Genomic DNA, 57264 nt, shown 5'->3' with positions numbered 1-57264 from the left:
TGAAGCAGCTTTTATGAATGCAGAAGAGGATTCGATTCCAAATGCCAAAACGAATTATCAGTATTTACAGTCATTGGTTTATATAGAAAATAAGGATTTAATGGATTTGGTACAAATGACAAATGACGACCTTAATAATTTGGGAACAGATGCAGATACAATGATCCGAGTTCTTGGTTGTGAAGATGAAAATGAAGATAAGAATGAATTTCAGCAAGCGATTAATCTGTATCCTGCTTTGTTGAATGACAAAAATAGTAAAGAAGCAATAAAGAAGAGAAAAGAGAAAATTATTGAAGAGGCTAAGTCAGCTAAGTTAAGTATTGATGGGAAATACACATACGTTTTGCCGGATTGGTTTGCAGTAATGGAAAATATCTTTAAGGGTATAAAGAATCCAAAGGGGCTACTAAATGATGGGCAAGTTTACTGTAATTTATATGATGAAGGTAAAGTTGATCTAATGAGGGCTCCTGCATTAAGTTTCGAACATGCAATTCGAGAAAATATAAAAACTGAAGAAATGAAAAAGTGGTTTATTACTAAAGGAATTCACATTTCTGCTGATGATTTAATCCCGAAAATACTTATGGCGGACTTTGATGGGGATAAAATCATGTGCACCCCATCGAAAACCCTAATCAAAGTTGTTGAAGATAATGCTGAACAAATGGGCGTTGTTCCATTAGAGTACGAAATGGGAGTATCTGATCCTAAGTCGATTAATTCCCAAAACATTTTTGAAAGTCTAAAAATAGCGTTCAAGGCGAATATCGGAATTATTTCAAATACAATTTCGAAAATCTATAATAAAAATGATTTTGACTCTAAGACTGATTACACATTGATCAAAAAATTAACGTCATATAATAATCATATTATAGATATGGCTAAAACTCTTGATGATGTAAAATTACCTCCAAGTGTTAAAACAGAATGGAATAAATATGATAAGCAAAAGCTCCCGTATTTTTTCGCATATGCTAAGAATAAAGAAAATGTAATGGATAAAAATCAAAGCACTGTCAACAAAATCGAGGATGCGATTATCGATAAACGTATTTATTTTAAGAATGTAGTAGGTAAATTTGATTACAGAAAGTTATTGTGGACTCCAAATATTAAAGATGAAGCCTTTGTAATTAATGAAAAAATCGATAATGAAATTATTGAGGCGTATACATACTTAGATCAAAACAAAAGACATTACATTTCTGCTAATGAAGATGATATAGATGATAAGAAACAATATATCTATATTGTTATCCGTCAAAAATTATTAGAAATTTATCCAGATGCTAATAAAATTGCAGATGTGTTGGTTAGATATTTATTTGGAGTTAAAGATAGCAAGTACAAGAGGACGTTATGGGAGTCGTTTGGAACTGAAGTAGTAAATAGTATTAGAAAGAATGTACATAAAGAGATCGATTGCTCTGGTTGTGGAGTGACAGTATATGAACCTAGACAGCGTCAAGTTAGGTGCGATAAGTGTCAGAATAAGTATAGGCTCAGACAGGATAAAGAGCGTAAGCGCAAGGTGAGACAAAGACTTGATGATATGTCCGCATGAGTTTAAATAGCTAAATAAGAAAAAGCCAATGAACCCTACAGCTGTAAGGTCTCTGGGCTTTTCTTATTATTGGAGTTAACCGTATGTTAGGGGAGAAGAATCCAAGTCAATATATACAATAATCGGCAGTGTACTCCCCTTATATTTTTTATTTTTGATAAAAAACTATATTCGATACCGTAATTATACAATAACATGAAAATATATAAGGTGCAAGTATAAAAAATTACATAATAAAGTGGGTGGATATCATGAATAAGCGTCTTAAATATTATATCGATCAAAGTAGTGTAGTTCACCTGATAAAGAAATAAATTTATAGAAAGGATGACTTATAAATGGGAATTGGATTTAAGCCGTTCAAGTGCTTCAGTATTAATTTGCTTCGATTTATCTCGGCTCATGGAATAAAACCAATGAGTAAAGGAATTCATGAGAATGGGAAATCGTATTGGATTTTTAACTCTGATGAAATTAGTAACATCTTATTAGCATGGACAAACAATAAGCCTGAACATCTTAAAAAGGATTAATAGTATATACATAATTATTTACCAAGGCGGTTCCCGATGGGAGTCGTCTTTTTTACATTCTAAAATAAGGGAGAGTTTTTTAAATGAGGAAATTAGATAGAAATAAAAAGGTTATTTCTAAAGAGTTAGTGCATATACACCTTGTAGGAAAGTATAAAGGCCGTATTGCCATTACAGATATTAGTTCGTATTTGAAATATAGGATTTACGATTATACGTGGTTCAGTAATAAAAAGGGATACGTATATGCAGTAGTTAACGGAAGACAAATTATGATGCATCGATTAATTACTAATTTTGAGGGCGAGCATACTGATCACATAGAAAATACGAACGATCCAGTTAAGGATAAATTAAATAATGTCTCTTGGAATTTACGGGTTTGCAGCAATCAGCAGAACCAACAGAATGCAAGACTGCGTGTAGATAGCAGTACAGGTTATAAAGGGGTTTCGCTCGATAAACTACTGTATAAGGCTCAAGCAAAGCTTATGGGTAAGAAATATTACTTTGGAGGGTTTAATGTTATCAAATATCCTAAAGCTCTAGAGATGGCAGGATATGCTTATGATGTGGCTGCCGATTACCTATATGGAGAATTTGCTGAATACAATAAGGTTAAAGAAAGTGGATTGTTATCGAATGAAGAAATGAAGATTGTTAAAAAGATTGTGCATAGTAAGATTAAAAAACACGGATTACCGAAATATCAAGCTGTACATAAGGTTGAAATTAATAATAAATACACTGGGACAACTAAAATCGATAAGGCGAATTAATTGAATACATAAACAGAATTCTCCCACCTTTGTAGCGGAATTAAGAACAATCAAGGTGGGATATATAGTCTATTACTTATAACTTTTAGACATTCTAAGTACACAGAAAATCATTAGTGCAAACTGATGTGAGCATGATAAAAGGCAGCCGTATTTGCTGCCTTTTTTTGTATACAAAGATTAAGATATTTAATTTTGCGTATGACCTCGATAGCAACATCCAAAATAATCTAAAAGTCTGATGTTATGAAAATTTTTCCATAATATAATTTGTTTGTAAAATAATATAGAGGAGGACTTTTGTTATGTTGAAAAAAATTGCTTCTACTCTTAGTGTCTTGGTTCTTAGTTTAATAGGAGTGTTTTCTTTTGAAACTGACAAAGCAAAAGCTGCTACATGGTATTTTGAAACTGAGGATGGAACTGTTGATAATTATGTTGACACTTCTTCCAGTTGGCGAAATGTATTTGTTATTGTACCTGACGATGGTTTAATAAGAACAGATGGCTATGGTGCTGCTCCAGCTGCTCCTAGTCAGTTAAAAGTTCGTTTATGCAATACTGCTTATCCTTACCCCTGTACAACATTCAAAACATTTACTACGGATAGAAACGCTGACGGAATTGCGAAATTTTACGATATGAAAGTTGGAACCTTTTATGTAGATATTCGTGATAATTATATAGGGCAATGGGTTGAAGGAAAAAACAATACTTTTAATACAAATAGTTATTAAGGTTAATTAACCACGGACACTTATTTAAATAAGTGTCTCTTTTGGTTCCAATTGTGCAAAATAACACTTAAAATAAGCGCAAATTATCGGGCAAAGTGACAAAGAATAAAAAGGTATATTTTTAGACTTGTATAAAACTTATGGTGTAGGATATTCATAATTATCATGACTTTCTAGAATGTCGTACAAATCATTAAAATAGTTTTCAATAGTATCAAGCGCTTCATAAATAAATTCATTAGGCACATGTATATCGTATATTGTGTTATTATCCCAAGTGTATGGTGTGAGTTTTATAGTTTGAATCTGTCTAAAGGAATTTAAATATTTACTATTAGAAGCTAAATAATCATTAGGAACATGAGCAAAATGATTCCTAATACCTCTATAACAAATTAATTTACTCCAATCGTTAACTGCAATTTTTATTCCTATACTTTTTGAAAAGAATTCTTTAACTTTGTCGATTCCACTACCGCTATAATCATCAAATTTAACTAAGGGGTTATTAGTTTTTTGATAAAGTTGAGCTAGTTGAATAAGTTCTTTTTCTACAAAGGAATATAGAGTAATAAACATGGATCTTTTATGAATTTCTGGAAAAATGAAATTATTTCGATAATCTATTGTTTTAAGTAATGGGTCTTTTTCAGATATATGTTCATTCCTAGCTTCTTCAAAAAGTGCTTGCTCAGTTAATTTAATGTAGTGTTTAAACTGATCAATACCGACAATAGTTTTGACCCTACTTGGATATATTAATCTAGGAGTTTTCATGACATTTCAATCCTTTTTACTCAATTATAAAGGTAAACATTTCGTGGTGTCGAATTAAATGACTAGGGAGGTGGATATTTTTGTTAAAAAATTTAGGTTTAAGTAAGGAAGCAATTAAAAGGATATTATTAGAGAGTGGTTTAAGTTCAAGGAGTGAAGTAACTCCTGAAGATATTGTTAATGCGATATCAGTTGCAATTGAGAAAAATAATATTGAGCTATCAAAAAATATTCCTGATTATAAGAAAGTTTTTTAATGGTAAAGGGCATCTCTTATGAGGTGTCTTTTTATTCTTTGAAGCAGGACTTTTGTCACTCTTTGCTGAATATTGTTAAGGTTGGTAAATATTTGGATAGGGAGTGGAATGACTATACACAATTTAATTGTTTCATTGCAAGCGATAGTTGATAACCTAAACATTAACGTAAATATAGTTTTAACGGATGATGACTCCGTTGTAATGATTTTTTATCCCAAAGAAAATCAAATTAAAGTAAATTTAAAAAGTCTGGAATATTCTTGCGAAATCTATAATTTATCTCTGGAAGTTTATTCTAGAATTATTCTATATCATGAATTAGGTCATGTTCTTGATCCTGAATTAGAAGAATTGGAAAATGTTATAACAAGTAGTTTTAATTTACTTATTAAAAATGGATTTAATGAAATACTTTTAGAAATGATAAAGGAAAACAGAATACTTGCGGAGAAAAATGCATGGAGAATTGCAGAATCATTCATTGAGAAAGATTTATATGATGTATTTGTTAATATTAAGCAGGATAGTTTGGAAGAAGCAATGGAAATTGAAGAGTTAAATAAACGAAAGATAATCTTAATGTATGAAATGGCAGAAGTTGAGGGATATATTGAAGTATTAAAACAACATTCAAAGAATTAAATTGGAGTATCCGTGTAATCAGATTTCTTTATTTGCAGGAACTTTATTCATAGAAAAAGCACTTAACCTAAATGGCTGAGTGCTTTTTGTGTCTTATTTAATACTTCTTTATTTTTATTAATGAAAACTTTATTTCTTAATATCATTTCTTTATTATTAAGCTCATCATTCAGTTCGGTAGTATTGTCCAATTTCTCTAGAAGTGAGACTATTGATGGCATTGCTAATAATTCATGAAAAGCTATGTTTGTTTTAGTAGATAAGATTTTTAATTCAGCAAGTTGTCGAGGAGATAAAAATGACTCAAATGGTTGCCTTTCATTTATTTCCATGATTGTACCCTCCATATGATGATGAATTATTAAATTGTAATTTGATTATAAAATAGATAAGTTCAATAAATGTATTAATCATGTAAAGATTTGATGAATTGCAGAATAAAGGAGGGATTTGAGTAATCTGGTGTTTATTTGCAGGAAATCATCACCTTTTATCGAACTGTTAGTAAAGGAGATGGTAAAATGAGTTGGAATAAAGAAGATCTAAGTCAATATAATTTTGCGGATTCACCATGGTTTATCGTGTCTACTAATGGAAAAGTAGACATAGGAATCCAACAAGGTTTTGGAGATACAAAAATTGGATTACAGCCTGAGGGAATGTATAAATTGGTTCATGAATGGCTTAAAAGCAATCATGATTTAAGTTCTGAACAAAAGAATACATTAATAGAACAATTAAAATAAGAAAAACGGAAGAAGTAATCAATATGTTAGATCCAGGAGTTGTTGGAAGCAAACATATTGTTACATACTAAATAAAGAATTTGAAGGCATCCGAGTAATCGGGTGTTTTTAATTTATCGAAATTATTTTTCTACATAATTTTTTTCGCAGGATATATTCCGACTTTTCTTTCAGAGAGTAGATGTTAATGGTTATAGTTTCCATGTAGAAGGGGGAAACTTGCAATATATACTACTCAGGAAAGGACATGAGTAAATTGGCGAGAAGAAAAAAGGAAGAGAAAATTGATTAAGTAGAAATGTTGCGTGAAGAATGGAAAAGTAAGTACAACGATGAACAGTTGAAAGGAAAGAACGAGGAACAGTTAAAAGCAATTATGGAAGAGTTAGAAGACGGATTAGCAGAGGCAAGAAAAAAACAAGAAGAATATGATTCAATCAATGAAAGTTGGACTAAATTAGCTGAAAATGTACTCATCAAATTTAAGTTCGCAGATGAGGATCGAATTAAAGAGGCTATTTTAGAACAAAAAAGAAAGCTTGGTTTCCTAATGGATGATGGGGAAGAGATCATGAGAGAAAAGATGACTCCCTTTCAATTAGAGAGATTAGAGGAAACAAGAGAAAAAATAAAAAATGGGGTAGAGTATAATTGTACCTACGAAAAAAGTGGTGGTGTGACAAGTTCAATTGGTACACCAAATTTGGAGGTATTAGGTAAGTTTATTTCTAAGTTTTCTCAAGAACGGGGACTTAGTACATTGCGCTCTGAAACACAAATAGGTTTATTTTTCGATAGCTGGAAAAAAAGTTAGTAATCAAGTCCTTTGGGATTTGCTTTTTTATTTTTGGGGATGGAAAACTCAACTAATAACGCATTGATCATTGATTAATATACTCAGTGGTTGGTGCGTTTGTTTGTATTTAAACTATAAATAATGAATGGGAGCTAATTAGATATGAAAGAGAGTAGATTTGAATTATTAAAAGAAATTTATGATGAAGCCGTAAATTTTAATACAATGCAATCTGGACTAACAATACCTTTTGAAGCTGATTGGATTGATGTATTAGACTTTGAATACCTAGAGGGTAAGGGATATATTACGACCAGTGAGAGCAGAGATAAGACAGAATGGTATGCAAATATTACGGCAGATGGAATGGATATAGTTGAGATTGAGATGAAGCATATTGAAATCGAAAAGCGTTTAGTTGAGTTGACATTAGATGGACGTAAAATAGGTGAAGCTGCTTTTAAAACGATTGATGCAGAATTAGATAAACAAGCGAGAGCTAGAGGATTATGATGACAGCATTTCAAGTTGTAATGATTGTATTTATGATATTGTTCGCGATAATGACTATTGGATCACCAGACCATAAAGATAAAAATAGAGGATTATCTATGTTGTTAGCCAGTATTATCGCTTATGTAATTACATTATTAATAAATTAGGGAGTGTTATTTAATGAGTTAGTCTGCAAAAGAGATGAGACAGTATCTAATGGATAAGTATGATATGAAAGAAAACGAATTTGATGATATGTATGTTGATGAATTTTTTAACTTTTAAAGTTCGATGCTCTAATTTCTAATAAAGATGGTGTGACTAATGGCTAAAATTATACATTTTCCTAATAAGGACAAAGACTTAATTGAACAGTTGGAATACATAACGGAACAAGCTAGAGAAGGCAAGATAAAGAATTATGTGTTTGCTGCAGAGCTTCAAGGAGAAGATGAAGGGTTAATAGTAACATCGTATTACAATGCTGATGTAGGCACTAAACAGCTTCTTAACTCACATATTTATGTAGATATTGTAGCGGAAGTAGTTAAAGTAAATTTCTTTGATGAATGATTAATATTGGGATGTAAATTGTCCCTTCTTATTTAACGTGTAAAGGGGGGAGGAGATGAGATGGATAAGGATAGTGTAAGTAATCTGGGTATAGCACAACAGACTGCTGCAGAGTTGTTAGCTACTGGGAACATTGAGAAAAAGGAGATAGCTCAGACAGTCGGAGTGAGTAGAACAACCTTATACAATTGGATGAAGAAGGATGACAATTTTAATGCAGAGGTGGACAGACTCAAACGGGAACATAGAAATTTTGGTCATCAATTAATTGAATCTAAATTAGTAGATGCTGTTAATGGATATTGGAAACTGATCAGTGAATCTAATAATGATATGGTTAAGAAGTCTGGCTATGAATTCTTTATCGAAAGAAGTCTAGGTAAGCTATCGAATAAGACTGAGATAAGCGTGGATAATACAGTAACTAAGGTAGACGAGGATATATTAGATACTGAACATGTGCGTTGGTTGAAGGATATGGGTGATGTAGTGGAAGCGGAGTTTAAGGAGATTGAATAAGGTATAAATTCTAATGGGATGATACAAGGAGGAATTGTAATGAATGAATTCGTTATTTCAAGTGGTCACGCTAAAGTAGTACGTGGTGCAAGTGGGTTTCTAGATGAGGTTAATGAAGCAAGGAAGATTGTCCCGAAAGTTGCTGAATATCTTAAAGATTTAGATTGTAAAGTACATACATTTAATGATGATACGTCAAAGACGCAACGGGATAATATCAATACAATAGTTAAATATCACAATGGCAAAAGTAGGGATTTAGATGTATCTGTACATTTCAATGCTGGTACAAAGGAAACAGGAGGTACCGAGGTTCTTTATTATGGAGACGGAAATAAAGCATTGGCTGCAAAGGTATCTAAAGCTATATCGGAAGCACTTGGAATTAAGGATCGTGGTGCGAAGAAAAGAACGGATCTCGGATTTCTTAAGGGGACAGCTAAACCAGCTATTCTGATTGAGGTATGCTTTGTCGATACTAAAACAAATGCTGATGCTTACAAGAAGAACTTTGATGATTGTTGTAAAGCAATAGCTGAAACGTTATCAGGTAAAAAGCTGAAAGAAGAGGCTAAACCAGTTGAAAAGAAAAGTGTTTTACATAAGGTTCAAGTAGGTGCTTTCTCTGATGAGAAGAATGCAACTAAATTAGCTGCAGAATTGAAGAAAAAAGGATATTCAGTAAATATTTTAAAAGGATAAGCCAAATAAAAAGCCCTTCTCTTAATGAGAGGGGCTTCCTTTATTAATCTATTTCTCTCATAATGAAACTAAGATTTATATTTTTCCTTAATTGTTCCCATCCCTTTAGATATACCCTTTTGCATTTTATCGTATGCTTTCTTCTCATACCATTTCAATACTTCCCCGTTTTGGACTCTATCATGTGCTTTAATATACTCATTTACAGTCATATTTCTTTTTATATATCTTCTGTGCAGCTTACTAATATGAGCTTTAAACAATCCTAATTTTACTTTAACGCTATTTACGATAATTCTTAATAGCCAAAGAATAAATGATCCAATTAATCCAATTATAATTACATCAATTGCCCTAATTTGTTCATTAAATAAGTAGTCTTTGATTAAATCAATTAAGTCCGACATACTTCTCCTTATAAATCAACCATTTGATTGAATAATAGTTTTAAATTATGAAGTTAATCTTCTAAATCTTCATCAATAAAATCTTCATCTGGCAAAATTTCTTCATTTTTGATTTCATACTCAAATTCAATAACCCCATCCTCCAAAAGTCTATGCATTATGGCTTCTACTGCAGATCCCTCATATGTTGACTCTTCATCAAAAACAACGGACATAATGAATGTTTGCCTTTTAATTGCCATTTTTTTCAACTCCTTTTTATTCTCTATCAAAGTCAACTAAATAAAATATTTCATTCATTTAGTATGCTGGTGTATCACTTTTTAGAAAACGTGTACAACCATTTTCATTTTCCATTTCATAATTAAGACCTTCAGAAAGTAGCATCTTTTCAAATGTTTCTGTATTTATAATGGTGTCACACACTAACACTGTTCCTTTTTCTTTAAATTCCTCTAATTTTGCTTGAAGTACTTTATTTTTCAAGATCATTGCCCCTTTTAAAATGATTAATTTAATTACTTACTTTCTTTCTTTCTTTAAGAAATTCCTCTAGCTCCACTTGATATCTTGTAAATTCTTCTTGCGTTTTAAAGGCATTAAAGTCAAATTTCTCACCTTTAATCACAAAATTTATAAAATGCTCACTCATTTGTTTTTCATTGCTCTCAGCATATAAATCTTTTTTCTTCAAATGAGCAATTACTTCTTTTTTATATGGTATATCTCCCGTTACTTTAAATTTAATTTGATCAGGAGATATAGCTTTTCTATTTTTCCTATTTTTTGATTGTTCCGCCATAACAGATAATTTGTAACTTTCGTAATCAAGCCAATCACATTCATTTACGTCCATAAAGTGTTCGATCAATTCTTCCATATACTCTTCTGTAGCAGTAGCACTTGTTCTCCCCATGTGATGAAACGCATGGCACTTTACACATATTAAGTTTAACGATTCCAGCTCACATACTCCATTTTCAAAATCGTACCGTTCTATCTCATGAACATGTAATTTTCTCATTTCGTTTTCTTCAGGTTTAAAGGAACAAATAGAGCATTTATAATTTTGAATGGCTAATACTTCTTTGCGGATTTTTGTCCACAGTGATTTTGGAATACTCTCTTTTACTGTTTTCCCATGAAAGACAACTGGTTTAGCTTCAATTTTAAGCACAAAGTGGTCAAAGTCATTATCCATTTTCATTGCCCCTTTAAAATGATTATATTATTCCAAAAAAAATACCATATTCAATGGTATTGAAACCTATCTTTACTTTTTTTTCTTTCAAATAATGTTCTCTCCTTAAAATATAGGTATAATAACCCATTATACACATTTAAAGTTTAACAGTTATGGATATGTTTGTGAATGAATTTTATTTTTTTAGCTTCAATGATCCACCATACGATTGAATTACATTTTTAACATCTTTAGGTTTGATTTGTAGTGTTGATTCACCTGTTCTACTTTCAATAAAGTCAGAAATAGAAGGGGATTGATATATTTCAAGCTTTGTACTTTTTACTGCATATCGAGTAGGGGTAATAATTAGGATAGATGGGAATACCTTTTTGTCTGTTTTTTGCCAAGGTTCATCTTTCCAATCGCCTGTATCATAATAATTTTCATAAAGATCAATTTTCTTTTGCATGACTTCTTTGGTGTAAACATTGCGTTGAACTTCAATAAATATTGGGTTAAACCAAATAGCAAAGATGTCCGGTTCTATTGTTCCTTTATCTCCGTATTTAGGCTCAATCATAAGGTTTTTGGTTTCCCTATGCGCTTTCATTTCAATAACAGTATCTACAAGTTCAAGGAAGTGGGGGATTTTAGTTGAGTCTGGTTTAATATTACAGTCAACGGTGAAGTAAACGTATGGAGAGTGAAGAGTACTGCATTTGATAAAGTTATCCCTTGTTAAACGCTTTAAAACGCTATTACATGAATTTATAGGATTCTTAAGATGTTTAAAGTGTAATTCAACAATTTGGTTTCTTGACATCATTCTGAATTGTCTCAAGTCATTAATAATGGCTTTATCCCTTTGGTTCACTATCGAACACCTCATCTAATGAAAATTCATTTACCTTTCGATCTGCGACATCTTCAAGCTCTGGTTTTTCTTGTTTCACTTTTAATGGATCAAGTAACCCTTTAGCTTTCTTCTTATCCATATAAGGTACTTGAATTACTCTTTCTTTACCTTGAGTAGAAAGTATCATCCTACCTGCAGTATCTAAGTCAACTGATTGCTTCAAACCACTTATTTTTGCATTCGTTTCATCTGACTGTTTACCTGATATTCTAAAGGTAAGGTTATTCTTCAATTGTCCTCCCAATGATTTAGCATCACCACGTTGCATTGACAACATCAGATAAACTCCATTAGACCGTCCTATACAAGATATACTTTCAATTATCTTCATTATTTTTGGTTTATCCTTGAGCAATATAACCTCATCAATACACACCACAATTGTAGGTGGCTTATCTTCTAATTCATAAATACTTTCAACGTCCATTTCATCAAGTAATTTACCTCTTCGAACCAATTCTTTTTCAATCATTTGAAGAGGAGGGAGGAGTGACTTAGCATCCATAAAAACGCCCACTACATGAGGTAATCGTTTGTATATGCCGAATTCAGAGAACTTCAAATCACCAAGCAAGAATTGTACTTCATCAGGTGACTTATGCAGAATCAATGAAGTCAATATCCCCCTAATCAATGATGACTTTCCACTGCCAGTTGTTCCTGTGAGCAACATATGATGTTCTTCTACCATATCCTTTACATTCATCTTACCTGACCGATCTACACCACACATTATAGGTATATTTTTACCCTTCAAATGAGGTTGAATTTTTTTAAAATCATATGGTATTTCTTTTTCCATGTCCTTTGAATAACACCACAAGATAAACTTTTTCACCTTACCATCTATTTCAATGTTATTTCCAAAGCACTGTTTGAATACCCATTCTTGTTTTAAAACTAAATCAGGATTAGCTCCGTCAGGCAAAGTAAATGTGAATCGAACAGCTTCATTTTCCTCATCAATATGGACTTCGTGAATCTTAGGATAACGTGTATACGTCTTTGATTGTGTTGTAGTTTGCTTGTGGATTCCACCAAGTTTAAATGCCCTCATCAACGAACCACGCAGCTTCATCTTTGCTCTCCATAGTTTCATCATAGGAACGCACCACTAACAGCAATCATTAGTTTCCAAATGAATCCGAATGCTACACAGGGTATCGCGATATTAAAACATGTATGAAGGGACTCTGATATATCATAATTTCCTTGATGTTCAAAAAACTTTTCCAAGAGAGCTATAGAAAGTAACCCAACACCCATTAGGCAAATTACAGGGTCTAGCATTACAAATGGACTGACTGAATACATGTTAATGTTCGGAATAGCTTTCCTTTTTTCCTGCTTTTTAACCTTAAAATTTCCGTCCTTAAATGAGTAGAACTTAACAGTATGAACTTTACTCATATGATTTATCCCTCCAAATTAATATTCAGATAATTTCAAATTGAATATTTCCCCCTCGCGCTCCCCCTTACTCGGTCACTCCATTCCCTCCTAACAAATTCCGTCGTGCCAGTCATACCAATGGATTAAACTTGTATTACATTGGTAACAATAATGATTAGAAAATAAGTAATTGATTAGTTATTAATTCGTTGATTTCTTTTAAATAATCAGTAAAGGATTATTAATTACTTAGTAAATGATATGTAGAAAGTTCGTATCTAGTGCTTGTACCTACGAGAAAGGGGAAATTTATTTACAATGGTAGAATATGTCGTATTTTTTGGACTTGTCATAACAGGGTTTGTCTTTCTAGGTTTGGACATGCGAAGAAGTAAAGGAGTTAAAGTGGATCATTACATCCCCCCATACTTTGTGGAATTAGATAAATGTCAAAGTCCAATTGAGAAGAGGGTTTTGAAGGCAATGTGGATGAGGGATTACAAACCTACAGCACAATATCCAATAAGAAGGTATAGGATTGATTTAGCCCTCCCAGAGTATCGTTTAGCCATTGAATGTGATGGAGCTGCGTTTCATTCAAGTAAGAAGGCTAAAGCACATGACAGGAAACGTGATGCATACCTAAAATCAATCGGATGGAAAACGCTACGATTCAGTGGAAGTACTATCAATGGGAATATGAGCAAGGTAATTACTCGAATTGAATCTGAAATACAAAAGAAACGCTCAATAACTTGAAGTGGACAACACCCGGAGGACTTATGACAAAAAGCAGAGTAGAAACAATTGAATACGTTAATAAAAAGGGAGAGTTAGTTACAAAAAAGATAAGCGACTTTGATGAAATTGCATATTATAAAGACTTTAATGAAAAGGGTAAAGTAGTTACTCGAAAGATTATTGATACTGAAGAATTCACATACATCGAAGGAATTGGGACTGCTACAGAAGGAGGTAGTTTGGATATGGAGAAGTTAATTAAGATGTTATTACAGGAAAGATATTTCCGTCATCTTTAGAAGGGAAAATTTACCCTTCTTTTTTTTGACTAAATAAAGAACGAATGTTCTATAATGTACTTATAGAATGAAATGGAGATGTTCTTATGTCTATAAAAGATCGTGGAAAGCTTAAATGGCAACCAGCTTTGATGCTGCCTGAATACGTTAAATTATTAAAGGATGTAAATAAGGATTACTATCGGCAGGTAAAGCCAATTTTAGACGAATACCAATTAGAGGAATTTGAGAACAAAATACACACTGCTATGGAGTTTGCTTCACCTGTAAAGTTTACTGTTTGGGAGGATGGGTTTGATTGGGAATATACGGGGATGATACATAGGCTAGATCCGTTTACAAAGGCTATATATTTAGAGTTGGAGAAAGAGAAGGGACATATTTTAAGGGTGAAGTTTGAGGATATTGTTGGTATTGAAATTAAATAATAACAATTTAGATTATATTCTAATCGAAATTTAAGTTTTTTCGTAAATGTTAGATAAAGCCAGTAGGTCAAGAATGTAGGTTTAGATATCTAAACTCCTTTTTTGTGTATAGGTATTAAGCGTTATAATCAAAATGTTCCCTTAAGATATCGAAATTTTTAAATCATATATTACTTGAATTAAGTACATTTTCATAAATGATACAAATGTGACCTCGGTCCAACTAACTACCCAATATCAAAAAAAATAGTTTACTAATATAATCATTGATGTAAATGTTTGGATATTTATGATAAACTGGATATAGTAAAGGAGTTGTATTGTAGTATGGCGATAACAAAGAAAAGATTTTTCATTACCTTTTTAGTGGGTATCATACTCACGTATCTTGCAACATCTGGTCTGCAATACTTCAGGGGACAAACGATAAATTGGTTAGGCAATTTAGGATATGCATTCTATTTTGTAGCATTTGTTACCCTTTTAAGTTGGCTATTTGGAAGTAAGAAAAAAGCCGATCACTAATATAGTGATTGGCTTTTTTTCTTACGAATGTTTTTTAACGCAAGTATATAAATATTGCATCATGGTTGCCATAGTACCAGCAACTGAACCTTTTACACCTGACTTAATAGCTAACTTTGCTGCTTTCCAAAACGATCCGTCTAAAGCCATAGAAATTATTTGTCCGATTACTGCTCCACTTATAATGCCTACATACTCTTTTTTGACTCTCTTATTAAAACAACTATTAATATCGTCCTTTTTACTTTGAGTTGAGAACTTTGCTGTTTCTAGTTCTACTGAAGCATTCAAGAATTCCTCTAGGTCAGGTCTTTCTCCAAATTTCTTCTCTAATATATCATTATCGAAACCAATTAAATTCCCTTTACTATCCCTAATGCCTGCTTCCTCAAATATAATCTCTAAATCTTCGGCTAATTGCTTAATTTGATCCTCTTCACTTGTTTGAGATACATTCTGACCATTAATAGCAATTTGTTTTGCCGAGGCCAGGGGTGTAAACGTGGCAGTAAATAGTGCAAATACTAACGCTAGCGATACAATCTTTTTCTTCATTCCGTCTTCTCTCTCCTTTTATTATGTAATTTATAACATTTTTACATTATTATGGTAACATGGTCAGGGAGGATAGTAATGAGTTTTTATACCTATTTATACAATATATTACAAATTTCGCAATTTAATATCGAGCATACTTTTATGCCGAAAATTAGAAGGACAAAAAGTGTTATATTATCTGATAAACGTCAAAATAAAAAAATCACCAGTCTATTATGATTGGTGTTTTTTTATTTTCTATAATTTTACTCGTTACTATTTTCATAGAAACTTTAGGTAAAAGTGAATATAAGCTATTTTGTTTGGAGATTAATAAGTAGGACAGGAGAGTGATAGTTGATTGGATAAAAAGTCAAAGAAAGTTAATCTTGATGATGTCGATATGACCGATGTAGAAGTTATCTCAACGGAGAATATCGATATCAATGAATATTTTAGAAAGAAGCTTATTGATTGTATGGCCAAAGAAGAAAACAGATTATTCTTGCTCGATAATAAAAGTAAGTGATTAAGTATAGGAGGACTGAACTAAATATGGCTTATAAAAAATATATAGATGAGCATGGGCGATTAATTGAAGAGCATACTGATGAAAATAATGAAACAATAACTGACTACGTTGGAGTATTTGTTGAAGAATACATTGATGAAAGAAATTCAAAATGTAAAAAGTATATTGATAAAAATGGAGTTGTTACAATAATCAGTGAAAAACCTGAAGGGCATAAAGGGTTATGGATTAGAGATACTAGATTTTTAGGAGAAATAAGTCTTGCCAATTATATATTAAAAAAATATTCGCTTATTTTTTCAAAGTTTAACGTTGATCAAACAGAACTACGAAAGGAAATGATTAAGGCTAACAAGGATTTTGAAAAAAGAAAACAAGAGAACCTAGAGTTATATGAGGAATTAGCCAAAAAGATTGACGATGATAAAAATAAAAGCTAATTGAAAGGTTTTTTTATGTCAAAAAAGTGGACTGAAAAAGAAGAGAATAAACAAAAAGCTATGGATAAGCCTCCAATTACTGTGAAGAGAATAAATGAACCCAACTTAAGATTAATGGCAATGGCGTTTTCAAATTTGTATCATCAAACAAAAAAATATTGATAAACGATCGAATGTTGAAACTAAGGATTAAACTTCTCATTAGTAAGTAAAAAGAAAGGATAATGTAATGGCGAAAAAGTAGACTAAAGATGAAGAAAAATTACTTGAAGAAAATTAAAAAAAGGAAAGCTTAACGATAAACATAAACCTTGGCTAGATGAGGATTCAAAATGAAAGAAAAAAACCCACGCAAAAAAGTAAACCCAGAAGGAACGGTAGTATTTCTTAATGAGCCAAATATTACACAAATGGCAAAAATGATTATCAATATATACAATAGCAATCAGCAGGAAAATAAAAACAAAAAAAGCTAAGGATTAAACCTTAGCCTCAATGAAGAGGAATAGTGAAAAAGAAAAGCTAGTGATAATAACATTATTTACAATAAATTTCCTGTTTATACAATAAACCACCAGTCAATTAAGATTGGTGGTTTTCTTCTGTTTGAACTAATTCAATTACATCTTCAATATTGCACTCGAGGTATTCGCAAATGTTGATCAAAATGGATAAAGCAACATTTTCACCCTTGGACATTTTAGCAAGCGTAGCGGGTGATATTTTTAAATCCCTTTTTAAATCTGTTTTAGTTTTATCTTTTCTGATCAATGTAATTTCCATTGGCTTGTAACTCGGAATAAGTTTCAAAATAACATCTCTCCTTAGGCTCCTTATAAGTGAATTATAAGGTAAAACAAAGATGAATTCTATAATTTAAATAAAAACTTCAAGAAGTTGAATTTTTACTTCATGAAACTATTGACTTAGGCGTGAGTTAAGGTGTATATTAAGTTCAAGAAGTTGAATTATTAATTTAAAAAAATGAAATAAAAGGAGGCTTTAAATTGTTTGTTACCTGGTCAACATAACAGACAAAGCAGCAGGAGAAAGGCTCAGGTATCAAAAGTCAGATGGAAAGTTAATCAGTAAGAATGAAGCTGTATTCTTCGATGGAAATGACATCTACTATGCATTAGTAAAACCAACTAAAGCAAACAGTATCTACATCGTAGCAACTGGTACAACAACCTTAGCAGAAAACGTGAAAATTACAGATGAAAGTTGATGCTGGATCAAATTGAAGAAGCAATCAACAGAATCACGATTAGACAAATTGCTCGTCAGAATATAAGGGGCAACATAGATTTCAAATTAATCAAATCAGAAACAAGCGAAGTTAGGGAGTTTTAATTACCAAGGGGGAAATTCCCCCCTTACATAAAAACAGCCTGTGGGCAAAAGGGGATAATAAATATGACAACTCAAACTATTGAAGCTAAAAAGGTATTTGTAACTGACAACCAAGCACAGTGGATCGTATTCGAAGAAGAAATGCAAGCAGGATTCCAATACAAATTAGCTTCAATTGATGACCTTCACGACTATGTAGCTGGAACTGGTGAAGTATTTACTGACAAAGTTGAAACTGCTGAGGGTGTAGTTGAGTGGTACACACAAGAGTTTCCTAAATGGTCTGCAATTGAGTACATCTGTGAATACAGGGTGATTGACTAATGAATAACAGATATCTTCTTTCCATTACTCTTGCCAATGATGTCCTCCAAGAAATTATTACAGCTACCGTTGCCGAGTTATAAAAGAAACTAAGAAATATGATCAGAAAGGTTAAAAAATGGCTGCAAAAGTGACAGTGGATGTATTATTCGCTGTTTATACAAAAGTGTCATCTTATCGAGATGCAAAAGAACCTTTCAAAGCGAAGTTGGCATTGGAGAATTATTAATTTTGGATTATCGGATTACGAGGCAGTGTAAACAAAGTGGGGGGCACGAAGTTATAGTGTCGAAGAATCAGCACAGTAGACACAAACTGTGCGGTAATTTATTTAATGGAATCTGCTATTTCAACTAATAATTCAGGTGAAATAACGTTAGAAACTTCAGGGTGAACCCTAAAAAGATACTGCCAGCAATTTTTCTCAAAGTAAAAATGATTAATCACCTTGAAGTGTGGTTGCTTAGTAATATAACCTGCTTTACTCCCGTCTTTCAAAGTGAAGATCTGTGCACTATTATCTAGCTCATCCAATTGTACTTTAGATTTTTCGGGAAAGATTGTAATGCCATAAGGAGAACCATTTTGATTTATATATTCTATTTCAAGAGTGCTGTTATTTCTATCCTCATGCTTATTCAACCTTCCAACTACATGGGTGAATGGAATTGGAGGAATTTGTACAGGTAACTGAATTTCATGCTTAAAATACATGTTACTTCTTTCTAAGGAATCATAGACTGATTCGTAGCCTAAGTCAAAATAAGCTTTTTGCGTTTCTGTATTATCAAAATTGGCATAAGCTCTAGGGGTAATTGTAAAGCACAATGCAGCTATGAGGATCAATTTTTTTATTAGCAAAGTGGCACATCCTTAAATTTGGTCAATATAGTAACTTTATTTTTCACTTATATACCAAATTTAATTCGCAAGTGGCACAGTACGACTAAACAGTACAGTTGACACATATTGCGAAATAAAAAAGAGAACTTTAAAGCCCTCTTTACTGGTTAAAGAAAAAATGTTCTTGAAATTTACGTGGGTATTTATCCCCGGATTCTTTTGTCCACGTGACAGTTACTATCAATTTAGTTGCCTTTGTAAACAATGGAAAATTGTTGTGGTGAAAACTAGGAGTTAAATGTTTATCACTTTCTGTTGTGAATAACTCAAAATCTGTTTGTGAATTTGGATCATCTCGATATGCTTCCACTCTTACTAGTTTGACATTTTTATCGCCAATATTTTTTATATCCATGCTATATACGTTGTAGAGTTCAGGATTATCTGATTTATTATCGTGAGGATTGGGACTGTCCGGCTTATCTATTTCCACACTCCATTGATTTGTTGAAAGTTTTCTGGGTAAGTTCTCCAGCGAACTTGCAAATGAATTAATGGGAGCCAACACTAAAAATAGAACAGTAATTAATATTGAGATTTGCACTTTTTTCACTCTAATCATATCCTTTTTTTCTTTAGGATGAATTTAAATCAGATAAGTATACACGTTTTTTGAAATAATGCCTCCTCTTAAACCAAAATTTATACTTAATGCACAGTACGAAGAAACCGTGATGAAATTTACCTTCGTTGTCTTTCCTAAGGACAGCGTATTACTCTAAGCGGTGAGAAGATGAAAAGGTTACTTATTATGTGTTGATTGCTGTTGGATTGATTGGTGCAGGTCAAGTCGATTACAAACATAGTGCTGATCCGGGTGGTGCGCCAAGACAAACGAGATAAGATTTTTTTTAGAGAGTCTAAGATGGATTTTTGGACTCTCTAAACTAACATATTACTTTGTACTGAAGAAATAAACACACTATTAAAACACAAGAAAAAAACTACTAATTGTTAGTTAGTAGTTGTGATCAAATAAAGAGTAAATAATGGCGGTTTGAGAGTTTGAATTTTTTTATAAATATTGGTCACAAAATTGGTCACAGAATCATCTGAAACCCTTGATAATAAGCAATGATTAGATGATTTTTTGCTCACAAAACTCGGAGTAATCATCAACTTTTATTTATGATTTTTTCAATTAGTATTTGCAAATCATCCGGCCTATGAAACTCAATCGGCGAAACGCCTTTATCGAACTCTATTGTATTGGATTCTATCATCAATACATATTTCCCATTAATCTTTCCTAAATGGATGCTTTCGCCAAAATCGGCTAACAGTCCTTTGACGGACGTACTGCCCAGCCTCATGCGCAGTTCGGCTTCAGGTGTATGCTCGACAATCTGGGCAGTGGCTTCGACGACCTGGTGTGTTTCAAGGCGTTCCTGGATTTCCCGCTTTTCACTGGTTTCCCAGATTTCCAGGTCCTGTTCGAATTTCTGCAGTTCGTCACTGTTTTCTTCGAATTGAGCGGATACATGCTCATGGACCATGTGGATGACCTGGTTTTTCATGATTTCCGGCATCGATTCGCCATATTCGACGAATTTCAAAAAGTCCTCGAAGTAGCGGGCATGTGAGGCCTGATGGATTTTTAGTTCGCCTTCTTCGACCATACCTTCTTCGGGCATGTAGGGGTATTGAATGGATTTCATATTTTTAGTGGTGATTGCCATTTCAACGTGCCTAATCAAGGTCCGTTCATCCGAAATGGAAGCAACTTTCGGCTCGAAATCACATTTCAATAAGAAAACGAATGGTTCATCAAGATATTTCGTTAATTTTGCCGATGCAATTATGAAAACACCGCCACGGACGGCACTTGTATCAATATAAGACCGCGTGAATTGTTCATTTTCCTCTTGGAATTCCTGTTTTGTTTTTGCATATCGAACACGGTTAAATACATTGTAATTAGGGTTGGAATCAAGTGCATGTCCTTCTTCGACAATAAAAGAACCGATTTTCGTCGGTATTTGTTCAGTTTTTGGATGACGGTCGACTTTCCGTTTGGAAATCTTCATCAACTCCCCATCCAAAAAATCCTTTAGAGGACTTTCCTCGTATTCTTCAGTATCAAGAGTTTGGAAATGTTTAAAACGCTTATCAGCCTGATCGCCTTTGCCTTCGACTTGGATTAAATAAAAAGACAGATAGGTAATCGCAAAATCCATGAATGTCACCTTCTTCAATTATTAAGCATAATTCCCGTACTTTTTTTAAGACTTAATAAGTATAGTGATGTACGTTGATTCCGTCAAACTATTGGTGCATGAATGATTAGAATAATTTTGGTGTATTATTTCATAATAATACATAGAAAAAATAAATATTGATTCTCCATAGGATTGAAAATATTGGAACTATTACAAGACAAATTAATGGTATGCAGTAAATACTCAACAGCTAACTTTATTAATATTAAAATAATGAATTGTTTACCATACATGTTAAATGACAGGTGATTTTATTGGATATTAAAGATTTCATTCCACAAAAGATTCAAAAAATAGAATTTTACAATAATAATTCATTGACGAAGGAAAGGGTAATACGTATAATTTGAAAGTCAGATAATTCAGGAATTGAAGAAATTTGTCGAAATTTCTCCGATATAAATGGTAAGTGAAATTATTTGTCTACAGTTTTCAGAATATTTTATAAAATTACGGAGGAGAGAACATGAGTATTTTTAGAAAGAAGTCCATTGAGCACTTGTTGAAAAACGCAGGTTCCGGCGGTAAGGGATTGAAACGGGAACTAGGTGCTTGGGATTTAACGATGCTAGGAATTGGAGCGATTATTGGGACAGGCATTTTTGTTTTAACAGGCACAGGCGCAGTGAATGCTGGCCCTGCACTTTCATTATCGTTCGTCATTGCTGGTCTTGCTTGTTTATTCGCCGCACTTTCTTATGCAGAATTTGCAGCTTCCGTGCCGGTATCCGGTTCGACTTATACGTATGCGTATGCAACTTTAGGTGAATTCGCCGCTTGGATAATCGGCTGGGATCTAATCCTCGAATACTTATTGGCTGTTAGTGCCGTATCGGCAGGATGGTCGGGCTATTTCCAATCATTTTTAAGTGGATTCGGGATTAACTTTCCGGAGAAATTGACTGCAGCACCGGGTTCGGTGGAAGGTGTCACGACTTATATGAACTTACCTGCATTTTTGATAGTCATGGCGATTACCTTTTTGATTTCCATAGGTACGAAACAAACGACTAGAATCAATAATATAATGGTCGTTATTAAAGTGCTGGTTGTGCTGTTGTTCATCGTTTCTTCTATTTATTATGTGAAACCGGAAAACTGGCAGCCTTTCATGCCATTTGGAATCGATGGTGTATTTTCAACTGCCGCATTAATGTTCTTCGCCTTCATCGGCTTTGATGCAGTTGCATCTGCTGCTGAAGAAACAAGAAATCCAGGAAAGAATTTACCACGCGGAATCCTCGGTTCCTTAGTCATTTGTGTTGTGCTTTATATGATTGTAAGTTTAATCATGACAGGTGTGGTACCGTATGCACAATTCAGCAAGGCTCTTGATCACCCGATTTCTTTGGTCTTGCAAAGCGCAGGTCAAAATTGGGTTGCAGGAATCATCGATCTAGGTGCCTTCCTCGGAATGACAACGGTGATCTTGGTTATGTTGTATGGCCAAACGCGAATCATGTTTGCGATGTCACGTGATGGGCTGATGCCCAAATCCTTATCAAAACTTCATAAAAAATATAAAACACCTTATGCGGCTTCATGGATATTTGGTTTGATAGCGGCCCTATTGGGAGCATTCATACCTCTTGGTGAGTTGGCAGAGTTGGTCAACATTGGAACATTGACTGCGTTTACGATGATTTCCATAGCGGTCATCGTTTTACGGAAAACAAGACCGGATATGAAACGAGCTTTCTATTGTCCGGCAGTACCGCTCGTTCCAGGCCTGGCAATCGTTTTTTGCGTATTCTTGATGATTCAGCTAGGAAGTCATACATGGATAAGGTTTTTGATCTGGATGGCAATCGGAGTAGTCATTTACTTTGCTTATTCCCGTAAGCATTCCAATCTTAACCAGCAGGAAAATGATCATTGAAAAAGACACTCTTGGAGAGTTTCAGTTTAACGACTAAGGGGGTTCGGAACACTATCTCCCCGAACCAAGATTTTAAAAGAAAACTTGGTTATCCTTCATGTTTTTTTTGTTTTTTCGCTAGCCAGTTATTCAGCAGGAATGTCGCAAATTTCTTCAATCTAGTAGGGTTTCATAGAGATGTAAAAAACCAAAAAATATAAACTAGTCTTATGAAAGGGTTCGAGATGAGTCCAGCCTAAAGTTTTTTCTTGAAAATATATTCCAGTTGATTGGAACGGGTGGTATGAGACTCCCGCGAGAAAAGCGCGTCTTAGGGAGACCTCACAGGCGCCAAGAGCGCCGAGGAGGCTCCCGGACCACCTGCGGAAAGAGATAAGATATCTGAAAACAACTGAAACTTTTTTTAAAGAAAAAATAGTAGGAAAACTGGCTCTTCTCAATTTAGCATACGGTCTGAGACACTCTCTGGAGTGTCTTTTTTGTTTGGACATAAATAGTTCATAAGTCTTCTGTCAAGGAAGAAAATTTATCAAGGTGAATTAAGATTAACCGACTTTATGTCGAAATAGTATATATGGGTTAAAAAATTGGAGGGCAATTCAATCATGAAAAGTATATGGAGAAGTAAACAAAAGATAGATTCAATAGACTATATGCAATATAAAGAACACGTCGGTATCAATATCCAGAAATATCCGAGCGTATTGAATCAAGTGGACATGATTCATTTGACAATCGAGGATTTGTGCATAATTCGTTCTTTACAGGAACAAGTGAAGGGACAGTTGACCCAAATAGTAGGGAATTTTTATAAAAACCTAGAAAATGAACCCTCTTTAATGAAAATCATTAAGGACAATAGTTCTGTTGAAAGGTTGAAAAAGACACTGCATCGTCATATGTTCGAAATGTTTAGCGGAACCATTGATGATGCGTATGTTAAACAGCGTTATATCATCGCACAAGTACATGTGCGAATTGGACTTCAGCCAAAATGGTATATGAGTGCATTTCAGGACTTATTGCAATCATTAATCATTCATGTGATTTCCAACATAAAAAATATTGAGCAATATCAAGATAACATTCTGGCTGTCACTAAAATTTTTAATTTAGAGCAGCAAATAGTTTTAGAGGCATATGAACTTGAAAATGAGAAGATTCGCCAAAAAAACATAGCAGAAAAAGAAACGATTAAACTGCAGGTCAATCATAATGCAGAGGAATTGGCAGCAATCAGTCAAGAGACCAGTTCAGCGACTCAATTAATGGCAAATAAGGTAGGTGAAATTCATGATTTCACTCAAAAGGGGTCAGAGATTGCCATACATGCAGAGGGAAAATCAAATGAGGGAGTCGAACTGTTACAGGGATTAGAGAAAAGATTGGTAAAAACGCAGGAGCAAATGACGATCATTTCAAAAGATATGGAACAGCTTTCCAATACTTCAAAAGAAATTGAACGAATTGTCACGATCATCACTTCAATTGCAGAGCAAACGAATTTGTTGGCGTTGAATGCAGCGATTGAAGCGGCAAGAGCTGGTGAAAATGGTAAAGGATTTGCGGTTGTGGCTGGTGAGGTAAGGAAGCTATCAGAAAATACCAAGGAATCAGTTTCTGAAGTAGTGAAACTGGTTAATGGAATTGCTCATTTTACCAATGTCATGAACACGTCAATTTCCATGGTTAGCGGGGAAATTAGTAAAGGCACGAAACAAGGAAAAGAAACGGGTATATTTTTTACTGATATAGCAAAGGCCATGCTTTCTGTTAAAGAGCAGAATATTGAGATCACCAAGGAAATGACAGAGCTGAATGATATATTCGATGAAATTAATGAAGCGTTCAATCAAGTGGCCGTTTCCTCGGATCAATTGACTCAATTGACGATGAACTTGTAATGAGGTGAACGGTTTTGTAAGAACAGCTTTATGGGGCTCATTGTATTTTAATAAACAACTCGGTAGAATATTCTTAAAAACCCCAAAGCGGTTCCTAGAATAAGAACAAACTATAAAAACCAGGGATTTAAATCAATTCCAATGGATGCCGTTAACAGTCTGCTCAATAAATCACTTGATAAAATATAAGTTTAATGTTATAGTAATAAAGCGATGAGCTAATTTGTGTAAGTCGAAGAACAAGCTTTTAGCTAAACGTCGGGATGTGGCCTGACGGTTCTGCGCCACAAACGCATCAAAGACGCCTGCTGCGTGCAGGCGTCTTTTTCATTTTATCGATTCTTTTCTTGCAGCTTGCACATCATCTTTGAATTCCTCTTGTATTTCTTCTGTTATTCCCTTGGTTGCATCCTTAAATTCCCTAAGCGAGGTACCGACTGCCCGTCCGATTTGAGGTAGCTTGTTCGGTCCAAAAACAATTAAAGCTAAAAGAAGAATTAAAATTAAACCGGGAAAACCAATGTTTGAAAGCATAACCAGTCACTCCAATCAAGTCTATTAGTTAATATTATAGACTCCTTCCATGTTTTTGCAAATGTTATTTAGGATATATTATAGTGTTCAACTTCCTATGATTTCGCAAGACAAATACTTTCAATTCCGTCTTAATTTTATCTTGCACATTCTATTTTAAAATATTTACTTACCTAAGTATGATATTCCCTAAAAAGATTTCAATGAAAGTGGGGGACGGTAAATCAGAGTGCCGTCTTACGTTTTGGGCATTGAACTAATTTGGCTACACCAGCTTAATGTGTGGCATGAAATTTTTTTGTTACATGGGAATGATTAAACTTGCAAGATTGAAGATATTTCGGTATTATAACTATACAAGCTGCGTTGTTCGTAATGATAATTAAGTTTTAACCTTTAAGCTGTAATAGGGAGTTTTATATTGAAACAGGAATGTTATGCCTCGTCACTGACTTGGACAACAGGATTGCTTCTGCAAACACCCACTTTGAGGAGTGGTGGTTTAAAACTTTCTTACTTGAATACGGCAATTGCGGCTTACTACTTTAATAATTAGAAACCAGTCCGATAAGGGACTGGTTTTTTGTTGTTTTACGGTTTGGAACGTTGAAGATCGGTATAAAAAAAGGATGTTATTCAGAAATCGCAAATACCATGTAATTAACCTGGTTATGTGAAGGCTTCACGAATTATGAATTATTTGTGAAAGTTTTTATTGAAATATCAGATAATTAGCATTTATAATAACAATTAGATAACTTGGTTCACTATTTGTATAAAAATATGAAAGTCGAATATTTTTTGAATGATTACGTAAGCGCTATCATGTGGATGGAATTACTGCAGTCACATAGAGAGGAGAAAAATTTTATGGCTAAAATTAATACGACCGAGGTAATTAGCAACAGTAAATTTAACCGCTTTCATTTTGGGTTGCTGGCATGGTGTTTTATCATTATCCTTTTTGACGGCTATGACCTTGTCGTTTACGGAACAGTTGTCCCGTTATTGACGGAGGAATGGAACCTTACTTCCGTGGAAGCGGGGGCTATGGGCAGCTACGGTCTATTTGGAATGTTGTTCGGGGCCATCTTCTTTGGTACATTAGCAGATCGGATTGGCAGGAAAAACGTAATCGCGATTACACTTATTTTATTTAGTTTATTTACGCTTTTATGTGGATTTGCGGATACGCCTACGATGTTTTCGACTTTCCGGTTTCTAGCGGGATTAGGACTTGGGGGCATAATGCCGAACGTCATTGCCTTATTGACGGATTATGCACCGAAAACGATGCGAAGCATGGTCGTTTCAATCGTTTTGTGCGGTTACTCATTCGGAGGGATGCTTGCTCCGATACTGGGCATCCTGGTTATGCCGAGACTAGGTTGGGAATCAATATTCTGGTTTGCCGGAATACCATTGTTATTTTTACCCTTCATGATGAAACGTTTACCAGAGGCATCGACCCATCTGATCAGAATTAACAAAAAGGAAGAACTGATCAGAATATTATCAAAGGTAAGTCCGGAAAGTAAATTCGACATCAAGGACGAACTTGTGGAAGTGAAAAAAACAGAAGCCAATATGCCGATTGTTGGATTGTTTAAGGATTCCCGTGCTCTTAGCACATTAATGTTCTGGATCGCCTTTTTCATGTGCTTATTGATGGTATATGGATTGAATACATGGCTTCCAAAGCTAATGATCGAGGCAGGGTATGCGCTGAATTCAAGTTTAGGTTTCTTGATCGTCCTTCAAGGTGGCGCTATCGTAGGCACGCTTATCATCGCTAAACTTTGTGATCGTTATGGTTCCAAGAAAATGCTTGTGCCGATGTATGCGCTTGGGGCTGTAAGTTTGACGCTATTGGGAATGGGAGGAAGCTCATTTGTGATTTACACATTGGTAGCGATTGCAGGAGCCTGTACCATTGGTGCCCAAAACCTTGTACAAGCCTATGTTTCCCAGTACTATCCACCAAGTATTAGATCGACTGCACTAGGGGTGGCGTCTGGTATCGGAAGGATTGGAGGTATGCTCGGGCCCATACTCGGTGGATTTTTATTATCCATCTCGCTACCCATCCAATTGAATTTCATCGCCTTCGCCATTCCAGGTCTGATTGCTGCGGTTGCCTTATCATTCGTTCCGGTGAAAATGGCTTATTATAAACAGGATCATTCGGAACCAACTGAAGAAATGGTCGTAGAATCCAATAAAATGAACGTCTTGTGAACTACAGGCATGAAATGCAGTGCTGGGATACCATTGCTGTCATTTCATGCCTATTTGTTTTTTGGACTTTTTTGCCGTAATGAAGTTGCAAATTGCAAGAAATAGCATATAGATTTTCCAGGGCTTGACCTTATTCTTTAGAAAAGTTGCATAAATGTTCATAATTTCGCAATATGAGTCACTCTTAATATAAAGAATAAATGTTAGAATGATGGTACGGATAATTAATTCTCCCTTGAAGTGGAGCGAACTAGAAATTAATCTCATCTTTTGTGAGGAGTCAATACTTTGAAAATTTTAAAACATGTAATTTTTTGGTTAAGCATTATAGGGACATTATTCTCTATGATTTATTTCTTTGTAGCGGACATTCCATTGTATGTTAAATTGTTAGGCGGAGCCATCATCCTTTATCTTGGTTATGATCTAATAACGGAATCAAGGAAAAGAAAGCGTAAAGAAGCCTTGGAAGCCTAATCCTTATACTCATTAACAGCCCTCTTTGATTAGAGGGCTTTTTTGTTGATTAATATGGCTAATTGACTTTGATTATTGACAATATTCTAAAGATTGAGTTAATATATAGTGAACTTAGTTCTATATATGTATAATTTGTGTTTGTAACTACAATATCAGTTGTCATTAAAATGTTAGCTCAGCCAAAAAAATAGAGACATCCTTAAGACTACGTCAAAAGGAAAAGCAGAAAGAGGGGAAGGAAATGCGCACATTCCAAGTGTCTGAAATGATTGATGAACAAAAATTTAACCGTTTTCATTTACAGATTTTATTATGTTGTATTTTTATCATCATTTGTGACGGGTATGATATGTTCATGCTTGGCACGATTCTGCCATCTTTGATGGTGGAGTGGAGGGTAACTGCTGTAGAGGCAGGTTTATTCAGCAGCTATGCATTGTTTGGAATGATGATAGGAGCGTTGGTCTTTGGACCGCTGGCTGATAAATTCGGCAGAAAGAAAGTCATTTTGATTTGTACGGTCCTTTTTTCCGCTTTTACATTTACATCTGGTTTTGCCCATGATCCTACTTCTTTTGGAATACAACGTTTTATTGCAGGACTAGGCTTGGGAGGAGTCATGCCGAACCTAATTGCAATCATTACGGAATATTCTCCTAAAAAACTTAGAAGTACCCTGGTCGCGATCATGTTCAGCGGACACGCTCTAGGGGGAGTTGTCGCTTCATTGGGAGCGATGTACCTGATTCCGAACTTTGGTTGGCGAGCTGTGGTTTGGCTTGGTGCACTCCCATTAATCTTCATGCCCATATTATATAAATTGTTGCCTGAGTCAATAAATTATTTCATGGCAAAAAACAAGAAAAGCAAATTGGTGGACGTTTTGAATCAAATGAATGCAGACGGGCAATACACCACTAATGATCATTATGTCCTGCAGGAGCAACTTAAAAGAGAAATGAAAGGGTTTCCAGTTAAACGGTTGTTCAAAGATGGGAGGACTTTGAGTACCCTCATGTTCTGGATTGCATTTTTCATGTGTTTGTTCGTCATGTATGGTTTGAGTACATGGCTGCCAAAAATCATGGGAGGGGCAGGATATGAATTAGGTTCAAGCCTGACATTCTTAGTCGTATTGAACCTTGGAGCAGTTTTTGGGGCAATCGTTGGAGGGAAGCTTGCAGACAAATATGGTGCCAAGAGGATTTTGGTTACTTTTTTGGTCATTGGATTCATTACCCTAACGATGCTGAGCTTCAAGCCAAGCATGATCATGCTTTATATACTGATTGCCATTGCAGGAGGTACGACAACAGGTACACAAATCGTAACGAATGCATATGTATCGCAGTATTATCCGAATGAAATCCGTTCTACAGGTGTCGGCTGGGCATTGGGTATCGGCAGAATTGGAGGAATACTCGCTCCTACTTTCTGTGGGATCCTGCTAGATATGAAATTGTCATTGCAAGTCAATTTTTTAGCTTTTGCCATACCATGCATCATTGCAGCAATGGCGATTTGGTTCATCCAGGATAACTTCAGCAATATGACGTCAAACAGGCAGGAAAAGAAATTGATATGATGTACACCAAGCTCGGCAAATGAAAATTGGTCAGAACAACAAATGGAGATCATGGTAATAAAAAATAAAAAAGGGCCTTATGCCCTTTTATTTTTTTACTGTCTAGGGGCCCATATAATGACTGAAACCCCGACCAAGCAGATTAAAGCTCCAATCCAATCATAAAAATCAGGGGTTTTCTTATCGATGCCCCATCCCCATAAAACCGATAAAACGATGAAAACCCCGCCATATGCAGCATATACACGTCCAAAGGTTGGGAACGTTTGGAAAGTTGCAATGATGCCGTATAACACCAACCCAAAACCTCCGGCTAAACCTAGATAAATGGATTTACCTTCTCTTAACCAAAGCCAAATAAGATAACCGCCGCCAATTTCCGCCAGACCAGCCATAACGAAAATTACAATAGTAACTAACATATATGTATACCTCGCTTCCTCGTTGAAATTTTATCATAGATGAAACGGTAAATGACCATACTTTATAGTGTTGTTATTAAATTAACTGGGCATCGCCGTTGAAAAGAAAACAGAAAGCTCAGACCGCTTATGAAGAACCAATTGCCTACAATAGTATTGAATTAGAAGAGACCTATCGAAAAAACTCTGTTATTATCGATTAATATTTCTTACGATATGATGCATTCAGATTTTAGTTCAACCATACATTATTGTAATAGGCTTTAATTCGTAAAATATCTAAAAAAAGACCAGTTTTTTTACTCTAACTTGGGTTGCAATACAGATGCAAAGGGTACTATACCTAAATAGGAATATAGTAATCTAGTTGAGGAGTTGCAGCCATGAAATCCCGATCATTTGCATACATGTTAGCACTATTTCATTCAAGTATTGTCGGCCTATCTTTCTTATTCACGAAAATGGCGATCGCAGAATCGAATCCGTTTGATACTTTGGCGTTCCGGTTCACGGTTTCTTTCGCCATCATTTTATTCCTGGTCGCCGTAAAAGTCATTAAGGTGAACTATTCTTGGGAGTCGATTAAAAATCTTGTACCGCTATCTCTATTATTCCCAACTCTTTTCTTTGCCTTTCAAACTTTCGGACTTAAGTATTCGCAATCCACCGATGCTGGAATTCTGTCTGCCGTCACCCCGATTCTAACATTGATGATAGCTGGGTATTTCCTTAAGGAGAAAACATCGTTATATCAAAAACTTTCGATTGTCTTGTCGGTAGTTGGGGTCATTTTTATTTTTGTGATAAAAGGGAGCACCATCAATTTTTCTGACATGCTTGGGATGGTGTTGATCCTGCTATCCTGTATTGCAACTGCTTGTTATACAACGATGACCCGTTCACTTGCCAAGGACCATACACCAGGTGAAATGTCCTTTTTCATGATGGGAACAGGCTTTGTCATTTTTAATGTGGCTGCTCTCGTTACCCATTTAAAACAAGGTACGATGGCGGAATTCTTTACACCATGGTCGAGCATGGAATTCATCAGTTCCATTTTGTATTTGGGAATATTGGCTTCATTGGTCACTTCGTTATTATCCAATACGATTTTATCAAAAATCAAAGCGTCCCAAATGAGTGTGTTTGCAAATCTTTCCACTGTTGTCACGATTGCGGCAGGAGCTCTCATTCTAAATGAAAAGATTACAATCTACGATATATTGGGGTCGATACTAATCATTTTAGGTGTAATAGGCACGAATTATTTTGGAGTGAAGAAAGAGCATTCAATAAAAGTGAATCTTGAATATAATGAAGGGAAAATATGAAATGAATAAAAATGGTCCATCCGATTAGGAATGGACCATGTAGTTAAACTGAAAATTGAGTTGTCTATAGTTTATTAATGGCTGTACAATTTAGACGTTGATTTCCGCTCCAGGCACTCGCTTTCCGCGGGCGGTCGGGGAGCCTCCTCGGGGGTCTCCCTTTGACGCGCTTTTCCCGCAGGAGCTCGCACCTTCCTCTCCAATCAACTTAGATATAACATTTAGATAGAAACCATATCCGAGGAGTTGAAGGTATAGCTTTGGGTTAATTGGTTCGGGAACATCATTTGATGAAAAAGGTCCATCCCAATAGGATGGACCTTTATTTCCACCATCTTGATTGAGGGAAATCCGTTGAACCAATCACAACTGGTTCGCCTATTTGAGGTGTGCAGACCTGGACACCAAGGTCATTGGCCGCTTTTGTTACCCTTTCTATCGGATCTGTCCAGTCATGAAAAGACAATGTGAAACCAGCCCAATGAATGGGGATCATCCGTTTTCCTTGTACATCGATGTGTGCTTGAACAGTTTCTTCCGGAATCATATGGATGGTTGACCAACGTTCATCATATTGGCCGCATTCCATTAAAGTTAAATCAAAAGGCCCGTATTTTTCGCCGATTTCTTTAAAATGGCTGCCATATCCACTATCGCCACTGAAATATACCTTTTCTTGTTTTCCTTTAATTATCCAGGAACACCATAGTGTCGTATTGCCATCGCCTAAACTTCTTCCAGAAAAATGCCTTGCAGGCGTACAAATAAATTGCAAGTCCTTGAATGTAACTTCATCCCACCAATTATGTTCCTGAATCAGTTCTTGTTTAACGCCCCATCTTTCTAGATGTCCACCGACACCGAGTGGGACAATGAATTGACTGACCTTATCTTTTAATTTCTTTATCGAGAAATAATCCAAATGATCGTAGTGATCATGTGAGAGCAGGATGGCATCGATAGTAGGCAGCATATCCAAATCAATAGGCAGCTCCCCGCTAAAGCGCTTGTTCCCGAACCACGGAAAGGGAGTGGGTGCTTTGCCAAACATTGGATCCACTAAAATGGTTTTCCCATCTAACTCCAACATGAATGCAGAATGGCCAAACCAGGTGATTTTATTGGAATTCATAGATGCGGGGTCTTTTGTTCCAATTACAATGGGACTGTCGGGCCTCCTTTTTGGATTAGGTTTTATGAAATCACGTAAAATGGAACCAGTATGTTTAAGACTCATCGCTTGACTGGCAGGAATCTGATTTTGGAATTTTCCCTTGGCAAAATTCTCTTTAGTAGTGAAACTTCTCACTTTTTCCTTGTTTGTCCGTCTTCCAAGCGGTGGATAGAGGTTTAGGAAAAGTAACAATAGTATAAAAGAAGAAATGAGGATCTTAATAATTTTCATCATGATGGTTTCCTCCAATATTAATCATACCTTTTATTAAAACATATCATATCACAGAATTTATAGAGTGATTTACTATGATGTCCCACAAGAAAAATGATAAAGATATTATTGATTAACTGTAAATTCACATTAGGAGGAGTGTTTTTCATCTGGTGAAAACTTCTGGCAAGTGTTTAAGTTTCACCCGTCCTAGGCAGGGAATAGAGGGATATATAATGAATAATATAGAGGGCGGGATAAGGAATGTAGCAGCCGAAGGGTAAGGTGATAAATCGATTGTTAATGTTTTTCAGATTCTTTGTATGGGTAGTATTTATAGCTTTATTAGCCTATGTCATTCTTTCTTGGAAATATAAAGACAAGGTAAGTAAAAGGATTGAAGCGATTCGAAAAACCTGGTATATCATTTTCATACTGGGAGCGCTGATTTATTGGAATTTCTATCCAATGAGCATTTTTAATGAGTGGAAAAATTTCTTGATTATGGCTATCGTATTCATACTGATTGATATGTTTGTGTTCTTGAGCATGTATATATCCAAGATTGGCGATAACGAGTTATCCTATGCAACAAAAGCCGTTGCGGAAAGTGATAAACTATTAACGGATAATAGGGAAAAGGTCAAGAATATGTTTCATCTCCTAAAGAAAGAGGGAATACCAGAGTATTATCAAACGAATAAGGAATACTTGGCTTATTTGAGCATTCTCCTTCAAGCATATGCAGCAAAGGAAGGGATGAACGTGAAAATCCTTCCTTTCAAAACCGAACAGGACAAGCAATTGGTGTTAAATGGGCATCCGAACTTGAATGGCAGTACCATTCGTGCTACATTGGAAAGAGACGATACGTATTATAATGATGAAGAAAAAATGGCTTTGCAGCCTGTTAGTATTTTGATGGAACCCTATATCCTTGACGTTAAATCAGAAAGCTTCGTTTCAGAAGTCGATTGTTTATTAATAGCATTATTAATCATGATGTTCGATATGGTCATAAAACAAAAACCAGGTGGTGAAGGATAAATGAGCATTTATGATAAAGCCGGCAATGACGTGTCAGTTGCCGTAATCAAACCACAGGTTAAAATACCCGATGTAGGTTTAAGTCCCCACACTAAAAAAGTGATGAAACAGAACGAACGCATTATCCTGAAACAAAAAGAAAAAGCTGCACGCTTCAGCCGTTTAAAAAATGTTTTATAAGATGGAAGGGGTTTTTCCTTTCCTTATGATATTTAATGGAAAGCCCGCATATACTATTCAAATCAAAGAATAGGAAGGGTCTTTCAGAATATGAACAAAAAACCCGAGAGAGTTAACATCCCAGTCCCCTCCGCTTCACCATCAGAGAAACGGATACATAAGGAAAATGCCGAACTGCTCAAGCTTTTGCAAAGGCTGAAAGCGAAACGTTGGATCTTTTTAAGGTAAAAGAAAGCCAGTCTCTAAGGAGAACTGGTTTTTTTTATTTTTCACATGATCACTTAGGGTGGAAATACTGAATATTTTTCCGTCCAGACTCTTTTGCCATATACATGGAACGGTCCGCTTTTTTCAAAAGTGAGTCCATTTCCGTACCATGATGAGGATAAAAGCTAATCCCTATGCTAGCTGATACAAAATGATCATTTCCATTAATGGTAATGGGCATGGTGGATAAACTGTTCAATAATAATTCTGCGTTTTGCTGAGTGCTTTTCATTAAATCCTCACAATGCGAAGGATTTAATAATACAATGAATTCATCACCACCGATTCGAGCCACATGACTGCCTTCGGGGACGGTTTGCAAAAAACATTCGGCAGCCTTTTTAATGACGTCGTCACCAGTATCATGGCCAAAGGAATCATTGAAAAATTTAAAATGATCAAGATCGATGTAAAGAAGAGCCATTTCATCGTTCGTTTTGTCTTGATGATAATCAAAATAATTATAAATGAAATTCCGATTATAAAGACCTGACAAAGGATCCCTGATAATCCCTTTTTCAAGATTGATGGCATGACTGATCAAAGCTGCCAAAGACCTAATGAGGTTCAGATCATATTCTTTAAAAACATGTGGTTTAATGTCGAATGCACATAATGTCCCAATGATTTCACCCTCATTTATTAGGGGAGCTCCCATAAAACAGCCATTCCCGATTAACTTCGTTGCGGGGTGGCCACTTGTCAATTCATGTTCCCCCAAATTCGGGATAACGAGTGGTTCCAAGCCATTCTCAACAACTAATTTACAATAAACCATATTATAAGGAAGGATGTCACCTTCACAAATTAACTTTGCATTTCTATTGAAGGACTTGATCATGAAACTCTGGATGGGATTCAATATAGAAAGGAAAAATGTATTGACCTCGATGGTTTGAGCTAATAGTGCTAATACTTCTTTAGCGATGGAATCGAAATTTTTATAATAGTTGATATCTTGCTGAATCATTCTCAAGCTCCTCTTTTATCTATATTCTTTTTAGTTTTCCGGATGATATTTCTCATATTCAAAGCAAAGACACAAAAGCGTAATCTGAATATCGTGACAGTTACCCAGATTTCCTCTAAACTCAATTAAGGGGTTGGATTCGTATTATGGATGAATCATGTAATCGAGAAAGTTGAAAAATTGACCTTTACTTTATTTTCGGCTTTTTTTACTAATCTTTAAATTTTGCCTGATTCCATAATAGCTAATCCGTGTACACGATTCTGGGCAAGGCTGGGTATCTTTTCATAACGATAAATTCTAATCAGTATTTATAGCATTATACTGTAAATGAAATGGTGAGAGTAACTTTAATGTGCATATTTGGTATATTCTTGATATTTACCGTGGAGAGTAAAGCAACTTGGCATTATTGCATCCTCTCATGATAACGGAGCACATGAATTTAAATCGATAAAACGAATGTACCGAGCTCATTTTAAACAAAAATTTGGGGAGGATAAAAGGAAGTAATAAAGTACATATTGGATAATTCAAAAGGGGATCACTATGGGAAAATTAGAAAGTATATATCCTATTGCTATAGAGAATACAAAAGAAAAAATAATCCAGGATATTGATTTTTATTTAGAGAATCAAGAGACGATGCCTTCTTATTCAGCATATATATCAGACAGGACGACTTTTATTGAGCAAATTTGGATTAATGTTTGGATAAATAAAGCATCGAATGACGTGCCCAGAAAGGAAAAAAAGGCTTTTTTAAGCGAAAGGGGATTTGTAACGGAAGGTTCAGATCATAAGCTGATCAATAGCATGTTCCGGAACGAATTAAAGAAGTATCGCCCGTTTGATGGCTTAACGTGGATTAAAAAGACCTTTGCAGACAATCAAGAAGATTGGGAAAAGAGATATAAAAATGCAAGGGAAAAATTCTTTAGGCGTCTAGAAGAACAGCGGCTTGCCAAGCAGCGTTGGAAAATACGAGCAAGGCTGCAAGAAGAGGCCAATTCATTTTTCGAAAATAACTCACTTCCTTTATACTTACATGTCAGGGATTATATTGCCGGTATTTTGGCAAAAGATCTTAAGAATAAGCCTAAATTCCAATATGTCGATCCATACTTGCTTGAAGAACAATTGGTTGAAGAGGGCGGCTTTCAAGCTGCCGAATACCTAATGGTCACTGACTTTTTCGAAGAGCTGACAGGCGATATTCATTCGTTAATCGGTTGGGGAAGGAACCGCTATGAATATGAAAATTACTTCTACAGGTATGAAAGGTTAGTTTCGGATTTCATTATGAAATTAGCCCCTGACAAATACTTGAAACATCTATCTGCCGCACTGCATCATGATTTTTTGGAGTCATATGGGGAAAGGCTGACGGACGATGCCCTTCAAGGTATACTAAGCGATGAATTGGCAGATTTGTCTCAGTCCTGTTTTGATGAGCTTAAGGAAGAATACCTTTCTGATTTACTGAAACTTGAGGGAATTCCTTTTAATGAAACATTGCATGAAGAAATATTTGAAAAAGACGTGGAGAACAGAGAAAGAAGAAAAGCTGAAGTATTGGCAGAACAAGCCAGGAAGCGGGCAGAAGATCAAAGGATGATCGATGACATCTTCGGTAAGGCCTACACTCCATCGTTAGGAAAAAAAGTTAGATATGTTTTGCATATCGGTGAGACCAATACGGGGAAGACGCATAAGGCCCTGGAGAAAATGAAACAAGCGGAAAGCGGTATGTATCTGGCACCACTTAGACTGCTGGCACTTGAAGTGTTTGATAAATTAAATGCTGACGGTGTACCTTGCTCATTAAAAACCGGTGAAGAAGAAAAGGCTGTTGAGGGTGCTAAACATGTCTCCAGTACCGTTGAAATGTTTCATGAAAAAGACTACCATGAAGTAATCGTCATAGATGAAGCCCAAATGATTGCCGATAAAGATCGAGGCTTTTCATGGTTTAGGGCGATTACACAAGCTAATGCGAAAGAAGTACACATAATCGGGAGCAATAATATCAAAAAAATGCTTCTGAACCTTCTGAATGAAGCTGATTTAGAACTCCACGAATACAGACGGGAAATACCGCTTGAGGTGGAACAAAGGGAGTTTGGACTGAAGTATACCAAAAAAGGGGATGCCCTCATTTGTTTTTCTAGAAGGCAGGTACTGGAAACCGCGTCCCGGCTTAAAGAGAGTGGACATAATGTCAGCATGATATACGGCAGTATGCCTCCTGAAAATAGAAAACGGCAAATAGAACTATTCAATCGAGGTGAAACATCAGTTGTCGTTGCCACCGATGCGATTGGAATGGGATTGAACTTGCCAATACGCCGAATCGTCTTTCTTGAAAATGAAAAATTCGACGGGACACGAAGAAGAAGATTGACTTCTCAAGAAATCAAACAAATCGCAGGCCGAGCGGGTAGAAAAGGGATTTATGACACTGGTAAGGTAGCATTTACAGCAGAAATCAAAATCATGAATAAGTTGCTGGAACAGGTAGATGAGCCAGTTCAAACCTTCACTATCGCCCCAACCTCTGCCGTATTTGAACGTTTTCAAAAATATTACCGGAACCTAGGGACATTTTTCGAAATGTGGGAGAGGTTTGAGCCTCCTAAAGGCACGAAAAAGGCATCTCTAGCGGAAGAAAGGGAGCTTTACGAACTGATACGGGATACTGAAATCGAAGCTCGTTTTTCTTTAATGGATTTATATGGTTTCCTGCATATTCCCTTTTCGGCAAAAGAACCAAGTCTGATAAGACAGTGGCTGGAAACGGTCGAAGCGATTGCCGAGAACAGTGACCTTCCTGAACCGATCATCAAGACAAGGAATCTTGAAGAATTGGAGCTATCTTATAAAGCGATAGGTCTTCATCTATTATTTTTATATCGGATGGGAAAGCGGACGGAAGCTGTTTATTGGGAGCGTATCCGTGAAGAAATCAGTGATGGCGTTCATGATCAGTTAAAAGATGAAATGTTGAATTATCAAAAAAAATGCAAGCGCTGTGGGAAAAGGCTGCCGGATGACTCACGTTTTCAAATATGTGACGCTTGTTATCATCGAGGGCTTAGAAAGACGCACAGATTCAATTAAACGAATTCCTTTTATAATAATGACCCGAATGAAGTGCACAATGGTGTCGTCATTCGGGTTATTGGTGTTTGAATAAATCATTTGGTCGTTCGTTTCGATTTAGCAATAAATGCTGCTTGCTGCTTCATTCGTTTATCCGCTTTCTTATCATGCACCACTAAGATTGCATGAATTAAACCAGGGACATAAAAAAATAGTGTGAGGACCAAATTAAGCACAGCCTGAATGGGTTTACCGGCTAATAATACGGCTAATGGAGGGAAAAGAATCGCAATTAATTAAAGAATGGTGAACACTCTCCAATAAAAGATTTTTATCTGACAATAACGGTTTGTTTCTCTGAATGCTTAGTTTACTTTAATTTAATTGAGAAGCAATTCGGTTAATGAAGTTCCATTTCCTGATGATACCACTTGTTATCGCCTTGATAAATATATGCTCAAGAGCCCGATTCATACCTACTGAACATTCTGGCTCAAAGAAGCAGTCTTTTTACCTCCGATATAGCAGGAGGGCCATTGCTAATCATCGTTTTTGCTGCTTTCGGTCAATGTAACGCCGTTTTTTGTGTTAGAATAATCAGAATACTAACTGACGAAAGCGGGAGATTTATGAAAAAAAAGATAGGCTGTTTGCATGCTCACTATACAAATATAGAATACATAGAAACCGCATTCTCGAAATTCGATATTGAATGGCTTCATTTTGTAGATCCGGGATTGATGCAACGGGTGTCAACGGATGAAAATTTTAATCATTCGGATGCTCAAAAAAAGGTTAAACAGCAAGTCGAATGGATTGCCGAATGTAAAGTGGATGCCATCCTGATAACCTGTACAAACTATATCGCTTTATTAAACGAAGAACAACTATCTTTACCGATGCCCATCATTAAAATCGATGAACCATATTTTGATCAAATTTGCCAATTGCAGCAACCGCAAATGATATTATTCACGAACCCTGCCACTGTTGAAGGAACGGTAAAACGTTTAAATGCACATGCTGAAAAATATGGGACTGTGGATTTTGAAGTCATCATTATCGACAATGCCTTTGAATTCATCATGCAGGGGTTGGGAAAAAGCTATAATCAGGAAATCATGAATTTCCTATACCAGTTTAATAACGAAAATAGACCGCTATCTGTGGCTCAACTATCAATGGTCGAAGCAGCAAGGAGATATGAACTTCAGACAGGAAAGACCATTTTAAATCCATTGCATGCATTAGTTGATTCCATGATCGTTCAACTAGAACTTAGTTCCTTGAGTGGTCTTTGAACTAGGATTTATGGTGCCGCATATACGGAATGATTATAAAATGCAAAAATGTCTTTGGAATGACCTGGTTAAATCACAATGCAGGGGTTTCAGACGACAAGCTCAAAGAAAAGCGAGTTTGACTGCGGTTTTTAAATTTTAGGTAGAACCCCATTCTTCAAACTGAAATCCCTATGCGGGGATTTTTTTATTATGCCTTTGTGCGTATTTGTTCACGGATGTTTTCAAGTTCTTCAAGGGATAGATCCGTCAGGGAATTTTTAATTTCTTCTTCCACCCGTTTTCGGTCAAGCTCCCTATATTCACTCCACCAATCCCGCAGCCCTTCGGTGTTTTCGAGAAGATACTCTATATCTATTTCTTCTTGCTCATCATCTGATAAATATCGCATGACCGCACCTAATAATCGATTGAGTTTCGCTACTTCACTTTCCTTATCAGGTGAAGCAGGGGTATCTTTCATTTCTAAATCATCTTTAGCAGGAACATTCCGAGGTGTCATAATATCCTCCTGTTTTTAATACTAGTGTGCCTAAAAAGGGCGGTTTTCAATATATGTTTTTCTTAAAAATTTCAACATATACCTCGCTAGAATATATATTTATACCATTAACCTTTAATAGGTTAAAAAAAGTAGTCAGTAGGTAAGGGGTAATATAATAAAAGGAATAGCATTATCTATTCCTTACATCAAGCGACTAATTTTCTGCATTCTTCTGCACACCTCGAACAAGCCTCAGCACATTTTTGACAATGTTCATGATCGTGTTTTTTACATTCATTTCCGCAGCTTTCACAAATCTTGGCACAAGCTTCAGCCAACTCTGAAATAAACGGTGTTCCTCTCTCATCGCCTGTGCTAAATAAGAGCAAATATCCGCACATTCCCGATCCAAGCGAATGCATTCCACCATCATGTTTACTTGATCTTCTTTTAAGCATGCGTCGTAACAATGATTACACGCGGTCATACAATCATTTAAAGTTTGGATAACAGATGAATAATTCTCATGTGTCTCTCCTTACTATTATTTATTAAACTATCCTTTAAACTTCTTTTAGGGTAAGGTAAATGGTTCTTTCAAACTGACCGGACAAGTAATGGTCTATAGGGAATGAATGAAAGGGACAGTGCATAAATTTAAATGAAAGGAGTGGATATATGAAAATGTTCATTAAAATAAGTGTTGCCAGTGTCTCCGGAGCCGTCGTGTATTTGATATATAATGTCAACCAGACGCTGCGTAAAGGAATGGGAACGCTCGAAGAAACAAATAAGACACTGGAAGAGGTAAGAAATGCAGTACATGGATTGACGCAAGAGTCCAAACAATTGATCCACTCTGCCAATCAAATTACAGCGGATGTAAAAGGGAAGATGGAAAATGTAGATCCATTGCTGGAATCCGCTCAAGATGTTGGGGAAATGATCCATAATGTAACCAGCTCCATGAAAGAAGCCAGTTTGGAAGGCCGCCCCAAGGATTCATCCACACCGTTAGCTCCTTCAACTCGAACTGAAGCTGGGGGGGTTCAAATAAAAATCAAATAGAATCATCATTTATTTTAAAAACAGGCACCCCGGGATTCACTAACATAATAAAAATTAATCGTTTCTACTATTTAATTTAGAGGGGGAGCTTTATCTTGATTATTCAATATAGTGTGGCTGCAATAGCTTTAGCCTTCATTTGGTTGGTCGTATTTTTAATCAGTACACTTCAAAAGGGAATGGTCACGATAGCGGAAGCCAATCAAACATTGGTTGAGGTGAGAAATGCCATCCACGATTTGTCCGGTGAATCGAAACAACTTTTGCAAACAGCAAATGAAATCACCGACGATGTAAAAACTAAAATAAAAACGGTTGAACCATTATTGGATTCTGCTCAGGACGTTGGTGAAGCGATACATTCAGTTACAAACTCTGTTAAAAAAGCCACTAACGGCTTCCGTACAGAGTTTTCCCCGAAAAAAATCAATGCTATCAAACCCAAAAGCCAAATTAGATAAAAAAAAATGAAAGACACTACCGGTTTTTGGAGTGTCTTTTTTGATGGTATGTATAATAGCCGTACTCTTATGCCTCATATGGATATCGCCAGTAGTTTATATCTATAAGACCCATTTCTCTCATACAGATCTCTTAAACCCTGTATGAGAATGTGGAACAAACATAAATTTTGTATGGATTAAAGGACAAGCGATTATTTTTCTGTCTTGTCACCTATAGAATGACCGGATGTTTTTGAGTCATTGGAATGCTTGACACCTTTACTAACATATGGTTTGGCGCTTTTTTTCTTGTTGGCACTTGTTTTCCAACGATTCCAGCCCTTCTTGCCCGTTCCAGTGCCCGTACCTTTACCCGTTCCGCTCTTAGCCTTAGCTTTACTCATGAAATCACTCCATTACTATTGTATGGTTAGTTTAAACCATTTCACTTGATTATTATCCAAGTATGTTGAAATATACAGTAACGAAGGTGATATGTACAGGGAAAGGCTCAATATTTTTAATCTAAATCTTTATAAACCAATAACAGCAAGGTTTTTGCGGGGTGAACCCTTGTTGTTTGCCTCACTTTATCGATATCGATCTTGATTTCGTCAGTAAGATGCTTATGCCGATTTTTTTGCAAATGGTCAAGTAGTGCATGAAAGTTAATAATACCGCACCTGTATTCATTCCTAAAATGATTCCTCCCATATTAAGAGAAGCCTGTGACCCTAGGATATACATCATTAAAAAGGCAACAATATGAGACCATACGGTATGGATGAAAGCATCTTTCACCAAACCCAGGCCGATGAGATAGGCTTGCATGGGAATGACAAAAAAATGAAAAAGGAAGTAAGGACATAATAATTTTAAATAGTATGCGGCAGATGTTGAAGAAAAAAAGAGGGAGGTCAAAGGTTCCGCAAAGAAATAAATGAAGATTACCGCAGGAACTCCATACAATACGGTGAAAGACATCGATTTTTGCAATAAAACCCTCAATTTTTCTTTATCCTGCCTCTTGTAAGCATTCGAAACATTCGGAATGAGCATAATCATTAAGGAATGTGCGATAAAGGCTGGAAAGAAGCCGATCGTCATTGCAACTCCAGTGAGCATCCCAAAATGCTCTGTAGCCACTACCGCACCGAATCCTGCCGAGAGAAGGGCAGTGTGGATCAAAAAAGGTTGGATGGCATTTGTTATCGCATGAAAGATCCTTAACCCCATGGTGGGCAGAGAAACCGCCAATAACTTTTGCCTTGCATGTTTACCGGTTGTCCGTGAGTTCGTACCGCGCCTCATGATCCGCATTTGAAGAATCAAAAGGTTGATCAAGTATAGAAAAACGAGGAACTCACTGCCAATCAAAACAAAAAAGGCCATCAATAATGACTTTTCCTGGTTAAAATGAAATAAGTTAAAGATGAGGAAAAGCAAGCCGAATTGAATGATATCTTTTAAAAAGTTGGAAAAGGCGATCTTTCCCATTTGCTGGACACCCATGAAATAACCTCTTGCAATCGACGAAAAGGCAACTATCGGGATTAATGTGATGAGCAGCCATTTAATATAGGGGTGGTATTTGTCCATTATGGATGAGAAGGAAAGTATGAAAGGCATGACTACACACATTACCAATACGACGACTGCAGCCATTTTAAGTGCATGAATGATAAGATTATAATGCATTGCCTGTTTATTTTCCGCAACGAATTTTGAAATGGAAATATGTAATTCAAGGCTGGCGATCACATATATCAAAAAGAAAATTGGCAATATGGACATATAAAGACCCATGCCTTCTTCGTGTAATTCCCTGGCTAGGAGCATGTTCACTAAAAATTCGATACATTCACCAAAAAACGCTGCGACAATCAAGATGAGCGTTCCTTTATAAAAAGATTTCATGTTGGTCCACTCCTAACAAGGTGTTTGTATAAAGATATGAGACATGCCATGGAATATTCATGAGGAACTGCAGATCCCGGCGATACAATGTACGTTCATGCCTATGGCAATCCTTATTAATCGCTGTTGAAAGATAAAAAATTTAATCAGGGTAGGGGTGGGAATTTGAATGAAATCGATTGGTTACAATCATTTCTAATGAGGAAATCATTACCCATGCCATCTTCATCAAAAGGCTTCATACGGTGATATTCCAAACAGGGGCAAGGTATGTTGCCATGTGTTCCCTTTGGTCGAAAGTGCCAGATGAATGAATCATGAGCATAAGGTGGGACTTGAATTTCGCTTTGAAATTCATGCTTTATTTTGCTATCCTTTAGCAGAGGGGATGATCAATATGAAATTCACATCTATTAGTCAATCAAATATAGATGAATTGTGCATTGCGTTTGAAAGCTGTCTTACGAAACATGACATTACATTTAAATATGTAGATATGACGGAAGATAACGGAATCATATCGTTTATTTTTTGTAATGACCCGGAAAATGCGAGATCGGTCGACATGGAAAGTGAACGCTTCATTGGATTGGATACCGATTACATAGCCAAGGAAATCTTAGAGCCAATCCTGCCTAGATTAAAAGAATTTGCACAATATAAAATCATCGATTAAGATGATTTTTTTGTTTTGAGACTTGTTTTTATTGCCTAGATGGAGCTGGAAATTTAACTTCCTATTATATGTGTATTATTATAGACAGGGTATAGTTAGGGGAAGTAAAAGAGCTGGAAAGCGATTTACCATTGGGTAGCTATGCAGGAATGGTGATTAAATAAAAGAAATACCCTGGGTGTAAACATCCAGGGTATTTCTACTTTGAAAGGCAATCTTGGTGGATTGTAAAGATCGTATTTTACCTCTTACTATACTTCGCGGAATTCTGGATCAAATGACCATTTTTTTACCGGCATTTAATTCAACTTCCTGCTTGGGAGATTCTACTTTCTTGATTTTCTTCACTCTAAAGTGATAAACCGCATAACATCCAAGGAAGAATGCTCCCCCGCAATATAGGGCCATTCGCTGCTCAGGAACAAATGCTAAACTGATCATGACGATGCAGTTTGTTATTAAAGCAAGAATGGGGATGAATGGGTATAGCGGAACTTTGAATTTCAGATCTTCTATCTTTCCGCCTTGGCGGGTATAGGATTTTCTAAAAGCAAGAAGACTAGCCGATATGGCAATCCAGCCAATTTGTGCACCCAATCCTGCAAGGGAGAGAAGAAAGACAAATATTGTGTCTGCGGCTACTACACTTGAAAGTAAAGACAAACCGGCAATCGCCAGGGTGATGAGCAGGGCATTAAGCGGAATCCCTCTTTTATTCACCAAACCGAGCTTCGGACTTGCCATACCTTCCCTTGAAAGCGAGTAGAGCATACGTGTCGCAGCATAAAGACCTGAGTTCGCCACTGACAATAGTGCTGTAAGAATGATGAAGTTCATGATGTCAGCTGCATATGGAACTCCGATACTATCTAGTACAACAACGAATGGACTTTCTGAGATCCCGGCTTTTTCCCTTGGAATCATCGCCGAAAGTACTGTGACCGAAAGAACAAAGAAGAAAAGGGTTCTCCAAACCGTTTGTTTGATGGATTTTGGTATGACCTTTTCCGGGTTTTCACTTTCTCCGGCGGCAATTCCGATTAATTCTGTGCCCTGGAAGGAAAAGTTCACTGTAATCATTGTGATTAGCAGAGCCGATATCCCATTGGGGAAAAGACCCTCAGCGAAAAAGTTTGAGAAAAATGGAGTCTCTTGACCACCTTTCATATCAATCAAACCAAACATAGCAGCACCGCCAACGATGATGAACAGAATGATGGCCACTACTTTTATGCTAGAAAAAACAAATTCCGATTCACCAAATGCCTTTGCTGATAACGCGTTTAGTGAAAAGATGAGGAAAGCAAAGATTGCACACCACATCCAAACGGGTGATTCAGGAAACCATCTTTGCATAAGCTGGCCTGCCGCCAGAAACTCTAAGGCAACTGTAACCGCCCAACCTAACCAGTAAAGCCACCCAATGGCAAATCCGGTTCCAGGACCGATGAACTTTGTCGCATATGTCTGAAACGAACCGGAAACAGGCATGGCAACGGATAGTTCACCTAGACAAAGCATCGTTAAATACATGATGAAGCCGCCGACTATGTAAGAGAGGATAGCACCGAAAGCTCCTGCTTCATGAATGGTATAGCCTGAACCGATGAAAAAGCCCGTACCAATACATCCCCCTATTGAAATCATAAATAAATGTCTTGCTTTCATGCTCCGTTTTAATTCATTTGGTTGATTTTCTGCTGTTTTCATTGAAAAACTCCTTTACCTGATGGGTGCAAACGGTTTCATTTATTGACGTTATTAGGGAATTTTTGTTTTCACAAGTCTAATAGTTTTGATTGATTCTTAGATGATGTCGAATCCCCTCCGAAAAGAGATTACTTCTGCATTAAAGAAGCATGAGTCATTGTACATAGGTACCTATGCAGAATTTATTTCGAAAGCGCCGCTTAATAAAGAAAAGGAAGCCAAGCGTCAGGAAACTAGGAATGTAAATTGATTCATGTCGAACATCCGCCAATGGAGGAAGAAGCACATAATGAAGTATGGGCTTTTTCCTATAGAGTATCACTTTAACGAACTCTCTATATTTCTATCAAAAAAATAGTGTCCGATTATTTAACATGTGCCAATAGATCAGGAGTTATATGTTCTTCCGCTCCATAAAGTAATTTTTCCCCAAGCAATGAGCCCATTAATGCGACAGCAACTTCAGCCGTTTTATTATGTTCGTCCAATATTGGGTTTATCTCAACAAACTCTGCTGATGTAATGATATTAGCTTCAGCTAGCATTTCCATGGCAAGGTGGCTTTCACGGTAGCTAATGCCTCCCATTACAGGCGTTCCGACCCCTGGGGCATCATCTGGATCAAGACCATCAAGATCAAGTGATAAATGTACAAGATCCGTACGTTCTTTCAGGTAGGCAATCGATTCTTCCATCACTTTTGTCATACCCATTCTATCAATCTCATGCATAGTATAGACTTTAATCCCTTTTTCCCTGATTAACTCTTTCTCACCCTGGTCTAAAGAACGGGCACCAATGATTACGATATTCTCTGGTTTGACTTTTGGAGAATATCCGCCGATCTTAGTCAGTGCAGGGTGGCCAAGACCCAAACTTACGGCTAGGGACATACCGTGTATGTTTCCTGATGGGGAAGTTTCGGCAGTATTTAAATCCCCATGTGCATCATACCATATTACCCCTAAGTTTTCAGTATGCTTCGCTAAACCGGCTAATGTCCCGATAGCAATGCTGTGATCTCCTCCTAAAACTAAAGGAAAACGATTCGCCTGGATGACTTCATCCACTTTTTGACTCAATTTTTCATTACCTTCTGCTACATCCTGCAGATTCTTTAAATTTGTGTCACAATCACTTTGTGCTCTTTCCTGTATTTCTACTTTAATATCACCTTCATCACGGACAGTATAGCCAATGTTTTCAAGTCTTTCACTTAATCCTGCATATCTGATGGCACTAGGCCCCATATCCACTCCTCTTCTAGTTTGACCAAGATCCATTGGCACACCAATGATTGAAATTTCCTTTTTCATATGTAATTCCTCCTTCGATTTTTCTACCCTAGTATAAGGGTAAAAGGATAGATGACTCAACTCGACATTTTTTTGAATATTTATACGATTAAGAAAAGGGTGAAAGTCTTGGGTTGAATTTCCTATCATTGATTATTGATGAATAGGATATATTACCATGCGGGGTATGAGGGGAATTGGCTGAATTCCTTTAAAATCTGCAAATTTTGAGATTTTTATTCCAGGAATGGAAGTGATAGCGTTATCAATCGGAATCTATGGCCAAGGAAGATTCAGAAGATATTGAATATATTTTACTAGTTACATTTATTCATCAAAAGGAGCGGTTTCACCTAAAATGCATGGAAGGATTTTTCATTTTTATATTAAAAAAAATTTTTTTGACTTGAGAATAAAGAACTTTTTTACCAATCTGGTCAACCTTGAGAAACAATCCATTCCAAAAATGGGTTATTTCGCTAGAGTTAAAAGCATATGGAAGGGTTTGTTTCCCGTAAAAAAGGTAAAGAGCGGCAGGCTGGATTGCTGCTCTTTACCTTACTGTTAAACTATATGATTGTTTTAAAACTTTTTACTCCAATCCTCATCTTCAAGTGGCACACCTTTGGTACTAATATATTCTACAATCATATTTCCATGTTTAAGAACTCTATCTTTTTTAAGGGCGTTGATAATTTCTGTAAAGCGGTCTTCATCTGCGTCCTGTCTCTTACGTGAAAGGGTAATCCGAATGGTTGGGGAAACTTCGTAATCTTTATAGCTGACTGGTTTATTCGGATCAATCTTCAATTCTTTACCGATCCCCTCTTCAAAGACCAAGAGTAATTGACTATAATCGCCTATTTCTTCTTGAATCTTCTCCCAATCTTCGCTTTCCGCAATTCCTTCCATTTCCTTGGATATCAACACGTCACCCAGTTCTTTTTCAACATAAGGCCTGATTTCCTTCTCTGCATCATCCTGCCATTTATCAGATAGGAATGTATCCTCCATTTCCCGTGTTTCATCATTAAAGAAAACCAGAAAATGCGTACCATATTTTTCATGTTTCACTTTAGCTGCGTATTCAAAATAGCCCCTGTTTCCCATATTGTCGTATAGGACATCGTATATTTCGGTTCCTTCATCAAAATTTTTCTCTAAATATCGTTCAGCTTGATCCCTGACCTTCTTTTCTTCATCAGGATCTGCTTTCATGCTCTGTGTGAATGAAAACATAAGGATCATCAAACCGGCCAAGATGATTAAAAAAACACCTAGTAAAGTCAGTAAAATCTTTTTTGTTTTGCTCAAGGAACACCCTCCTGTAATCTCTGCTACTTCTCATTAATTCCCATATTATTCTAACATTTTAATCGCTCATTTTACTATGAAAAATGGAGCCTATCTTTTCCCCGGTGCGAAATCACCTGCACTCCAAAATATCGGGATACTTTGTTACAATAAATAAATCCGGTAGTACCCTAAAGGGAGAGATTGACTTGGAAACCTATCAAAGAAAAATGAATCATAATCGGGATGAAGACAGAAAGTTGCGGTGGAAACAGCATCGTATACAAGTTACTGGGTTATTCGATGCTGTTTTTTTGAAAAAAGCGTTCGTAAATAAAGTGGCTATCGTCGGTGCAGGCAATTGCGATGATTTGGATTTAGAGTATCTGGCAACTAAATGCAACTCCATATACCTATTTGATATTGATATGAAAAGTATGGAAAAGGGTACGGCAAATTTGCCTGAACGGACCCGGGAGAAAATTCAACTTATCGAAATTGATGTCACAGGCCTCGATAAAGTGGATTTTGATCACCACCTGTCTTCCATGCTGAATCGTGGCGAAACGGCAAAGGGAATTATTCAATATTTAAAGGATACCGAAAATCGGTTAGGTCAGCTTTCTGAAAGTGTTTTTGCTAATTATTATAATGATTTTGATATCGTGGCAACTTCCGCCATTTATACCCAACTATTTTATAATTGGGCCAAGGAACTGCTTTCTGATCATGCAAACCACTATCAGAAAATAGATGCAGAAGAGCTGAAGAATGGAATTTTAGATTTAAGGGATGAGATCGTTCGTACAGTGAATCACTCTATATCTAAATGTACTAAGCAAAATGGATTCTGTATTACATGGACTGATATCTTAAAAATCGAACCTGAGTATATGGATACCATTAACGAAGGGATGAATGCCATCTTTGCATTGGCCTCGAACGTGGGATATGGGGCAGCATTGATAGGGGTAAAAACGTTTATTGAAAAAGTCGATAAAAGCGAATTAACCCTTCGATACTGGCCATGGGATTTTCATGCAAACAAACAGTATTTGACCATTGGCATTATCGGGAGATTGAATGGGTTGTAATTGAATTAATGGCGGGATAGATAAGCGAATCAGCAGCTGAATCTATCCTTTTTTTGTTGGTTATGGTCCACTTAGGAATAGTATTAATCCTTTGGGCGTGATAAAAAGGGGCTGGGCCAGCAAAGCATGGGAAATAAGACATAATTATATAAAAGGTATAAAAAAACGATGATATTTTTAACTATTTGTCTAATGATTTCACAATCTGGTGTGGATATAATGAATCTGTTGAAAACAGAATATTCCGATAAGTGGCGACAGGGAGAGCAAAGGAAGAGGTTGCTAAAACTGAGGGTGGAACAATAAGGAAGGGGTGTGTTGGTTGAAAGCTGATATCGTGTTCATTAACGGCGAAGTCATAACCGTAAATCAAAAAAATGAAGTCGCAGAAGCCCTGGCAATTAACGGTGATCGTATCTCGGCGGTCGGAACGAATCAGGAAATCAAGGCATTTATCGGAGAAGAAACAAATGTGATTGATTTGCAGGGAAAGTCATTACTTCCTGGGTTTATAGATTCTCATATTCATCTTATATTGTATGGTGTCAATCAATTGGCAGTTAGCTGTAAAGCTGAACATATCAAATCTGTAGAAGATTTGTTAAACGATCTGAAGAAGAAAGCTTCGACGATCCCTAAAGGTGAGTGGATCCGTGCCTGGGGCTTCAATGAGACCGCAGTGAAAGAAAAACGTTATCCAACAATAGCGGAATTAGATGCTATTTCAACAGACCATCCCATTATCGTAACCCGTACATGCAGCCATATAAGCGTGGTGAATAGCAGGGCGTTAGAGATTGCCCGGATTGATGAAAACTCGGAGAATCCAACTGGGGGGATCATTGAAAAAGATGGAGCGGGGAGGATTACAGGCAAACTCATTGAAACAGCAAATATGATAATGGCCGACAGAGCAAGCTATTCGGAAAGTGAACTGTTGAAGGCAGTCAAAATAGCGTCGGAGCATTTCATCGCAGCAGGCATTACAAGCATTCATGAAGCTGGTGCTCATGGTCCTGAAAGTTTCCGTTTAATGCAGCAGGCCATAAAAAATAAGGATATTCGTGTCCGTATCTATGCGATGGTCGGTTCATTGAATAATTCTCATGAATTTGTGAATAAAATGGTGGATTCGGGAGTGATGACCGGAACTGGGGATGAAAGATTCAAAATCGGACCAGTCAAATTGTTTACGGATGGCAGCAGTACCGGTCCGACAATTGCTACCCGTGAGCCTTATTCGAGTGACCCTGGTTATTCCGGCATTCTTTATTATAAAGAAGAGGAGATCTATCAAGTATTAGGTCAGGCACATAAAAAAGGCTATCAGATCACAGTCCATGCCCAAGGTGACAAAGCGATAGAGATGTATTTAAATTGCGTGGAAAAGGCTTTGAACGAATCGCCCAGAAAAGATCATAGACATAGAATTGAGCATGCTGGAATATCTTCGCCAGATTTACAAATGAGGATGAAAGAACTTGGAATAATCCCGATCCCCAACCCCCCATTTCCTTATGAATTCGGTGATATTTATATTGAACATTACGGCAATAGGGTCAACCACATGTACGCTGCACGTGATTTTATTGACAATGGCATTATGGCCGCAGGCGGTTCGGATGCTCCCGTTACTGATCACGACCCTATATTAGGCATACACGTTGCTGTTAATAGAACAAGCAGGTCAGGTACGAGAATAGGTGCGGTTCAATCGATTAGCGTATTGGAAGCCATTAAACTATACACATGGAATGGCGCGTTTGCGAGTTTCGATGAAGATGTCAAAGGCAGTCTGGAGGCAGGAAAGCTGGCCGATCTAGTAGTGTTGAATGATAGTATATTGAAAGTGGATTCCCAAAATATCAAGGATTTGAAAGTTGAATCAACGATTCTGAATGGCGAGATTCTTTATCATAGGGAAACAATGGTGGAAATATAATCTAGCGTGACTATTCTAAAACAACAAGACCTTCACTTACCTTTTTTTGGCTTAAACGAATGCAAGAGGATTTAGCAGGTTATTTAAAAGGGGGATATTCGCTATGAAAAAGCAAAAATTATTAATTAATGGTGAGAGGCTGAGTCGTACGCTAGAGAAATTTGCTGATTTTGGACGCACGGAAAACAACGGAGTCACACGGCTATCCCTTTCCGAAGAAGATCGATTAGTCCGTGATTATTTTTGCGCTTGCTGTAAAGAATTGGGTATGACGATTAAGGTTGATGATATGGGGAATATTTACGCCACTTTGGCGGGATTAGAAAACAAACCACCTATTGTAATGGGATCACATATGGATACCGTAAAAAAGGGCGGACGGTTTGATGGTATCTTGGGTGTGGCTGCAGGTTTGGAAGTCGTGCGGACTCTGGTGGAAAATAATATCCAGCCTAAAATTCCGGTAATGATCGTCAACTTTACGAATGAAGAGGGAGCCAGATTCGAACCTTCCATGATGTCCTCGGGAGTCCTTTCAGGTAAATTCGAAAAATCGATCATGCTGCAAAAAACGGATAGTGAAGGAACGACTTTCGAAAGTGCTTTGAATGCCATTGGATATGCTGGGGATAAAGAGTCTCGTTTAAAAGAAGCGACTGCATTTCTAGAGTTGCATATTGAACAAGGACCAATTCTTGAACGGGAATCACTAACGATCGGTGTCGTTGAATGTGTCCTTGGTATGGTGTGCTATGAGATAGAAGTTACAGGAGAATCCGATCATGCAGGAACCACACCGATGAATATGAGAAAGGATGCTTTCTTCTCTGCGAATAGCTTGATTATGGAGGCCCGTCAGAAGTTAGGCATGCTTGATGACGATTTGGTTTTTACGATGGGAAGGGTAAATGTGTTTCCTAATATCCATACGGTCATCCCTAATAAAGTGGTTTTTTCGCTAGAAGCGAGGCATAAGGATTCCAAAGTCCTCGAAAAGGTGGAGGAAGTCATAAAAAGCCTTACAACTACAGGTTCAGAAGGCGGCTGTGACATCCAAGTGAAAAAATTGTGGGACAGGGATACCGTGTGGTTCGACAAATCCATTTGCAATTTATTAGAGCAATCGAGCAAATCACTAGGACTACCTTATAAAAGAATGGTAAGCGGTGCAGGACATGATGCACAGTTTATTGCCAGCTATATACCTACTGCCATGGTTTTCGTTCCAAGCATCAACGGAAAAAGCCATTGTGAAGAGGAACTTACTACTTGGGAAGATTGTGAAAAAGGCGTCAATGTAATATTGGAAACGGTCCTTGCCATCCAGTCATCTTAAGACGAAAATAGGGTGGTTGGAATACAAATAACAGTGACCGAATGGTGCTATCAAACCATCAGTTCAGCATGAAATCCGGCTTGACTGATGGTTATGCACCCGTGGTGTAAGGAACCTAATTAGGGGAGGGTATAATTTGGATGCTATTAAGCTATTGCTTTTTGTTCCATTTATAGGGTTTTTAGGTTTATTGCCCTATGCAAATAAAATAGAACCGTACATATTTGGGATGCCTTTTTTGTTATTTTGGGTAGCATTTTGGATGGTGATGGCATCGATTATCCTAATGATCGTCTATAAGTTCGATCCTGATAATAAAGGGAGTGATTCTGAATGAATATCTCATTGCTCATCATTGCCATCTTTTTGGTTCTAGCACTTTATTTAGGGATAAAAGCAAGAAAAGGGAAGGATATGGATATGGAGCAATTTGCCGTAGGGGGCAGGGGCTTCGGTACATTCTTCATTTTTCTCTTGATAGCAGGTGAAATTTATACAACTTTTACATTCCTGGGCGGAAGTGGGTGGGCATACTCAAAAGGTGCCGCCGCTTATTATGTTCCCGCCTATATTTTCTTAGCTTACGTCCTATCATATTGGCTCGTCCCTAAAATATGGAGATATTCAAAACGCCATTCCATTATCTCTCAGCCAGAGTATTTTGCATCTAAATATAAAAGCAGGTCGATGGGTATGATCGTTGCGGTATTGGGAAGCTTAGCCCTTGTTCCGTACATAGTCATTCAGCTCAAAGGATTAGGTATCATTGTTTCAGAAGCATCATACGGAGCAATTTCACCAGTTGCTGCAAGTGTGATCGGTGCTGTGGTTGTAACTACTTATGTAATGATTTCAGGCATTCATGGGTCGGCATGGACAGCCATACTGAAAGATTTCATGATTTTGGTGGTCGTTATCTTTTTAGGGATTTACATTCCAGTTCATTACTTCGGAGGCATACAGCCAATGTTCGAGACCGTCCAAGCTGCTAAACCGGAAATGTTGGTTTTGGCGGATCAGGGATTGAGTCAGTCCTGGTTTGTTTCCACCGTTTTGCTGAATGCACTAGGATTTTATTTGCTGCCACAAACATTCATGGTCGTTTTATCGTCCAATGGGGAAAGGACCCTTCGCAAAAATGCGATTGCGTTACCCTTATACACATTGTTGCTGCTGTTCGTTTTTTTTATTGGATTTACAGCCATCATGGAAATCCCGGGTTTGCAAGGAGCTGATGGGGATCTCTCACTCTTAAGGCTGGCGATTCAAACATTCGATCCATGGGTGATAGGGATTATCGGAGCTGCCGGTTTATTGACGGCCCTAGTACCTGCTTCAGTCATGCTAATGGCTGCATCGGTAGGTCTGACAAATAGCTTTTTCAAAGTTCTGGTCCCTGCTGCGACTGAAACACTTCAATTGATTGTCTCAAGGATAATTATTATCGGCATCTCAATCATCGCTTTAATTGTAACGGTTACAGGCGGCGAGGCTTTGGCCATCTTGAATATCATGTCATACAGTTTAATTACACAACTGGCACCTTCCTTGTTTTGCAGTTTGCCAAAAAACAATATCATCAATAAGTTTGGTGCAATGGCAGGAATATTGGCAGGTGTCCTGATTGTTTTATATGCGACAATTGCAGATGTGAAGGTTGCTACATTCCTCCCAAATACCCCACATGTAATTAATGATATCAGTACAGGCGTCATAGCTTTATTGATTAATATATTAGTAACATTCATTGTAAGTGCACTGACTAAACATATCTCCACGCAACACACCGAAATGAATGATTTGGACAAGATATCCTGATTTCTCTTAAACAAGGCAAATGGAAGTACTGTCTGGAAGAACTGATAAAACATGATTTGGGAGGAATTTTGTGAAGATTAAAATAACGGCTTGTCAATTTCGTGTAGAAAAAGTGTCAACTTTCAATGAATTTCAGGAACAAGTAGAAGACTTGATCACCCAAGTTCCCGAAAACTCGGATTATATCATTTTTCCTGAACTGTTAACTATCGGGTTATCAACGGCCTTTGGGGAACAGGATGCTTCGTCCTTTACCAGGATTGATGAATATACGAATCAATACAAAAATCTTTTCAGCTCACTTTCAAGAAAAAGAAAACAGGTCATCATTGCGGGCACTCATCTGGAACGCCGTAAAAATGAATACTTCAATATAGCGTACATTTTTGATAAAGACGGATCGGTCGTTGAGCATAAAAAGACTCATATATTTCCTGCTGAAGCGAATTGGTATACTTCTGAAGGTGATGATCTAGAGGTTTATTCCATTGGTCCGGTTAAAATAGGAATAGCGGTATGTTATGAAGCGGAGATACCTGAAATTTCAAGGATATTATCAGTGAACGGCGCCGACATCATTTTTTGCCCGTCATACACATTTACAGAGGCTGGCTTTTGGCGAGTTCGCCATTGCGCACATGCACGTGCAATCGAAAATCAGGTATATTTTGTTCATTGCCCCACTGTTGGTGAACCAGGGTCACCCTTGCCGAACGGATATGGCCGTGCCAGTATCCTTAGCCCCTGTGACAGCGCCTGGCCAGCAAATGGAATAATAGCCGAGGCGGTAATGAATGAACATACAATCATTACCGGTACAGTGGATATGGACGAGCTTTATCAGAATCGAAAAAGTGGTGCGGCGACCACTTTCAAGGATCGCAATCGCCGAAAAGACATGTATGCGAAATATGCGCCATATGAAGGGCTGAAATAATGTGTTGGATCCCGAACCATAGTCGGAATAATGAATGTGAAGGTCCAATAAAGTGTGGGGGTAGGTCAAAAAATGACCCCTGAAAAGTGTTCTTTAATACCTAGTTATTCTTCGTGATTTTTTCGTTTGATTGGCTTATTAGTTAAAGAACTTATCTATTCTCTTGCGAAAGAATCGGGAATTGACTTAATATACAAAATATATTGTCAACTGCTTGCTATATATATTAGAATATATATAACCATTTCATATTGTAATAATATAGATAGTCACCCTATTTATACCTGTTATGATGTCTGTAATGGCAGGAGGCACAACAAATATGTTTCAACAGAATACAGTCTATATAGTTGGCGAATCGAAGGCGGCGTCCAATAATCCAATTACACAGCAATTCAACTGCTTTTTTATCGGGTTCGTCATTGATAGTGATACGCATGAAATAGTGGATGCGGAATGCTCGACTACGATATCGATTACATCACGCTTCATTCAATCCATGTTAGTTGGTAAATCCATTCTTCGGCCCGATGAATTGGAAAAAGAAATTGAGCAACGGTATTTTGGTTCATCTCAGAAAGCACTGACTGTCGCCCTGAGAAATGCCAGCATCAAATATCAGCAACTTTATAAGATATAGCTGCTTCTTTTGTCAGTCGCAATTGAAATCCAGCTGTTAAAGAGTGCGTACGCACTCTTTGGCAGCTGGATTTTTCTATGTTGTGCTATGCAAGAATCCATTGATGAGTTTGAATAAAATGGAAATTTCATTTTGTTATAAAATATAAGGAGGTATGGAATATGATTCAAGATGGTGTGATGTTTGTCTGCTTTTTATTGGCATTTACTGCCGTGATTGCGGTTGTGGAGAAAAAGATAGGAGGAAAGTTCTTCAAGTATGTTCCTGGTATTGTCCTTATTTATATTGGAGCGGCTCTGATGAAAACATTCGGGGTCTTTTCAGATAGTGAGTCAGTCGAAAGTGCATATGGAACCATACGGGGGCTCCTGCTGCCTGCCATGTTGATGCTTATGCTTTTGCAATGCGATATGCGGAAAATCATCAGACTTGGACCAAAGATGCTTTTAACTTTTTTTGCGGCTTCATTCAGCATTATTGGAGGATTCACTCTTACTTATGTTTTAATGAATGGCTTTTATGCGGAAGGAACTTGGAAGGCATTCTCGGCTTTGAGCGCAAGCTGGACAGGGGGATCTGCCAATATGGTGATCTTGCAAGGCATACTTGATGTGCCTGAAAATATTTTTGGCTATGCGTTGATCATGGAT

The 57264-nt window shown here is 36.6% G+C and carries 66 protein-coding genes, 1 other RNA gene and 1 pseudogene (2 of these 68 running past the window's edge); 43 read left to right on the top strand and 25 right to left on the bottom strand.

Annotation, left to right across the window (positions count from 1 at the left end; genetic code table 11):
• The 3 genes from ACIQYG_RS20940 to ACIQYG_RS20930 form a co-directional block, all read left to right on the top strand.
• On the top strand, window positions 1-1573 hold the 3' portion of the coding sequence (locus ACIQYG_RS20940; protein ID WP_402841947.1) for a hypothetical protein. The gene continues 1175 nt to the left of window position 1, outside the view; only the last 1573 of its 2748 coding nucleotides appear in the window; its start codon lies off the left edge, out of view; it ends in the stop codon at window positions 1571-1573.
• A 616-nt stretch (window positions 1574-2189) separates the two neighbouring features.
• A complete protein-coding gene (locus ACIQYG_RS20935) occupies window positions 2190-2885 on the top strand; it encodes a hypothetical protein (protein WP_402841944.1) in 696 nt (231 codons plus the stop codon).
• A gap of 305 nt (window positions 2886-3190) precedes the next feature.
• Window positions 3191-3622 carry a hypothetical protein gene (locus ACIQYG_RS20930; RefSeq protein WP_402841942.1) on the top strand — a complete coding sequence of 144 codons (432 nt, stop codon included), beginning with the start codon at window positions 3191-3193 and terminating at the stop codon, window positions 3620-3622.
• Window positions 3623-3760: 138 nt separating this feature from the next.
• Here ACIQYG_RS20930 and ACIQYG_RS20925 read toward each other — a convergent pair whose 3' ends face one another.
• Window positions 3761-4399, bottom strand: a complete 639-nt coding sequence (locus ACIQYG_RS20925; RefSeq protein ID WP_402841940.1) for a hypothetical protein — start codon at window positions 4397-4399, stop codon at window positions 3761-3763.
• Window positions 4400-4479: 80 nt separating this feature from the next.
• Between ACIQYG_RS20925 and ACIQYG_RS20920 the strand changes: the two genes are divergently transcribed.
• Together ACIQYG_RS20920 and ACIQYG_RS20915 are read left to right on the top strand one after the other, a co-directional pair.
• Window positions 4480-4656, top strand: coding sequence for a hypothetical protein (locus ACIQYG_RS20920; RefSeq protein WP_402841937.1), 177 nt, complete (start codon window positions 4480-4482; stop codon window positions 4654-4656).
• A gap of 108 nt (window positions 4657-4764) precedes the next feature.
• Window positions 4765-5301, top strand: a complete 537-nt coding sequence (locus tag ACIQYG_RS20915) for a hypothetical protein (RefSeq protein WP_402841934.1) — start codon at window positions 4765-4767, stop codon at window positions 5299-5301.
• A 62-nt stretch (window positions 5302-5363) separates the two neighbouring features.
• On the opposite strand, the gene ACIQYG_RS20910 is transcribed toward ACIQYG_RS20915, so the two are convergent.
• Entirely contained in the window at window positions 5364-5633 is a 270-nt protein-coding gene (locus ACIQYG_RS20910; protein WP_402841931.1) for a hypothetical protein, read from the bottom strand.
• Between the two features lie 189 nt (window positions 5634-5822).
• On the opposite strand from ACIQYG_RS20910, the gene ACIQYG_RS20905 reads away from it, so the two are divergent.
• The 6 genes from ACIQYG_RS20905 to ACIQYG_RS20880 all read left to right on the top strand — a co-directional run bounded on the left by ACIQYG_RS20905 (window position 5823) and on the right by ACIQYG_RS20880 (window position 9132).
• A complete protein-coding gene (locus ACIQYG_RS20905) occupies window positions 5823-6047 on the top strand; it encodes a hypothetical protein (protein ID WP_402841928.1) in 225 nt (74 codons plus the stop codon).
• Window positions 6048-6345: 298 nt separating this feature from the next.
• On the top strand, window positions 6346-6861 hold the full coding sequence (locus ACIQYG_RS20900) for a hypothetical protein (protein ID WP_402841926.1): 516 nt from the start codon (window positions 6346-6348) through the stop codon (window positions 6859-6861).
• 144 nt (window positions 6862-7005) lie between these two features.
• Entirely contained in the window at window positions 7006-7356 is a 351-nt protein-coding gene (locus tag ACIQYG_RS20895; protein ID WP_402841923.1) for a hypothetical protein, read from the top strand.
• Window positions 7357-7662: 306 nt separating this feature from the next.
• On the top strand, window positions 7663-7911 hold the full coding sequence (locus tag ACIQYG_RS20890; RefSeq protein WP_402841921.1) for a hypothetical protein: 249 nt from the start codon (window positions 7663-7665) through the stop codon (window positions 7909-7911).
• A gap of 60 nt (window positions 7912-7971) precedes the next feature.
• Entirely contained in the window at window positions 7972-8430 is a 459-nt protein-coding gene (locus tag ACIQYG_RS20885; protein WP_402841918.1) for a phBC6A51 family helix-turn-helix protein, read from the top strand.
• Window positions 8431-8469: 39 nt separating this feature from the next.
• Entirely contained in the window at window positions 8470-9132 is a 663-nt protein-coding gene (locus ACIQYG_RS20880) for an N-acetylmuramoyl-L-alanine amidase (protein WP_402841916.1), read from the top strand.
• Window positions 9133-9200: 68 nt separating this feature from the next.
• On the opposite strand, the gene ACIQYG_RS20875 is transcribed toward ACIQYG_RS20880, so the two are convergent.
• From ACIQYG_RS20875 to ACIQYG_RS20850, 6 genes are all read right to left on the bottom strand, one after another.
• On the bottom strand, window positions 9201-9539 hold the full coding sequence (locus ACIQYG_RS20875; RefSeq protein ID WP_402841914.1) for a hypothetical protein: 339 nt from the start codon (window positions 9537-9539) through the stop codon (window positions 9201-9203).
• Between the two features lie 53 nt (window positions 9540-9592).
• Window positions 9593-9781 carry a hypothetical protein gene (locus tag ACIQYG_RS20870; protein ID WP_402841911.1) on the bottom strand — a complete coding sequence of 63 codons (189 nt, stop codon included), beginning with the start codon at window positions 9779-9781 and terminating at the stop codon, window positions 9593-9595.
• 58 nt (window positions 9782-9839) lie between these two features.
• Complete coding sequence (locus ACIQYG_RS20865; protein ID WP_402841909.1) at window positions 9840-10025, bottom strand: hypothetical protein; 186 nt, start codon at window positions 10023-10025, stop codon at window positions 9840-9842.
• Window positions 10026-10053: 28 nt separating this feature from the next.
• Window positions 10054-10740, bottom strand: coding sequence for a hypothetical protein (locus ACIQYG_RS20860; RefSeq protein ID WP_402841906.1), 687 nt, complete (start codon window positions 10738-10740; stop codon window positions 10054-10056).
• A gap of 178 nt (window positions 10741-10918) precedes the next feature.
• Complete coding sequence (locus ACIQYG_RS20855) at window positions 10919-11599, bottom strand: replication-relaxation family protein (RefSeq protein WP_402841903.1); 681 nt, start codon at window positions 11597-11599, stop codon at window positions 10919-10921.
• Entirely contained in the window at window positions 11583-12719 is a 1137-nt protein-coding gene (locus tag ACIQYG_RS20850) for an FtsK/SpoIIIE domain-containing protein (RefSeq protein ID WP_402841900.1), read from the bottom strand. The genes ACIQYG_RS20855 and ACIQYG_RS20850 overlap by 17 nt, the downstream gene beginning before the upstream one ends.
• Window positions 12720-13351: 632 nt before the next feature.
• Here ACIQYG_RS20850 and ACIQYG_RS20845 point away from each other — a divergent pair.
• The 4 genes from ACIQYG_RS20845 (at window position 13352) to ACIQYG_RS20830 (ending at window position 15026) form a co-directional block, all read left to right on the top strand.
• Entirely contained in the window at window positions 13352-13792 is a 441-nt protein-coding gene (locus tag ACIQYG_RS20845; protein ID WP_402841898.1) for an endonuclease domain-containing protein, read from the top strand.
• Window positions 13793-13815: 23 nt separating this feature from the next.
• Window positions 13816-14073 (top strand): hypothetical protein, encoded by a 258-nt coding sequence (locus tag ACIQYG_RS20840; protein ID WP_402841895.1) that lies wholly within the window; start codon window positions 13816-13818, stop codon window positions 14071-14073.
• An 86-nt stretch (window positions 14074-14159) separates the two neighbouring features.
• Entirely contained in the window at window positions 14160-14501 is a 342-nt protein-coding gene (locus ACIQYG_RS20835; protein ID WP_402841892.1) for a YolD-like family protein, read from the top strand.
• 327 nt (window positions 14502-14828) lie between these two features.
• Window positions 14829-15026 carry a hypothetical protein gene (locus ACIQYG_RS20830; protein ID WP_402841889.1) on the top strand — a complete coding sequence of 66 codons (198 nt, stop codon included), beginning with the start codon at window positions 14829-14831 and terminating at the stop codon, window positions 15024-15026.
• A 21-nt stretch (window positions 15027-15047) separates the two neighbouring features.
• On the opposite strand, the gene ACIQYG_RS20825 is transcribed toward ACIQYG_RS20830, so the two are convergent.
• The gene (locus ACIQYG_RS20825) at window positions 15048-15581 is read right to left on the bottom strand and encodes a hypothetical protein (protein ID WP_402841888.1); all 534 of its coding nucleotides are present in this window, start codon (window positions 15579-15581) and stop codon (window positions 15048-15050) included.
• A gap of 343 nt (window positions 15582-15924) precedes the next feature.
• Here ACIQYG_RS20825 and ACIQYG_RS20820 point away from each other — a divergent pair, with 343 nt between their 5' ends.
• From ACIQYG_RS20820 to ACIQYG_RS20805, 4 genes are all read left to right on the top strand, one after another.
• Window positions 15925-16092, top strand: coding sequence for a hypothetical protein (locus ACIQYG_RS20820; protein WP_402841886.1), 168 nt, complete (start codon window positions 15925-15927; stop codon window positions 16090-16092).
• 26 nt (window positions 16093-16118) lie between these two features.
• A complete protein-coding gene (locus tag ACIQYG_RS20815; RefSeq protein ID WP_402841883.1) occupies window positions 16119-16535 on the top strand; it encodes a hypothetical protein in 417 nt (138 codons plus the stop codon).
• A 15-nt stretch (window positions 16536-16550) separates the two neighbouring features.
• A complete protein-coding gene (locus ACIQYG_RS20810; RefSeq protein ID WP_402841880.1) occupies window positions 16551-16697 on the top strand; it encodes a hypothetical protein in 147 nt (48 codons plus the stop codon).
• A 170-nt stretch (window positions 16698-16867) separates the two neighbouring features.
• Entirely contained in the window at window positions 16868-17011 is a 144-nt protein-coding gene (locus ACIQYG_RS20805; RefSeq protein ID WP_402841877.1) for a hypothetical protein, read from the top strand.
• 106 nt (window positions 17012-17117) lie between these two features.
• Here the strand turns inward: ACIQYG_RS20805 and ACIQYG_RS20800 are convergent, their stop codons facing one another.
• Window positions 17118-17345, bottom strand: coding sequence for a helix-turn-helix domain-containing protein (locus ACIQYG_RS20800; RefSeq protein WP_402841874.1), 228 nt, complete (start codon window positions 17343-17345; stop codon window positions 17118-17120).
• A 606-nt stretch (window positions 17346-17951) separates the two neighbouring features.
• Between ACIQYG_RS20800 and ACIQYG_RS20795 the strand changes: the two genes are divergently transcribed.
• The gene (locus ACIQYG_RS20795) at window positions 17952-18212 is read left to right on the top strand and encodes a hypothetical protein (RefSeq protein ID WP_402841872.1); all 261 of its coding nucleotides are present in this window, start codon (window positions 17952-17954) and stop codon (window positions 18210-18212) included.
• A 327-nt stretch (window positions 18213-18539) separates the two neighbouring features.
• Here ACIQYG_RS20795 and ACIQYG_RS20790 read toward each other — a convergent pair whose 3' ends face one another.
• The 3 genes from ACIQYG_RS20790 to ACIQYG_RS20780 form a co-directional block, all read right to left on the bottom strand.
• Window positions 18540-19073 (bottom strand): hypothetical protein, encoded by a 534-nt coding sequence (locus tag ACIQYG_RS20790; RefSeq protein ID WP_402841870.1) that lies wholly within the window; start codon window positions 19071-19073, stop codon window positions 18540-18542.
• A 142-nt stretch (window positions 19074-19215) separates the two neighbouring features.
• Entirely contained in the window at window positions 19216-19668 is a 453-nt protein-coding gene (locus ACIQYG_RS20785) for a hypothetical protein (RefSeq protein WP_402841868.1), read from the bottom strand.
• 562 nt (window positions 19669-20230) lie between these two features.
• Entirely contained in the window at window positions 20231-21292 is a 1062-nt protein-coding gene (locus ACIQYG_RS20780) for a DUF3900 domain-containing protein (protein WP_402841865.1), read from the bottom strand.
• A gap of 508 nt (window positions 21293-21800) precedes the next feature.
• On the opposite strand from ACIQYG_RS20780, the gene bcaP reads away from it, so the two are divergent.
• Complete coding sequence (gene bcaP / locus ACIQYG_RS20775; protein WP_402841863.1) at window positions 21801-23213, top strand: branched-chain amino acid transporter BcaP; 1413 nt, start codon at window positions 21801-21803, stop codon at window positions 23211-23213.
• 605 nt (window positions 23214-23818) lie between these two features.
• Window positions 23819-25117: a protoglobin domain-containing protein gene (locus ACIQYG_RS20770; RefSeq protein ID WP_402841860.1), complete on the top strand. Its 1299-nt coding sequence runs from the start codon at window positions 23819-23821 to the stop codon at window positions 25115-25117.
• Window positions 25118-25444: 327 nt separating this feature from the next.
• On the opposite strand, the gene tatA is transcribed toward ACIQYG_RS20770, so the two are convergent.
• Window positions 25445-25651, bottom strand: a complete 207-nt coding sequence (gene tatA, locus ACIQYG_RS20765; protein WP_101222064.1) for a twin-arginine translocase TatA/TatE family subunit — start codon at window positions 25649-25651, stop codon at window positions 25445-25447.
• Window positions 25652-26006: 355 nt separating this feature from the next.
• Between tatA and ssrS the strand changes: the two genes are divergently transcribed.
• The 4 genes from ssrS (at window position 26007) to ACIQYG_RS20745 (ending at window position 29954) form a co-directional block, all read left to right on the top strand.
• Window positions 26007-26194: non-coding RNA, 6S RNA (ssrS, locus tag ACIQYG_RS20760), on the top strand.
• Window positions 26195-26521: 327 nt separating this feature from the next.
• On the top strand, window positions 26522-27889 hold the full coding sequence (locus ACIQYG_RS20755) for an MFS transporter (protein WP_402841856.1): 1368 nt from the start codon (window positions 26522-26524) through the stop codon (window positions 27887-27889).
• A 288-nt stretch (window positions 27890-28177) separates the two neighbouring features.
• Window positions 28178-28366, top strand: coding sequence for a hypothetical protein (locus ACIQYG_RS20750; protein ID WP_241588640.1), 189 nt, complete (start codon window positions 28178-28180; stop codon window positions 28364-28366).
• Between the two features lie 244 nt (window positions 28367-28610).
• Window positions 28611-29954, top strand: a complete 1344-nt coding sequence (locus ACIQYG_RS20745; protein WP_402841851.1) for an MFS transporter — start codon at window positions 28611-28613, stop codon at window positions 29952-29954.
• A 95-nt stretch (window positions 29955-30049) separates the two neighbouring features.
• On the opposite strand, the gene ACIQYG_RS20740 is transcribed toward ACIQYG_RS20745, so the two are convergent.
• Entirely contained in the window at window positions 30050-30376 is a 327-nt protein-coding gene (locus tag ACIQYG_RS20740) for a YnfA family protein (RefSeq protein ID WP_402841848.1), read from the bottom strand.
• A gap of 383 nt (window positions 30377-30759) precedes the next feature.
• Here ACIQYG_RS20740 and ACIQYG_RS20735 point away from each other — a divergent pair, with 383 nt between their 5' ends.
• Window positions 30760-31707 (top strand): DMT family transporter, encoded by a 948-nt coding sequence (locus ACIQYG_RS20735; protein WP_402841845.1) that lies wholly within the window; start codon window positions 30760-30762, stop codon window positions 31705-31707.
• A 322-nt stretch (window positions 31708-32029) separates the two neighbouring features.
• On the opposite strand, the gene ACIQYG_RS20730 is transcribed toward ACIQYG_RS20735, so the two are convergent.
• Window positions 32030-33115 carry an MBL fold metallo-hydrolase gene (locus ACIQYG_RS20730; protein ID WP_402841842.1) on the bottom strand — a complete coding sequence of 362 codons (1086 nt, stop codon included), beginning with the start codon at window positions 33113-33115 and terminating at the stop codon, window positions 32030-32032.
• A 282-nt stretch (window positions 33116-33397) separates the two neighbouring features.
• Between ACIQYG_RS20730 and ACIQYG_RS20725 the strand changes: the two genes are divergently transcribed.
• The gene (locus tag ACIQYG_RS20725; protein WP_402841993.1) at window positions 33398-34141 is read left to right on the top strand and encodes a type II toxin-antitoxin system SpoIISA family toxin; all 744 of its coding nucleotides are present in this window, start codon (window positions 33398-33400) and stop codon (window positions 34139-34141) included.
• Entirely contained in the window at window positions 34142-34321 is a 180-nt protein-coding gene (locus ACIQYG_RS20720) for a hypothetical protein (RefSeq protein WP_076369116.1), read from the top strand.
• A gap of 277 nt (window positions 34322-34598) precedes the next feature.
• On the opposite strand, the gene ACIQYG_RS20715 is transcribed toward ACIQYG_RS20720, so the two are convergent.
• On the bottom strand, window positions 34599-35558 hold the full coding sequence (locus ACIQYG_RS20715; protein ID WP_402841837.1) for a sensor domain-containing diguanylate cyclase: 960 nt from the start codon (window positions 35556-35558) through the stop codon (window positions 34599-34601).
• A 549-nt stretch (window positions 35559-36107) separates the two neighbouring features.
• Here ACIQYG_RS20715 and ACIQYG_RS20710 point away from each other — a divergent pair.
• A complete protein-coding gene (locus ACIQYG_RS20710) occupies window positions 36108-38678 on the top strand; it encodes a helicase-related protein (RefSeq protein ID WP_402841835.1) in 2571 nt (856 codons plus the stop codon).
• Window positions 38679-38755: 77 nt separating this feature from the next.
• On the opposite strand, the gene ACIQYG_RS20705 is transcribed toward ACIQYG_RS20710, so the two are convergent.
• Window positions 38756-38953, bottom strand: a complete 198-nt coding sequence (locus tag ACIQYG_RS20705; protein ID WP_402841991.1) for a YqaE/Pmp3 family membrane protein — start codon at window positions 38951-38953, stop codon at window positions 38756-38758.
• 336 nt (window positions 38954-39289) lie between these two features.
• Between ACIQYG_RS20705 and ACIQYG_RS20700 the strand changes: the two genes are divergently transcribed.
• On the top strand, window positions 39290-39961 hold the full coding sequence (locus ACIQYG_RS20700; protein WP_402841832.1) for a hypothetical protein: 672 nt from the start codon (window positions 39290-39292) through the stop codon (window positions 39959-39961).
• Between the two features lie 190 nt (window positions 39962-40151).
• Here ACIQYG_RS20700 and ACIQYG_RS20695 read toward each other — a convergent pair whose 3' ends face one another.
• The gene (locus ACIQYG_RS20695; protein WP_402841829.1) at window positions 40152-40463 is read right to left on the bottom strand and encodes a hypothetical protein; all 312 of its coding nucleotides are present in this window, start codon (window positions 40461-40463) and stop codon (window positions 40152-40154) included.
• Between the two features lie 188 nt (window positions 40464-40651).
• Window positions 40652-40932 (bottom strand): annotated as a pseudogene (locus tag ACIQYG_RS20690) (four-helix bundle copper-binding protein).
• A gap of 191 nt (window positions 40933-41123) precedes the next feature.
• Between ACIQYG_RS20690 and ACIQYG_RS20685 the strand changes: the two are divergent.
• Window positions 41124-41513, top strand: coding sequence for a DUF948 domain-containing protein (locus ACIQYG_RS20685; RefSeq protein WP_402841826.1), 390 nt, complete (start codon window positions 41124-41126; stop codon window positions 41511-41513).
• Window positions 41514-41608: 95 nt separating this feature from the next.
• Complete coding sequence (locus tag ACIQYG_RS20680) at window positions 41609-41974, top strand: DUF948 domain-containing protein (RefSeq protein WP_402841823.1); 366 nt, start codon at window positions 41609-41611, stop codon at window positions 41972-41974.
• A 194-nt stretch (window positions 41975-42168) separates the two neighbouring features.
• Here the strand turns inward: ACIQYG_RS20680 and ACIQYG_RS20675 are convergent, their stop codons facing one another.
• Together ACIQYG_RS20675 and ACIQYG_RS20670 are read right to left on the bottom strand one after the other, a co-directional pair.
• Window positions 42169-42360: a DUF3934 family protein gene (locus ACIQYG_RS20675; RefSeq protein ID WP_402841820.1), complete on the bottom strand. Its 192-nt coding sequence runs from the start codon at window positions 42358-42360 to the stop codon at window positions 42169-42171.
• Between the two features lie 181 nt (window positions 42361-42541).
• Window positions 42542-43873, bottom strand: a complete 1332-nt coding sequence (locus ACIQYG_RS20670) for an oligosaccharide flippase family protein (protein ID WP_053534965.1) — start codon at window positions 43871-43873, stop codon at window positions 42542-42544.
• 179 nt (window positions 43874-44052) lie between these two features.
• On the opposite strand from ACIQYG_RS20670, the gene ACIQYG_RS20665 reads away from it, so the two are divergent.
• Window positions 44053-44187 carry a hypothetical protein gene (locus ACIQYG_RS20665; RefSeq protein ID WP_402841816.1) on the top strand — a complete coding sequence of 45 codons (135 nt, stop codon included), beginning with the start codon at window positions 44053-44055 and terminating at the stop codon, window positions 44185-44187.
• An 83-nt stretch (window positions 44188-44270) separates the two neighbouring features.
• Window positions 44271-44549 (top strand): hypothetical protein, encoded by a 279-nt coding sequence (locus ACIQYG_RS20660; protein ID WP_402841813.1) that lies wholly within the window; start codon window positions 44271-44273, stop codon window positions 44547-44549.
• A gap of 273 nt (window positions 44550-44822) precedes the next feature.
• Here the strand turns inward: ACIQYG_RS20660 and ACIQYG_RS20655 are convergent, their stop codons facing one another.
• The 3 genes from ACIQYG_RS20655 to ACIQYG_RS20645 all read right to left on the bottom strand — a co-directional run bounded on the left by ACIQYG_RS20655 (window position 44823) and on the right by ACIQYG_RS20645 (window position 48868).
• Window positions 44823-46259 (bottom strand): amino acid permease, encoded by a 1437-nt coding sequence (locus ACIQYG_RS20655; RefSeq protein WP_402841811.1) that lies wholly within the window; start codon window positions 46257-46259, stop codon window positions 44823-44825.
• A gap of 365 nt (window positions 46260-46624) precedes the next feature.
• Window positions 46625-47575, bottom strand: a complete 951-nt coding sequence (gene rocF, locus ACIQYG_RS20650; protein ID WP_402841808.1) for an arginase — start codon at window positions 47573-47575, stop codon at window positions 46625-46627.
• Window positions 47576-48136: 561 nt separating this feature from the next.
• Window positions 48137-48868, bottom strand: a complete 732-nt coding sequence (locus tag ACIQYG_RS20645) for a hypothetical protein (RefSeq protein WP_402841806.1) — start codon at window positions 48866-48868, stop codon at window positions 48137-48139.
• 188 nt (window positions 48869-49056) lie between these two features.
• Between ACIQYG_RS20645 and ACIQYG_RS20640 the strand changes: the two genes are divergently transcribed.
• The 8 genes from ACIQYG_RS20640 to ACIQYG_RS20605 form a co-directional block, all read left to right on the top strand.
• Window positions 49057-49941, top strand: coding sequence for a hypothetical protein (locus tag ACIQYG_RS20640; RefSeq protein ID WP_402841803.1), 885 nt, complete (start codon window positions 49057-49059; stop codon window positions 49939-49941).
• A 322-nt stretch (window positions 49942-50263) separates the two neighbouring features.
• Window positions 50264-51883, top strand: coding sequence for an amidohydrolase (locus ACIQYG_RS20635; protein WP_402841800.1), 1620 nt, complete (start codon window positions 50264-50266; stop codon window positions 51881-51883).
• Between the two features lie 103 nt (window positions 51884-51986).
• The gene (locus ACIQYG_RS20630; protein WP_402841797.1) at window positions 51987-53219 is read left to right on the top strand and encodes a Zn-dependent hydrolase; all 1233 of its coding nucleotides are present in this window, start codon (window positions 51987-51989) and stop codon (window positions 53217-53219) included.
• A 136-nt stretch (window positions 53220-53355) separates the two neighbouring features.
• Window positions 53356-53556: a DUF3311 domain-containing protein gene (locus ACIQYG_RS20625; protein ID WP_402841793.1), complete on the top strand. Its 201-nt coding sequence runs from the start codon at window positions 53356-53358 to the stop codon at window positions 53554-53556.
• Window positions 53553-55037 carry a sodium:solute symporter family protein gene (locus tag ACIQYG_RS20620; RefSeq protein ID WP_402841791.1) on the top strand — a complete coding sequence of 495 codons (1485 nt, stop codon included), beginning with the start codon at window positions 53553-53555 and terminating at the stop codon, window positions 55035-55037. The genes ACIQYG_RS20625 and ACIQYG_RS20620 overlap by 4 nt, the downstream gene beginning before the upstream one ends.
• 70 nt (window positions 55038-55107) lie before the next feature.
• Window positions 55108-55974 (top strand): carbon-nitrogen hydrolase family protein, encoded by an 867-nt coding sequence (locus ACIQYG_RS20615; RefSeq protein ID WP_402841788.1) that lies wholly within the window; start codon window positions 55108-55110, stop codon window positions 55972-55974.
• Window positions 55975-56296: 322 nt separating this feature from the next.
• The gene (locus ACIQYG_RS20610; protein WP_402841785.1) at window positions 56297-56614 is read left to right on the top strand and encodes a DUF3870 domain-containing protein; all 318 of its coding nucleotides are present in this window, start codon (window positions 56297-56299) and stop codon (window positions 56612-56614) included.
• Window positions 56615-56775: 161 nt separating this feature from the next.
• On the top strand, window positions 56776-57264 hold the start of the coding sequence (locus tag ACIQYG_RS20605) for a DUF819 family protein (RefSeq protein WP_402841782.1). Its footprint extends 672 nt past the window's final position; the window shows 489 of its 1161 coding nt (coding positions 1-489); its start codon is at window positions 56776-56778; its stop codon lies off the right edge, out of view.

Source organism: Peribacillus sp. NPDC096622 (assembly GCF_044762665.1).
Lineage (GTDB): Bacteria > Bacillota > Bacilli > Bacillales > DSM-1321 > Peribacillus > Peribacillus frigoritolerans_B.
The sequence above is the reverse complement of the archived record's forward strand: the minus strand, read 5'-3'. Positions and strand labels throughout refer to the sequence as shown.

Bases quoted from the DNA above. Each gene is read 5' to 3' on its own strand.
- ACIQYG_RS20935 (WP_402841944.1), top strand. From the start codon at position 2,190: ATGAGGAAATTAGATAGAAATAAAAAGGTTATTTCTAAAGAGTTAGTG.
- ACIQYG_RS20930 (WP_402841942.1), top strand. From the start codon at position 3,191: ATGTTGAAAAAAATTGCTTCTACTCTTAGTGTCTTGGTTCTTAGTTTA.
- ACIQYG_RS20925 (WP_402841940.1), bottom strand. From the start codon at position 4,399: ATGAAAACTCCTAGATTAATATATCCAAGTAGGGTCAAAACTATTGTC.
- ACIQYG_RS20915 (WP_402841934.1), top strand. From the start codon at position 4,765: ATGACTATACACAATTTAATTGTTTCATTGCAAGCGATAGTTGATAAC.
- ACIQYG_RS20910 (WP_402841931.1), bottom strand. From the start codon at position 5,633: ATGGAAATAAATGAAAGGCAACCATTTGAGTCATTTTTATCTCCTCGA.
- ACIQYG_RS20905 (WP_402841928.1), top strand. From the start codon at position 5,823: ATGAGTTGGAATAAAGAAGATCTAAGTCAATATAATTTTGCGGATTCA.
- ACIQYG_RS20900 (WP_402841926.1), top strand. From the start codon at position 6,346: ATGTTGCGTGAAGAATGGAAAAGTAAGTACAACGATGAACAGTTGAAA.
- ACIQYG_RS20895 (WP_402841923.1), top strand. From the start codon at position 7,006: ATGAAAGAGAGTAGATTTGAATTATTAAAAGAAATTTATGATGAAGCC.
- ACIQYG_RS20890 (WP_402841921.1), top strand. From the start codon at position 7,663: ATGGCTAAAATTATACATTTTCCTAATAAGGACAAAGACTTAATTGAA.
- ACIQYG_RS20885 (WP_402841918.1), top strand. From the start codon at position 7,972: ATGGATAAGGATAGTGTAAGTAATCTGGGTATAGCACAACAGACTGCT.
- ACIQYG_RS20880 (WP_402841916.1), top strand. From the start codon at position 8,470: ATGAATGAATTCGTTATTTCAAGTGGTCACGCTAAAGTAGTACGTGGT.
- ACIQYG_RS20875 (WP_402841914.1), bottom strand. From the start codon at position 9,539: ATGTCGGACTTAATTGATTTAATCAAAGACTACTTATTTAATGAACAA.
- ACIQYG_RS20870 (WP_402841911.1), bottom strand. From the start codon at position 9,781: ATGGCAATTAAAAGGCAAACATTCATTATGTCCGTTGTTTTTGATGAA.
- ACIQYG_RS20860 (WP_402841906.1), bottom strand. From the start codon at position 10,740: ATGGATAATGACTTTGACCACTTTGTGCTTAAAATTGAAGCTAAACCA.
- ACIQYG_RS20850 (WP_402841900.1), bottom strand. From the start codon at position 12,719: ATGAAGCTGCGTGGTTCGTTGATGAGGGCATTTAAACTTGGTGGAATC.
- ACIQYG_RS20845 (WP_402841898.1), top strand. From the start codon at position 13,352: ATGGTAGAATATGTCGTATTTTTTGGACTTGTCATAACAGGGTTTGTC.
- ACIQYG_RS20840 (WP_402841895.1), top strand. From the start codon at position 13,816: ATGACAAAAAGCAGAGTAGAAACAATTGAATACGTTAATAAAAAGGGA.
- ACIQYG_RS20835 (WP_402841892.1), top strand. From the start codon at position 14,160: ATGTCTATAAAAGATCGTGGAAAGCTTAAATGGCAACCAGCTTTGATG.
- ACIQYG_RS20830 (WP_402841889.1), top strand. From the start codon at position 14,829: ATGGCGATAACAAAGAAAAGATTTTTCATTACCTTTTTAGTGGGTATC.
- ACIQYG_RS20825 (WP_402841888.1), bottom strand. From the start codon at position 15,581: ATGAAGAAAAAGATTGTATCGCTAGCGTTAGTATTTGCACTATTTACT.
- ACIQYG_RS20815 (WP_402841883.1), top strand. From the start codon at position 16,119: ATGGCTTATAAAAAATATATAGATGAGCATGGGCGATTAATTGAAGAG.
- ACIQYG_RS20810 (WP_402841880.1), top strand. From the start codon at position 16,551: ATGTCAAAAAAGTGGACTGAAAAAGAAGAGAATAAACAAAAAGCTATG.
- ACIQYG_RS20805 (WP_402841877.1), top strand. From the start codon at position 16,868: ATGAAAGAAAAAAACCCACGCAAAAAAGTAAACCCAGAAGGAACGGTA.
- ACIQYG_RS20795 (WP_402841872.1), top strand. From the start codon at position 17,952: ATGACAACTCAAACTATTGAAGCTAAAAAGGTATTTGTAACTGACAAC.
- ACIQYG_RS20780 (WP_402841865.1), bottom strand. From the start codon at position 21,292: ATGGATTTTGCGATTACCTATCTGTCTTTTTATTTAATCCAAGTCGAA.
- bcaP (WP_402841863.1), top strand. From the start codon at position 21,801: ATGAGTATTTTTAGAAAGAAGTCCATTGAGCACTTGTTGAAAAACGCA.
- ACIQYG_RS20770 (WP_402841860.1), top strand. From the start codon at position 23,819: ATGAAAAGTATATGGAGAAGTAAACAAAAGATAGATTCAATAGACTAT.
- tatA (WP_101222064.1), bottom strand. From the start codon at position 25,651: ATGCTTTCAAACATTGGTTTTCCCGGTTTAATTTTAATTCTTCTTTTA.
- ACIQYG_RS20755 (WP_402841856.1), top strand. From the start codon at position 26,522: ATGGCTAAAATTAATACGACCGAGGTAATTAGCAACAGTAAATTTAAC.
- ACIQYG_RS20745 (WP_402841851.1), top strand. From the start codon at position 28,611: ATGCGCACATTCCAAGTGTCTGAAATGATTGATGAACAAAAATTTAAC.
- ACIQYG_RS20740 (WP_402841848.1), bottom strand. From the start codon at position 30,376: ATGTTAGTTACTATTGTAATTTTCGTTATGGCTGGTCTGGCGGAAATT.
- ACIQYG_RS20735 (WP_402841845.1), top strand. From the start codon at position 30,760: ATGAAATCCCGATCATTTGCATACATGTTAGCACTATTTCATTCAAGT.
- ACIQYG_RS20730 (WP_402841842.1), bottom strand. From the start codon at position 33,115: ATGATGAAAATTATTAAGATCCTCATTTCTTCTTTTATACTATTGTTA.
- ACIQYG_RS20725 (WP_402841993.1), top strand. From the start codon at position 33,398: ATGTTTTTCAGATTCTTTGTATGGGTAGTATTTATAGCTTTATTAGCC.
- ACIQYG_RS20720 (WP_076369116.1), top strand. From the start codon at position 34,142: ATGAGCATTTATGATAAAGCCGGCAATGACGTGTCAGTTGCCGTAATC.
- ACIQYG_RS20715 (WP_402841837.1), bottom strand. From the start codon at position 35,558: ATGATTCAGCAAGATATCAACTATTATAAAAATTTCGATTCCATCGCT.
- ACIQYG_RS20710 (WP_402841835.1), top strand. From the start codon at position 36,108: ATGGGAAAATTAGAAAGTATATATCCTATTGCTATAGAGAATACAAAA.
- ACIQYG_RS20700 (WP_402841832.1), top strand. From the start codon at position 39,290: ATGAAAAAAAAGATAGGCTGTTTGCATGCTCACTATACAAATATAGAA.
- ACIQYG_RS20695 (WP_402841829.1), bottom strand. From the start codon at position 40,463: ATGACACCTCGGAATGTTCCTGCTAAAGATGATTTAGAAATGAAAGAT.
- ACIQYG_RS20685 (WP_402841826.1), top strand. From the start codon at position 41,124: ATGAAAATGTTCATTAAAATAAGTGTTGCCAGTGTCTCCGGAGCCGTC.
- ACIQYG_RS20675 (WP_402841820.1), bottom strand. From the start codon at position 42,360: ATGAGTAAAGCTAAGGCTAAGAGCGGAACGGGTAAAGGTACGGGCACT.
- ACIQYG_RS20670 (WP_053534965.1), bottom strand. From the start codon at position 43,873: ATGAAATCTTTTTATAAAGGAACGCTCATCTTGATTGTCGCAGCGTTT.
- ACIQYG_RS20660 (WP_402841813.1), top strand. From the start codon at position 44,271: ATGAAATTCACATCTATTAGTCAATCAAATATAGATGAATTGTGCATT.
- ACIQYG_RS20655 (WP_402841811.1), bottom strand. From the start codon at position 46,259: ATGAAAACAGCAGAAAATCAACCAAATGAATTAAAACGGAGCATGAAA.
- rocF (WP_402841808.1), bottom strand. From the start codon at position 47,575: ATGAAAAAGGAAATTTCAATCATTGGTGTGCCAATGGATCTTGGTCAA.
- ACIQYG_RS20630 (WP_402841797.1), top strand. From the start codon at position 51,987: ATGAAAAAGCAAAAATTATTAATTAATGGTGAGAGGCTGAGTCGTACG.
- ACIQYG_RS20620 (WP_402841791.1), top strand. From the start codon at position 53,553: ATGAATATCTCATTGCTCATCATTGCCATCTTTTTGGTTCTAGCACTT.
- ACIQYG_RS20610 (WP_402841785.1), top strand. From the start codon at position 56,297: ATGTTTCAACAGAATACAGTCTATATAGTTGGCGAATCGAAGGCGGCG.